Origin of the sequence: Acinetobacter sp. AS167 (assembly GCF_037152175.1) — a bacterium.
Classification (GTDB): domain Bacteria; phylum Pseudomonadota; class Gammaproteobacteria; order Pseudomonadales; family Moraxellaceae; genus Acinetobacter.
Genome location: NZ_JBBCMP010000009.1, coordinates 1 through 57671, shown reverse-complemented (window position 1 = coordinate 57671; position 57671 = coordinate 1). Strand labels below are relative to the sequence as shown.

Below are 57671 nucleotides of genomic sequence, written 5' to 3'. Positions count from 1 at the left end.
ACCATTAAAGCGCATGTGACGGCAATTTTCCGTAAATTAGGTGTACAGAACCGTACTCAAGCGGTACTCGCAATCAATGCACTAAATATTGAAGAACGAAAAGTTTAAGATTTTAATGGTTAAATTTAACCTCAATATATTGAAAAATTAACAGAAGAGTGTATTAAAAAATATGCTCTTTTTTATTTTCTGATTTCTGCATTTTCTAGTGTAATTTTACTCTAAATCAAAAATTTAAAATCTATACCTGACTTGAATCATCAAAGCATTGTCTGTAATAAAACTTTAGCTTTTATCAAGAGTTAAAAATAGGCGTATACTGAACGGACATGAGGAATAATTATGTCTGAAGCACCTGAATCTACAGCTTATATTGAGTATGGCACTCGGCCTTTTATCGCAATTTTACTTTCATTGTTTTTAGCTGGCTTTGCTGTATTTTCATCATTGTACTGTGTTCAGCCGATGATGCCATTTTTGGCAAGTTTTTTTCATGTTACGCCAACCCATAGTAGTTTTCCGCTTTCATTTTCCACCATTGCCTTAGCCTTAGGGCTTCTTTTTGCAGGGTTGATTTCAGATCGTTATGGTCGTAAGCAGATCATGGCTATTTCTTTATTTTCCACAGCAAGCTTGTTATTGCTGAGTTCGTTTTTACCTTATTGGGAAATATTTCTTGCAACACGCATGATGATTGGCTTGGCTGTTAGTGGTGTCGCTTCTGTTGCAATGACCTATATTGGTGAAGAAATTGCGCAAAAAGATGTTGGCTTTGCCATGGGACTGTATATTTCAGGGACAGCAATAGGGGGAATGGGCGGGCGTTTGATTGCAGGAGTATTGCTGGATTATATCTCTTGGCAAACTGCGACGATGATTATTGGTCTACTCAATTTATTGATCGCGATTACATTTTATATTGCCTTACCCACCTCTAAACATTTTAAATCTTATCCCATTCAATTCACACGTTTTATCGAATCCTTTAAGAAAAATCTTTCTGACCCAAAACTCAGATTATTGTTTGTAGAAGGTTTTATTCTAATGGGATGCTTTGTGACCGTGTTTAATTACATGAGTTATCATCTGTTAGAAAAACCTTTTGAACTGTCGCAAACGTGGATTGGTTTAATTTCGATAGCCTATTTATCAGGCATTTATAGTTCACCTCGCGCTGCCAGTTGGAGTCGTCAATTTGGACGAGGTAAAGTGCTGATTGTGATGTTCTCAAGCATGATTCTGGGGTTATGGATTATGCTGATTCCATCACTTTGGGTGATTTTGATTGGCCTATTGATTTTCACTTTCTCATTTTTTGCCGCCCATTCCACATCAAGCAGTTGGGTATCAGTACAATCCTTACAGTATCGCGCAGTTGGCTCTTCACTTTATCTATTTTGTTATTATCTTGGTTCAAGTTTCTTGGGTAGCAGTAGTGGTTTAGTCTGGGAAAAATATGGATGGTTTGGCCTAACGGTTACGATTACTTGTGTACTTTGTATCGGGCTATTGGTGGCTTTAAAACTAAATCAAACACAGAATGATGATCAGGCAAAAGTATGAGAGACTGCGGCTAAATAGTGTTTATTTAAATAACCTTTTCTTTTCAATTTCTCCGTGCTTGTAAACAATACATCATGACGGGTAAATTTTTCTTTAACTTATGACGAATACCTTGAACATCTTAAAAAGCTATCAATAACAGACCAAATAGAAGACCAAGAGACAATGTTTACTTTTTAATCAAACAACATGAGTAAAATTCATGGTAAAATGATCAACTTTCATTTTAGATCTCTCCCGATCGCCAACTGCCAATCGAGAAACTCACCATGTCGACCGCTTATACTGCTCAGACAGCGCCTACTGCGTTGTTTGATTATGACAAATATTGGGCATCGTGCTTTGAACCAGCACCATTTTTGCCAATGTCACGCGAGGAGATGGATCAACTCGGTTGGGATAGTTGTGACTTTATCCTAGTATGTGGTGATGCCTATATCGATCATCCATCATTCTGTTCAGGAATTATTGGTCGAACGCTTGAAGCACAGGGTTTCCGTGTCGGGATTATTGCACAACCCGATTGGACTTCTGCGGAAGCGTTTAAGGTGCTAGGCAAACCGAATATTGCATGGGGTGTGACCGCTGGTAACATGGATTCTATGATCAACCGCTATACGGCTGACCGTAAAATCCGTTCTGATGATGCTTATTCACCGGATAATTTACCCAATAAACGCCCTGACCGTGCTGCAACTGTATATTGTCAGCGTTGCCGTGAAGCATTTCCTGATGTACCTGTATTATTAGGTGGTATCGAAGCATCATTACGCCGTATTGCGCATTATGATTACTGGTCAGACAAAGTTCGTCGTTCAGTACTGATGGATTCAAAAGCGGATTTATTGATGTATGGCAATGGTGAGCGTTCTGTTGTTGAAGTCATGCATCGTCTTGCCAAAGGCGAAAAAATTCATGAAATCACCGATGTTCGTGGTACTGCATTCATCGTCAATAAAATTAATCGTGTGTCTAAAGCTAAGTTTGTTGAAATTGCATCGAATGATGTCGATGCGATTGGTCGTGTTGATCCCATCATCAATCCTTATGTGATGACTGAAGATTTAGATGGTTGCGAAATAGAACAGGGTAAAGGAAATTCTTTAACCCAATACCAAAATTTCCAAAAAGAATTGGTAGCGAATCCAGTCGTTCGTGAAGGCGATCAACTGGATGAGAATACCCAGATTGTACGTTTACTGCCGGCTTCTAAAGCGATTAAACATAAATTACCACCTCGTGAATTGGCAGTGATTCGTTTGCCTGCCTTTGAAGAAGTAGCAACTGATCCAGTACTTTATGCACATACTAACCGCATTTTGCATCTTGAAACCAATCCTGGGAACGCTCGTGCATTGGTACAAAAGCATGGTGAACGTGATGTATGGTTAAATGCACCACCGATTCCATTGACTACTGAAGAAATGGATTATGTGTTTGACTTGCCTTATGCGCGTCTACCACATCCAGCTTATGGTGAAGCGCGTTTCCCTGCATTTGATATGATCAAATTCTCTGTAAACATCATGCGTGGTTGTTTTGGTGGTTGTACATTCTGTTCGATTACCGAACATGAAGGTCGTATTATTCAAAACCGTTCAGAAGAATCAATTTTACGTGAAGTTGAAAAAATTCGTGATACAGCCCCAGGTTTTACAGGCATCATTTCAGATTTAGGTGGTCCAACTGCAAACATGTACCGTTTGCAGTGTAAAGATCCTGAGATTGAAAAGAACTGCCGTAAACCTTCTTGTGTGTACCCAGGTGTATGTCAAAATTTACATACTGACCATGCGCCACTTACTCAACTTTATCGCAAAGCACGTTCATTAAAAGGCATCAAAAAGATTTTGATTGGTTCAGGCTTACGTTATGACCTTGCGGTATTGAACCCTGAGTATGTCAAAGAACTGGTTCAACATCATGTTGGCGGTTATTTAAAAATTGCACCAGAACATACCGAGAAAGGTCCATTGTCGAAGATGATGAAACCAGGAATCGGGACCTATGATCGCTTTAAACAGATGTTTGATCGTTTTAGTAAGGAAGCGGGTAAAGAACAGTATTTAATCCCGTACTTTATCGCTGCGCATCCGGGAACAACGGATTATGACATGATGAATCTTGCGATTTGGCTTAAGAAAAATGGTTTCCGTGCCGATCAGGTGCAAACCTTTTATCCGTCACCAATGGCGACTGCGACCACGATGTATCACACCGGGAAAAATCCGTTGGCCAAAGTGGCTCGTTATACCGAAAGTGTGGATATTGTAAAAGGTGAAAAGCGTCGCCGTTTACACAAAGCCTTCTTACGTTACCATGATCCAAACAACTGGCCGTTACTACGTGATGCATTACGTGAAATGGGCCGGGTAGATTTGATTGGTAATTCTAAACATCATCTGATTCCAACCTATCAACCGCAAGGAACAGAAGGGCAATATCAATCTGCGCGTAAGAAAAACTCGACTGTTGATGGTGATTCGCAAAAGCGTACTGGGGATAGTCGTAATTCGCAGGCGAAAACGCAATCGCGTCCTTCCAATACCAAAAAGCGTCCTGAACGTGGTCAAATATTGACGCAACATACAGGTTTGCCGCCGCGTGAAACGGGTGATAAAAAACCATTTGGTGGAAATGGCAAAGCAAAGTCTACATCAAAAAGTAGAGCTTAGGTGCTGTTTGAAATAGTAATAAGAGAGGATGCCTAAACATCCTTTCTTAAATCAGCAATTGAATAATAAAAATACGCTACTGTGGATAACTCTCTGTAAACTGTTGAAAACTTTAGTGTACTAAAAACACACAATTTTCAAATGTGATTGTCCTACAATAGTACTCAAAGTTCATTAAATTCAGTTGTATTCGTAAAAAATACACGGTATAAATGTGGTTAAATCAATTCATTTGGTTGAAATACTCAATGAATAATACAAATAATAGTTCAAGAAATAAGTCAAAAATGTGATTTATTTGATTATTTTGAAAAAGTAAATATTTAAATCCGTCTTGTATATTACAAAATTGAACTGATTAAAAATAGTATCTTTGGTACACATGAACTGGTCTTAGACCAAATTATAATAAAGAATTAGGAAATGAAAAATGGATATGATAATCGTTGCGAGTTTGATATTACTTGCTGTCGTGATTGGTGCTAGTTATAAAGGATTGAAAAATAAGCAACAAGCAGATAGTGCTTTACGAAGAAGAGCAGTATTTAACTCACATGAACAAATTACGTTTACGCGGTTAAAAGAAATTTTACCTGAAGCCAATATCTTGGCTCATGTTTCTTTTGATGCCTTATTAACGACAAAATATTTACATACACGCCGTAAGTATCAGCAAATGTTTGCAAATTTTGTTGTGCTGGACAAAGATTATAAAGTTTTAGCGGTGATGGCTTTAGATGATATCAATGCGATTAAGCGCTCGAATCAAAATACTTATGAAGATGCTTTGTTAAGATCCGCAGGTTATCGCGTGATTCGTTATATGGGAATTCCAGAGTACCAAGATTTGCGAGAAGATTTTTTAACAGAATTTTCTGAAATGAGCCATTCGCAAATGCTGGAAGAACATGTACTGGGGAAGTTTGATCTGTACTCAAATCGCGCATATAGCTAAGCAAAAAATGCATGTTTAAACATGCATTTTTTAGTTTATTCAAAAAATTTGAGTATTGAGCTTATTCTGGTTTTACCGCAACCACCGTCATTTCAACTAAAACATCAGGTCGATAAAGTTTTGCTTCAACACAGGTTCTCGGCAGAGCCTGCATATCTGAACACCATGCATCCCAGATTTCATTCATTCCTACATAATCATTTTCAATATCTTTTAAAAAAATCATCACAGACATAATGTGTTTTTTATCTGTGCCCGCATCTGCAAGAAAACGATCAATGATATCTAAGGTCTGTTGAGTTTGCCCTTTGATATCCAAACTTAAATCCGTAGCCAATTGACCTGCCAAGTGAACTAAATTTCCCGAAATTGCGATTTCAGAAAAGCGTTTTTCTACATGCAAACGTTGTACAGTCATGATCATTCTCAAAGTTTGTTTATGCTTTAAATTTTACGTCATGATTTGCAATCTGCAAATCAACTTTGTTGCTGGTTGGTGAATGTATCTATACGAATGAGAATTTTATACTTAAAAATAATCAAACAGTTATATTCTGGGCAAATAATGAGATTGCCTAAATTTAAAAATTGAATCTGCGCGCCACGTAACTGATTTAAACAAAACGCAATTGAACAGTGCAGAGGAAAAAGTTGTTGCAATCGCTTAAAGTGCTGTTGCTCCTGAAGGATGGAAATATTCATTGTAATACCTATTATTTAGAATATATTTTTAAGCCAGTGAATAGCTTTGAGCTATTCACTGTGTCGTTATCAATTTTGCGGAGGCGTATAGGATTTGAGTTTTTGCTCAGGTTTATTGCTGATTTGATACCAGTCGATATGCCGTGTAATAAACATCACTACAGCAAGTAAAACAAATGAAATGATAGAGCCGATCAGAAAGGTTTTGCCTGAAGATTGCAACAGCATGTACATCACGGCATAAAGTGAACTTAGGATGAGGCTGAATAGGCCAGCGGCTTTAAAACCTTTCATCACATAGTATAAGTACCAGCTCATGAGCCCGACACAGGCAATTCCAGCAACGCAATAAGCCCATGCAAAGGCATAGTATTCACTGATCGAAAGGAGTAGGACAAAGAACACCACTTGAGCCATCGCCACCAAAGAATATTGAATGGGGTGAATCCGTAAGCTTTTGAGTACTTCGAAGAGAAAGAAACAAGCAAAGGTGATGATAATAATCACAATACCGTATTTAATCGCACGATCCGTTTGTGTATATACATTGACTGACTCTAAGAATTCTGTTGATAAACCAATACTTTGACTAGGTTCACCCATATAACTTGGTTCTTGTGAAAAATAACCATTACTAAACTGGCGAATACAATCATTGTTGTCGCAATCAATCAATTTGCTGATGTTTTGATGACCTAGAGCAATATTTTTCCATTGTGCGGTGAATTGTTGTTGTGTGCTGGTTTTTGCAAAGGGTAAGTTTTGTCCTGAATATTTGGTATCAGCCCAATTGCCTTTGGCCTGATAAGTGACACTACGACTGGTTGGAATCAGCGTGAATTTCCCCAGACCAGTAATATTGGCTGTCAAATCAAAAGTAAAACCATTTTGTATGGCATTGATTAATTCAGGATATGTTTTTGCAGAAACATACATAAAGTCAAAACCAGAACTGTTGCTCCCTTGCGCACTCATTTCAAAGACATAGGTTTTATTGAGCATGTTTAAGCTCGGTTGTGTATCTAAGCCGCGAGGATCATGTACAGGGAAGATAATTTCAGCTCGTTCCCATTGGTAATCTTTCTTTTCAAGTGTTGGTTTTTGGAATACACCTTTGGCCATGAGATTGGCTGTGTAGCTAATTGCTCGATAGATGGTGCGTTTATAAGTGTTGTCAGAAACATTAAAGTTGGATGACCATTGCGTGCTGTCAGCACTGATATACATCCACTGTTCCTCAGTACACAAATAGGCCACTTTCTTTTCATCGAGGCAGTTTTTTTGCTCATTGTAGGGCACGCGGATATACGGTGAAATCACGGTTTGAGGACTAATATTATTTTGTGCAATTTCTTTCAGAAATGCCCGTTGGTAATCTTGTCGTTCTGAGACCAGACTGGTAATAAAGAGTAAGCCTATCCAAAATAAGGCAACTAAAATTGCGATTGCAATAATTTTGAATGTCAGAAAGTTAGAGCGCATCACTGTTTTCCTTCGCCGTTGTTTTTTGTCAGTGTTGAGTGTGCGAAACAGCAATGTGCTTTGTTTGAGGCGTATAGGTTTTTTATATGAATTTTAAGTGAAGTTTGGCTGTGCTAAGGCAATTGAATTTTTACCAATACACCCTTTTGGTGGGGTTGTAAGATGGTGATTTCATTTCCTTGAATATTATCAATGTGAATCTGTCCATGGTGTTGTTCAATAACTTGTTTAACAATACTCAGTCCAATACCAGAACTGCGTTGCTGGCTAATCGGGCGAGGCAAGGAAAAATAAGTATCAAACACTTGCGTGAGTGCATAATCTGGAATCCATTCGCCCTCATTAAAAACCTGTAATTCTACCTGCTGGTGTGTTTGATGATGAAGCCGAATCAGGATTTTTGCTGAATCTGCGGAAAAATCTAGGGCATTATCTAAAATATTGGCAAGGGTTTGTTGAATCCAAAATCGATCTGCCCGAAGCATACAATTGGCTTCAATATCCAGTAAACACTGAATTTTTTTGGCCTGAATTTGACTGGTATGCTGGTCTAAAGTCTGTTGAATCAGTTCAGATAAATTGAAATCTTGCATTTCAATTTGATGTTTAGATTTTTCCAGACGGGTCAATAAGAGCATCCGGTCAATCAGGCTACGTAAGCGCTGGCTTTGTTCATGAATATGTGTGGCAAATTGTTGTTGATCATTTAGTGGTAAATCTTCTTGGAGTAGTTCTGCACTGGCTTGAATGGCGGTAAGCGGGCTTTTGAGTTCATGGGTCAGTGTGTTGATATAGTGTTCTACATAAGCACGATCTTCAAGTTTTTCTCGCATATTTTCAACTGCTTGAGCAACTTGATTGAGTTCTTTTGCCGAACGAAAATAAGGGGTTTGATTGACAGGTGCAAGTGCTTGCGCGTATTTACGGACACGGTCAATACTGTGTTTTAGCCAATAGGCCACCAAACTGGCAAGAAAAAGACTGAGTAATGTAATCCAAGCGGCTTGTTGGATCAGCTGATTTTCAGCACGCTGAATATAAGGTTGTACTGAAATATTGGGTTTTCCAATGCTGACAACGCCAATCAATTGCTGTTGTTGACCAACTTGATAATAGATTGGCGCTGCAATAAACATGGTGCTGCTATTGCTGTCCTTTTCATAACTGCGTGTAGAGCGAACGCCGTATTTTCCCTTTAAGGTCAGGTAAACATCATTCCATCGTGAGTAGTCTTGTCCTGTGGCGATACCTTGTGAGTCATAAATGACGATACCGTTGTTGTCAGTAATATAGATTTGCTGATTGATCTCATTTTTATTATGTTTCCAAATGGTGGCATTGAGTTTTCGATTCAGCGCATTTTGAATTTTTTCATCAAACTGAACAGTACTGACTTTATTTTCATAGACATCTTCAGCTACTAACATCGCGATAATATTGGCATTTTCCGCAAGGGTATCTTCTACGACCTGTCGAACATTGGGTTTTACTTGTTGATTGAAGGTATATGACATAAACCATAAACCCAGCAAGATGATCAATCCAAAGAAGAACCAAATACGAATAAAAATGGACATGGTTTATTCTTGCCTTTTTAAACTATAGCCAAAGCCTCGATGGGTTTCGATTGGATCTTGCTCGGGAGAGATCTGCTTGAGTTTATTGCGAATACTTTTGATATGTGTATCGACTGTTCTTTCTAAACTATGCTCAGGGTGTTCCCATACATGATCCATCAATTGTTGACGGCTAAACACCTGTTCAGGGCGTTGAATCAATAATTTAAGTAAGCGATATTCATAGCGGGTCAAGTGCAGTAGTGTGCCTAAATAATGGATTTGCAAAGCTTCATCATTACATTGCCAAACTTTAGACGGGGTTGTAGAAATGTGTGTGTTTGGCTGTGAGCTTTGCTGTAACTGATTTTGCATTTCCATTCTGCGCCAAATGGCTTTAATTCGAGACACAATTTCACGTGAACTAAATGGCTTGCTACAGTAATCATCTGCACCAATTTCTAAACCCACAATACGATCTATTTCGTCATCTCGTGCGGTTAAAAATAGTAGTGGTGTATGATTAAAGAGACGAATTTTTTTGCAGAGATCAAAACCATTTAAATCAGGTAATCCAACATCTAAAATAATAAAATCAAATGGTTTATTTTTAATAAAATCAATAGCTTGCAGGCTTGAGTTGGCCCAAGTGACTTGCCAGTCTTCTCGTTCAAGTGCGTAACGTAACGGCATAAGAATAGCAGCATCATCTTCTACACATAAAATCTGTTTTTTATTATTCATTGCATTTAAAAGCTCATAATCTCAATAGGAGTGTACTCAAATTGAAATAATTAGGCGAATGAATTTTCAGTGAAGTTTAGATGAACTGTTTTATTGTTTGAAATTAGCTGAATGCCTATGGATGTGGGCTTTTTTACCCATGTGAATTTCTGAGCGCCCTGTAATCTTCGGATTTGATCGTCACGCCAATCACAGGACAGCAAATCAAAAGTATTGGTGACTTTTGATATCTCGGCAACAACATGGGTAATGTATTGCGGAAAATAGATTACTCTAATTTTGATCAATTTGGGTAAGTATTTCATCAAAACATGTTTCTTTTGAGTAAAAAACACTCAGTTTATTCTGATATATAGGCAAGGTGAAAAAGACTTTGAAGAATAAAAAAGGATACCGAAGCATCCTTTTTTGTGATTTATAGATCAGGCAATGCCATAAAAAAGGATTAGCGTTTAACTACAATAGAGTCAATACCGCTATGTTGTAAGGTTTGTTGTGCAATCACTGCTGCATTTTGTGATTCATAAGGGCCTGAAATCACACGATACCAAGTTTTTCCACCTTCTGTACTTTGCATCACATCAGCAGATAAGCCATTTAAGATAATTTCAGCACGACGTGCATCAGCAGCATCAGGATCATCATAACTACGAACCTGTAGAATATATTCAGGTTGAACAGGCGTTGTGCTTTCAGCGTTTACCCCAACATTGACATTTTCAGACTGAGAAGGTGCTTCAACAATTACAGGTTGTTGTTGATTTCTGCTTTCAGGAACAGCTTGTTCAGGAATAGGGGTAACTTGTTGTTGTGGTAACAGATCATAAAAACGATAGTCTTTGTTGGTATCTTCTTGATAATGCTCAGACGTGATTTCATTTTTGGGTTGGACGGGCGCCCACGGTTTCCAGAGCATCAGTGCGACACCAAAACTTAACACGATTAAAATGACGACAAGCATCCCTAACCATTTAGGAATCAATGGTTGTTTAGGTTTGGTTGGCCTTTCTGAAACACCGCGTTGCGTTTTTCCAAACACGTGGAACCCTCTTATTATGTATTGCTTTGATCGTGTTCAAGCATAGTTTTGCATGAACACGATGTAAAGTAATGATTTATTACACACTTCAATGCTTACTTTGAGCCAGACCTGGGTCTTGGGAAAATGTAAAGCAACTCTTGACTTACATACTTTCAGGTGCAGATACACCCAATAATTCAAGACCATTATGTAAGACTTGTTTTATATTTGCTGAAAGCAATAAACGCGCTTGAGTTAATTCGGCATCATCACCTAATACTTTATTCTCGTTGTACCAACCATGGAATAAAGCAGCAAGTTCTTTCAAATAATTACCGACTTGATGAGGTTCATAATTATTTGCAGCGCGAATAAGGACTTCAGGATAAGCCGCGAGTTTCGCTAAAATTTCAGTTTCAGCATCAAGTTCTAATTTTGCAGCAAATTGACGTGCATTTTCAGTATCAAATTGAATATTTGTTGTTGCTGCTTTTTCTAACATACGGCAAATACGAGCATGCGCATATTGAATATAATACACGGCATTGTCTTTGCTTTGAGATACCGCTAAATCTAAATCGAAATCAATGTGCTGTTCAGATTTACGCATTACATAATAAAAACGTGCTGCATCATTGCCAACTTCTTTACGAAGGTCGCGTAATGTCACGAATTGACCTGAGCGAGATGACATTTGTACCATCTCACCACCACGCCATAAGCTGACGAACTGCACTAAAAGTACAGTCAATTTAGATGAGTCATAGCCCATCGCATCAATTGCAGCTTTAACACGTGCAATATAGCCATGATGGTCTGAACCCCAAATATCAACAAGGTCAGTAAAGCCACGTTGTAATTTATTTAAATGATAGGCAATGTCAGAGGCAAAGTACGTGGTTTGTCCATTACGACGTTTGACTACACGGTCTTTTTCATCGCCAAATTCAGTTGATTTAAACCAAATGTTGCCATCTTTTTCATAAAGAAAACCACGTTGATCTAAGGTTTGTAAGGCTTCATCAATTTTTTCAGCCAATGATGCTTCACTAAACCAGTGATTAAAGGTTACGCCAAACTCACCAAGGTCATCTTTAATATCATCTAAAATGGCATGTAATGCTGCTTGATGGAATACACGATAACCTTCACCCACTAAAGCTTGTGAGTTGTGAATTAAGCCGTCAATGTGTTTTTCTTTATCGCCTGAAATAACCACTTTATTGCCATCAGCATCAAGCTCTTCAGCATATTGCACATCTTCAGGAACATCTTTGTAAACATCAGCCACACTACGCACATAAGCATCAGCGTGTTTGTCGATGATACCTTGGGCGATTTCTTTAACGTAGTCGCCTTGATAAGCATTTTTAGGGAAAACTAAAGTTTGTCCACTTAATTCTAAATAACGTAAATAAGTTGATGTAGCGAGGATGTCCATTTGACGGCCAGCATCATTGACATAATATTCACGTTCAACTTTGGCACCTGTTGCTTCAAGTAAGTTTGCAACAGTCATACCATATGCAGCACCACGACCATGACCTACATGCAGGCTAGAGGTTGGGTTTGCAGAAACGAATTCAACCTGAATTTTCTTGGCTGCATTTGCTTGGGTTTTACCAAATTGTTCCTTTTGTGCTTGGATCTGATCCAGCACGGTAAAGCGCTGATCGGCATTTAAAAAGAAGTTGATAAAACCCGGACCCGCAATTTCAGCTTTGGCAATATCGACCACTTCAGGTAAATTTGCCAAAATTTTCTCTGCAAGATCACGTGGTTTCATACCAGCAACTTTAGCGCCCATCATGGCAATGTTTGATGCGAAATCACCGTGGCTTCGGTCTTTAGTTCGCGTTAAAACACTCGTGTTTTTCCAGTCAGATGGAAGAGTCCCTTCAGCTTGTAGGGATTGCACTGCATGATCAAGAGCTGCTTGTATGGCCGTATTCATAATCTATAGAGAAATAAATGTCGCAGAAAAACGCTAAATATAGCAAATTTTGCGCCTTTTAGGTGAATGCATTTGTATAGAATAAAACTTATTCGATAAGAAAAATGGCAGTATGCTCGATTTCACTGTGTATTGGTGTTTAGATTTCAAATGGACTTGACGGATTACACTGCTTTAATCACCGGATAAAAAAATATGTTTGTGAATTTTTTAGATCAAATTGATCATGAGAATATAGAAAAAGACCAAGTTATACAGTTGTTTCTGGAGATTCAGGCCACAGACTTTGAATATTCAAATTCAGGTTATCTTATGCTAAATATGCCAAAACAAGGTCAGATCATTTTATTGTTTTGGTGGGTAGATACGACTCATTTGATTTTACGTTACGATAAGAATATCCCTACTGTCCAACAAGGTGAGTCGTGGTTGTCTTGCAATGAAGATCTGAACTTAGCATTATTTGATGTGGGTGATGACACGTGGCTCCCTTTAAATTCAATTATTTCACTCAATGAAGCAATCAATGTCATATCTGAGCTCTATGATCAGCCTTTAAATTTGTCTAATCAAATTAAATGGCAAAATGTGGCCGATGTTATGTGGAAGGATTAATTGTTTCAGGCCCATTAAAAGAATAAAATGTGTCCTGTTGGTAAACTTAGAGCGATATATGTCAAATACTCCGCCCACCATTATTGGCAATATCCCAAAACTCCCTGCAAAATTTGCAGCATGGATTATGCCGTTGTTCTTATCTTGTTTAATGAGTGGCATGGTGTCATTGATTAATATGTTGATCAATGTGGGTTTGATTAACGGATTTTGGGCCAAATGGCTTGCTGCATGGATGGTATCATGGGCTGTGGCATATCCTGTGGTTCTGATTGTTTTACCCTTAGTACGACGTTTAACTGCCGTATTTGTGGATATGCCTAAATAATGGATCTACTCTTTACATGTGACAGGTTTGCTAAGCAATTCAGCATGACCATTTGTAAAAGTATAAAGTTTGGAATTATTAAAGATTTTAATCACTTTGGCTTTGTGCAATGCCGTTTTAAATGTCGGCATTTTTTTTGCATTGACTAAGTCAAATGGATTGCCATAGTTGTTATTGTCGATTAAGAATTGAACTTGACCCATTTGCGCATCATGTGCTTTAAGCAGCTCTTTGCCATCTTTATCTTCTATCGTAAAACCAGGCTTCTGCGAAGGAATCTTACAATTCAAACGCAAATATAGGACGTTTCCATCACTGGATTTGTTTTGTAAGGTGTAAATGCCTTGAAGATCATTTTCAATATAAACCCATTGTCCAGTGGGCATATTGATCTTCATTTGCTCTAGTTTTTCGAGGGTGGCTTTACTGACATCAACCACACCTTGTTGATCAACTTCTGGAACTTTGGCTTCGCCTAAGCCCACCATACTTTTGACTTTTTCAGTGGTTTTGGAAACACCAGAAGAGACTTTTTTTGCAGTTTGGCAGCCAGTACATGCAATGACTGTGCTAATAAGGAGTAGAGAGATCTTTGTGTTCATTGTTATTGGTTTAGCTTCATCGTATTTTAAACAAAATAAATCTAAACCGAAAAAAAATCAATGATTGGTCAAAATTGCGTACAAATATGCAGTTTTAATGGCGGGATCATGACTCATTATTTTATGGAAAAATATTAAATTGCATAAAAACGAGAATTTGATCAGTAAAACTGAGAATAATTTATCATTCTGTAAAATACTTTGAATATCATTATCACGTATCTAAATACCCATTTAGTCAAAAATAGGCTTAAGCTTGTATCAGACCAAAGTCGTAGCTTAGCAAAAGATAGAAGCAGGCAGTCTGCTTCAATGAGAATGGAAATGCCAACGGAAACCCTGAAAAAATATCCTCTATATATTCATTATGCAGGTAATGCCTTATTAGAGCTGCCTTTATTAAATAAAGGTTCAGCCTTCACAGAAGAAGAACGAACTCAATTTAACTTACACGGTTTAATTCCTCATGTGATCGAAAGTATCGAGGAACAAAGTCAACGTTCATACCAACAGTTCTGTTCTTTCAGTGAAGCGATCAATAAGCATATTTATTTACGAAATATTCAAGACACCAATGAAACGCTGTTTTACCACCTGATTGAAAACCACTTAAGTGAGATGATGCCAATTATCTATACACCGACAGTGGGTGAAGCATGTCAACGTTTCTCCGATATTTATCGCCGTCATCGTGGAGTATTTCTTTCCTATCCTGACCGTAAATACATTGATGAAATCATTCACAACGTAAACCGTAAAAATGTCAAAGTGATTGTGATCACAGATGGTGAGCGTATTCTTGGTTTAGGTGACCAAGGTATTGGTGGTATGGGCATTCCAATTGGAAAACTATCTCTTTACACCGCATGTGGTGGCATTAGTCCTGCTTACACATTGCCGATTACCATTGATGTGGGAACCAATAATCAACAGTTATTGAATGATCCGATTTATATGGGATGGTCGCAACCTCGTATCAGCGGGGATGAATACTATGAATTTGTCGATGAAGTGATTGCTGCGGTTAAACGTCGTTGGCCAAAAGCACTGATCCAATTCGAAGATTTTGCGCAAAAAAATGCCATGCCTTTACTTGAAAAATACCGTGATAAGATTTGTTGCTTTAATGACGATATTCAAGGAACAGCCGCAGTTTGCGTCGGCACTTTAATTGCAGCGAGTAGAGCCGCAGGTAAACAGCTCAAAGACCAGAAAATTACCTTCTTAGGGGCTGGTTCCGCAGGTTGTGGTATTGCAGAACAAATTATTGCACAGATGGTTGCTGAAGGCCTGACGGATGCTGAGGCACGTGCCAAAGTATTTATGGTGGATCGTTTTGGCTTAATCACTGAAAATCAGCCAAACTTATTAGATTTCCAACGTAAACTTGCGCAGAAACCTGAAGATGTTACACATTGGGGAAATGCTGAGGAAATCATTTCACTGCTTGATGTTGTGAAAAATGCCAAACCAACCGTATTGATCGGGGTATCCGGTCAACCAGGTTTATTTACAGAAGAAATCATTAAAACGCTGGCTGAAAACTGTGAATATCCGATTGTATTGCCTTTATCCAACCCAACTTCACGAGTTGAAGCCGTACCGGCTGATATTATTCAATGGACAGATGGTAAAGCATTGATTGCGACAGGCAGCCCATTTACACCTGTAAATTATCATGGTGAAACCTACCAGATTTCGCAGTGCAATAACTCCTATATCTTCCCTGGCATTGGTTTGGGTGTGGTAGCAGTTCAAGCAACCCGTGTTACAGACAATATGTTAATGGCTTCAAGTTCAGCTTTGGCCGATTGTTCACCGAAGTTGCAAGATATCCACGCAGATTTGTTGCCTGATTTAAATGAATTGCAGCAAGTATCTAAAATTATCGCGTTTAAAGTTGCTAAAGCGGCTATTCAAGATGGTGTAGCACCGATGATCAGTGATGAGCAATTGCTGGAAAGTATTGAACAGAACTTCTGGAAACCAGAATATCGTGACTATAAACGCGTTCCGTTCTAGAAATTTTTAAATGTTGTAAAGAAGGGGCTATACGCCCTTTTTTATTAATCTAATTTATTATGTTGTTTATTTGGTAATTTGTAATTTTTTTATAAAAAGTAATTTAGGTATATTTATATTTTTGAACATTAGTTATAATAGTATTATACAAAATTTAACATTTAAAAAATAAAATGCTTAGAAATATTAATGCCTTACTTGAAAGTTTTGGCCTGGGACTACAAACACGAGCGATCCACGTTCAATTCTCAAATCAAGCCTTAAACAGCAGTGTATTCTTGCAATGCATTCAGGGGCAACAACAGATTAATCAAGGCTTAAAGGCGGAATTACTCTGCCTTTCAACCAATGCGCATATTGCTTTAAAACAATTTATCGGGTGTCAGGTTGCAGTTGATCAAGTCACCGATTTTGGTGAATTGTACCGAACCACTGGAATTGTGACAGGGGCAAGCCAAGGGCAGAGTGATGGGGCGTTAAGCGTTTATAAATTAACGCTTGAAGATGCAACCAGTCTTTGGCATAAGCGTCGTAATAGCCGTGTTTTTATGAACAAAAGTGTTCTGGAAATATCGGAAATCTTATTTAAAGAGTGGCAAGCGAAAAGCGCCTTATTTTCTGCCAGTCTAAGTCTGGACAGTAGTGGTTTAAAAAAACAATACGATATCCGTCCTTTTGTAATGCAAGCCAATGAAACGGATTATGAGTTTTTAACTCGCTTGTGGCGCAGTGAAGGTATTAACTGGTTAGTTGATGAGTCTGTACGAATTGTGCCTATTTCGGCAACGCAGATTCAGGCACAGAAATTACGTCTGATTGATGACAATACCCAATATGAGGCAATGCCTAGACGAAGTATTCGCTTCCATCGCAGTCATGCAACAGAACGCTTTGACACGATCATCAGCCTCATTGCCCAGCGCTCAATTCAATCAACAGCAATACAAGTACAACGTTGGCAAGCGGATAGCCTTTTACAAGATCAGGGCGATAGCCAGTTAAGTAATCACCAACATAGTGATCAACAAGATAATGAAACTTTAAGTTTAGAGCAGGCTTGGACAATTAGCCCAGCTTGGACCAGTGATCTCAATGGTGAAGACCAAACCACAGTTTCCAGTTCAGCTCAAGTTGATAAATTAAATACCCAACTAACACAATACCAAGAATTACAGTCCAAATATTTTACCGCAACCAGTTCAGTGCGCGATGCGCAAGTTGGCTATTGGTTTGAATTAAGAGAACACCCTGAAATTGATCAACATGATGGTTCGGATCGTGAGTTCTTAATCTTAGGTAAGACTTTTTACAATCAAAATAACTTACCTAAAGAGTTACAAGATCAGTTATCCAAGCTGCTTAATTTAAATTACTGGAATCATTTAATTAAAGACCAGCGTCAAGCCAATGAGTTGTCTTTGGTACGCCGTAGAATCCCGATTGTTCCCGAGTATAACCCTTTAGCGCATAGACCTTCTGCGTTTCCACAACGTGCCAAAGTGGTTGGCCCGCAAGGCGAAACGATTTATGTCGATCAATGGGGGCGAATCAAAGTTCGTTTCCTCTTTACCCGTACCGATGACAATAGTCATGATGGTGGTGCAGGCTCGAATGACAATGATACAGACTCAGCTTGGGTTGATGTATTGACCTCTTGGGCGGGAGAAGGTTATGGCACAAGATTCCACCCACGAATTGGTGAAATCGTAGTGATTGATTTCTTTGATGGCAATGTCGACCGTCCATTTGTGATGGGACGTTTACATGAAGCAGAACGTCATCAAACCATGTTTGATGTCAAAGGCCAGTTGCCTGATACCAAAAAATTAAGTGGTATTCGCTCATCGGAAGTGGGTGGATCAGGTTTTAACCAACTCCGCTTTGATGATACAACAGGCCAAATCAGTACGCAGCTACAAAGTAGTCATGCAGCGACACAACTTAATCTCGGGAACTTAAGCCATCCGAAAGATAAGGAAACCAGCAATGGGCGTGGCGAAGGTTTTGAGTTAAGAACCGATGCTTATGGTGCCATGCGTGCAGGAAAAGGCATGCTTATCACGACGTATGCCCAAGAAAATGCGATTGCAGACCACTTAGAAGCAGCACAAGCGCAGTCCTTGTTAAATCAAGGTGCAGAAAGTATGAAAGTGCTGAGTGAAATAGCAGTCAAACAACAAACGGATGCCTTGAATGTTGTCAATCGTTTGCCGAAACTGATTAATTCTTTAGAACTAAAAGGTGCAAATCAGGCTTTACAGGCAACCGTGGGTTTATTTAAAAATGCTGTAGGTAGTGATCCAATTTCGGCACTGAAAAACAGTGGTGATTTTATTGAGGACATCCAGAAATTTGGTAAAGATACCAAGAATATTGTAGATGAATTTAAAGACTTTTTTAATGATTCCAAAGAGTCGATTGAGAACTTAAAGAGTTTTATTGAAAATATTGAAGAACATGGTTCGGATGTTTTAAAAGGAAAATTAACCAGTTTAAAGGACAAGTTTGATTCAGAGCCTTTATCCGCTTTAAAAGACGTGGGTAAGGTAATTGCCAATGTTGAAATTAAGGATTTTGATTTAACCAGTGTTTGTGGAACTTTTAATAAAGGCAGCAAATTGGATGTGAATCCGATGCAGGCTTTAGGCTCCTTACAGGGCTTTATGGAAAGTTATACAAAAGACTTAGAAAATAGCGGTGATAGTGCCAAACAAGAGCAAGGTAAGATTTTTCGTCAGGCATTGATGTTACTGGCTTCACCCAATGGGATTGCATTGACAACCCCAGAAGACATTGTTTTACAAGCTTCACAAGATATTGCTGAAAGTGCGCAAGGCTCAATTAATTTGAGTGCACAGAAGAATATTGTCGGTCATGCACAAGATAAGATCAGCTTGTTTGCAGCACAGAAAGGTTTAAGTGCTTTTGCTGCAAAGGGTCCGATCAAAGTTCAGGCGCAGGATGACTTGATTGAAATCATTGCGAAGAAAGTGATTAAACTGATTGCGACTGAAGACAAAATAGAGCTCACCAGCTCTAAAGAGATTGACTTAAAAGCAGGTGGGACTCAGCTTGTGGTTAATGGTAGTGGTGTCTTTATTAAAACTGGTGGAAAGTTTGAGGTGAAATCTGGACAACAGTTGTTTACCAGTGGAGCAACGGTGAATGCGCAATTGCCGAAAATGCCTGAGAGTGGGATGTATAGTAAACGCATTGATTTAAAAAATCTTGTACCAGAAAATCTCTTGAATACAGAATTAAACTATAAAATTATTAATCAAACGAAAAAAGTAGAATATATTGGTGAATTAGATGAATTTAGGACAAATCGTTTATTTTCAGACACTTCCGATCATATAGAATTTAGATTTATTGATAGCGAAAATGGAGAAAATGGAACAATGTTTATAAGTTTATTAGATCCGGATGATGAGTTATTCAGTTGCCTAAATGAAGTTGGCAGTGAAGACGATATTGATGAAAATAATGGGGGTGAGTAATGAATAAGGTAGTATCGATTTTATTATTGTTTATAGCTAGTTCTGCTTTAGCAGCTGAAAAGTGTGATTATAAAGTTCAGTTTGATGATACGATTCCTGCAAATGTCTCCTTCATAAAATTAGGGAAAGCTAAAGGCTACACGAAATTTGAAGTTAAGCCTGATTATTTTGAAACTACTATACAGGATTGCGCTTTTAAAAATAATAAATATTATATTTTATCTAGTTCAATTACTCATCCTGCAAATACATTAGCTCAATCAATCTTGGTTGTAAGTATTTTTGATAAATTTGGAAGCTTAAATGAACATAAATTTATAAATAAAAAATGGACTTGTGAGATTGATGATGGTTTTTATAAAAAAAACAATAAATTAGAAGTCCTTTATAGTTGTGCAGATAAGTCAGAAAATTTGAAATATAATAAATATGCGACTGAGGTAAAATAAATGGCTTATACATACGAAGATAAACTAAACTTTATTTCCTCAATCTATTGTTCTGTGAGGAGGATAGCATTCAAAAAAAATGTGAGTTGGGAGACTATATTAGCTCAAGCAGCCCAAGAAACTGGATGGGGAGAAAATATATTAGTAGGTACTAATAATATATTTAATATAAAAGCAGATAGGAGTTGGAAGGGTCCTAAAAGTAAACATTTAGTCTGGGAAGATAAACCTAATGGAAAGCGTGTGCAGGAATACCATGATTTTAGAAATTATAAAGATTTTGATGAAGCAATTGAAGATAGAGTTAAATTTTTAGAAGAAAATCAAAGATATCATAAATTTTTCAGTAATGGTGTAAGAGGTATATTTGAAAGGGAAGCCCAAGCATTAGAAGATGCAGGATATGCTACACATAAAGAAAAAAATAAAGCTACGGGGAATTTTGAATTAGTATATGCAGATAAATTAATAGAAGTGTTTAGAGGACCTTCAATGAGAAGGGCGATAGCCAGAGGTGAATCTAACGGACAATGCACTATTGTGAATGCTGTATTCTTGGATGATGATAATAGCAAAGAAGCAAATAAAGAAGTTGAAATTGTTATAGATGGAAATATCAGGGTAACGAAAATCACGGATAGTAATGCGATTATTAAAGGTATAGTTGTAAAGCCAAATGGAACTATTAGCTTTAAGAAAGATAATATTATTGTTCCAGCTAAAATTCCTTCAGCTAAAGCTCCAATAAATATTAAAATTACCAAAGCATCAACTCCTATAGCTGATAAATTAGACCAACATAATGGTAGTCCTTCTAGGAGAGAAAATGCTGTAGAAACTTCAAGGCAAACGCAAACTTCTACACCAACATCAAGTGCTGATAAGGGACTGACTTCTTTTAAAATAAAATTTGTAGAAAATGATACTAATAAAAGTATTGAAAACTTTTCATATGGAATTTTTTACAAAAATAAAATGAAAGAACATGTTGCTGATAGTAAAGGTGAAGAACAGATTCGTGCAGAATCTGGTGAAAAAATAGTGATTTACGTTAAAGATTCTTTTGGAAAATTAAATCAAAAAATTGAAGAATTTAATGTTCAAGAAAATGTATTAAAAGTCATTAAAATTCCTATTAGAGAAATAAAAGTATTGGTAATGGACCACTCTTCAACAAAGGCAATGGAAAATTATCATATTATTTCAGAATATAGAGGTTCAAAGAAAAATAAATACACAAGAAATGACGGTACAATCATTTTAAAAGGCTTAGCTGGATTTGGAGTGAAATTAACTATACCTTCAGGTCAGATTGTATTGCCAGAAACATATTTTGATAATAAAGTTTTATTTTATAAGCGAGCTTTGTTTGAAAAATATGAAAAACCTATTTTGACTAAACCAACAACAACTCCACCATTAAAAACAGATGGAGATATTGTTGTTTCAAAAAATAAAACTGCCCCAATATCACAAAATGATGTGCGTGGAAATAACGGACATCCTATTAAATTAGTCAGTAAAGAAGGTACATTTGAAGTTGAAACTTATTTAGACACTACAAAAGCGCTAGCATCTAATTTAAGTTATGAAATAGTTTATAAAGGGCAATCCCGTGTTCATATCAGTGGAAGTAATGGGCGTAAATTACATAAATGTGAGATAAATCAGGAAATAAGTATAAAGTATAAAAGTGGCAATAAAATATTAATTGAGAAGTATACTGTAATTGAAAATATGTCTCCTATTAAGATTTATATAACAAAATCTAAAGGTAAATTTAATAAAGCAATTTTTGCCCAAACTTTAAGAGCAAATTCTACAGCAAAAAGTCGTGGATTATGTGCAATGTATGTACGATTAGCTTTTGAAGCAGCTGGCGGAAAAGTTAATCCTAGACCTGGTTCTGCTTATCAATATGTAAGAGTTATGCAGGAAAATGAATTTAGAGAAGTAGATAAAGAGGGATATACACCACAAATAGGTGATATATATATTATTGATAGATTTGGATCACACGTGCATGGACATATTTCTGGTTATGATGGATCTCAATGGATATCGGACTTTAGACAAAATGGAATAAATATCTATAGAGGGCGACCTGCCATTAGCTACAGAGTTTTTCGGTATTATGATTAGAGGATAAATATGCTTACTGATTTTAAAAAACTGCTATATGTAATTTTTTTAACTTTTTTTTGTTTTGGTTGTGATTCAAAACATGCTGCACATGAGTCTAAAGAAAAATTGGATTCTATAAGTAAAGAAAGTATAAACCATAATGAAGTTGATATAGTATCTTTTATTTTAAACTTTTATAAAATATATTCTCCTTTTGATTTGGGTGGAAATAACGAAAATAAATTGAGTGATTTTATATCAAAGCATGGTGATGAATTTTTAACAAAAAAATTGAAATTATTGATTTTAGAGGATATTAAATGTACGCAAGAAGGTTATGTCTGTAACTTGGATATGGACCCATTTTATAATAGTCAAGATAAAATCGTATTGTCAAATGTCACAAAGCAAAATGATAAAACTGTAAATGTTTTATTTGATAATAAAAGTAAATTAATAATTTTATTAGATTGTGATGGGAAGTGTTTGATTTCAAATATTATTTATCCAGATGGATCTAACTTGGAAGAAAAATTGAAACAGAAGGATTGAGTCAAAGAGAGAATATGATTCTAGCATTAAAAAGAGTATTAAGAATACTCTTTTTTTTTAATATTTTTATAAATTTTTTGTCATAATTTTCAATGGAAAATAATAAATTATTTTGATATTAATTTTTGTAAAAAATGAGATACTTAATAATATGGTTATTATGTTTCAGGTGATTTAAATTAGATTATGAGATTACTGCTAATCATGCAAATCCAGATTCTAGGAAAAATTTTATAAAAATTATCAATAGAAAAAAGTGAGATAGAAAATGGAAAAACAGTTTAGTGTATTAATATTTTTAAGTTTATTTGTTATTACAGGTTGTAGTGCAAAATCAGTTGAAAAGGATGCGGTATTAAAATTAAAAGTTGAACGTTGTGGTTTCGATTATGATATAGAGAATTACTATTGCAAAGCAGATAAATTAGACTTATATAAGAAGAGTGTTGGAAATAAAGTGGATTTTAATAAAAATTATACGATAATTAAAATAAATGATGGAAAATATTATCGACTAGTTGCACTTAATCAGAAGGATTTAAAGGTCTACCCTTTAAATTATCAAATAGGTTATAAGTCTAAATTTGATTATTCGGTGAATAATGATAGCTTGTGTGTTACAGGCGATTTTTATGCATATAGAGATGATTACAGTCATTCAAAGTTGTGTTTTAAGGTGATAAATGGAAGTTTTGTAAAAACAAATATTTCTGAAAATTTACCCAAAAGTACTAAAGAAAGCAATTTAAAAAAGATATTAATTCCTAATGCTTCAAATTACTTCTTGAAGTGTTTAAAAAGCAACTCTGAAAGTAAATGTGAGAAGCTAAGTGATTTGGAAAATCATGTATATAGTTTGAACGATGTGAAAAATATGTCGCCAGAAATTCATACGATCTTAAGTCAGAATAAAATTAATAATTTAAATTTAGATGGAGTTAAATTTATACCAGATATAGGAGATTCACAATTTGTGATTGGTGAAAAATATCATGACACAGATAATGGATCGACGACTTTATTCTATTTGATTAAAATAAAGCCAAAGATAGAAGTTTATAATCTTTAAGAAAGCTATGCTATTGATGGTAAATATAACTTAAGCTATAAAGATTCTGCGGGGAATAATAAAAATATAAAATTAAATTAATCTATAATATTTATAGTTAATTTCTGGATGAAAAGCAGCTTCATAAAGTTGCTTTTTCATTTAAAATATAGAGAAACTTTCGATTTCGATCATATAAAATTTAAACTGAAGGCTTTCTATCTTTAATTGCTATAATGGGTGTCTATGAAAAAATTAATCTTAATATCCTTGCTGTTATTCAGTATGGGTGGTCTTGCATTTGCTCAACCTAACACTTCCTGTAAAAATGATGATGAAAGCCTCATATGTATTAGAAGTAGTTCAAAGGCTGTCACTAATGAAATGAAAAAAGTGATCCTTAATATTGAGGAATCGACTGATAATCTGCAAAAATTTCAAATATCTCAATTGAAGTGGTTAGCTTATAAAAATGCATACTGTAAAGATTTTATGGGTGAAGAAGCAACCAATGCTCAAGGCGATGGTGCAACCATAATAATTGAATCATGTTTGCTCGATATTGATAAAGCAAGACTAGACGAACTTAAACGATTAAATAAAGTTTATTTAGCTCAATAAATGAATTTTATAAGACGTATAAACCAAAGAGGTTAGATGTCTTTTGCCTTTTTATTTATGACTGTTATATCTTTTTAAGGGTTTTGGTAACTGGACTTTAATATTAATTTTGGAGTATAAAATGAAAAAAATATTTATTATATTTCTTGTTGTTTTGAATTCGATTTATATGACTAATTCGCTAGCTAAGCCAAATGATAGTGAGGAATCATGTAATACAAATAACATAGTAGCAAATAATTTTAAAAAGACATTCCCTGTGATGTTGCCTATTTCATCAAAGAGTAAATTAAAAAGAGAAAATACAATTTCCTTCTCTCAATTTTCTAATAGTTTTTTACAAAAACTTTCAGAAAATCATGGTGATTTTGTGCCATTTGGAGGAGCGATAAGATTACCAGATATTTGTAATAAAACGGTTTTTATTGCTTATTTTACTGATGAAGGAGAGGTGGAAAATTATAGTCTTAATGTATTTAAAGATGGTAAGGGACATTCTGTGAATTTTGGAACGGGATCAGAATTCTGGATTGATAAAAAATATAATATTAAGGTTAAAAGCTATGATGGTAAGTTAGCTAAAATAAACTATTATAAAATTTCTGATGATGGCATTATTATGAAAAGTAAAAGTCCTTTCAATTAGTTGTCTAAAATACTAGATATTACTTTTTTTAAAATGAAATTTAATTAATAATTTCAATGAATAGCCATAAGGAAAAAGCATCATATGTTGATGCTTTTGCTATGAGTACAAAAATTATATTAGACTTCTTGCGAAAGTATAAATTGTTTATAATAGCTTTATGAGATATGAAAATTTAACAAAGTTCGATGATATTGAGTTCAAACGTTTAGTCGGAGTGACATGTCCTTTATTTTGTAAAATGGATCTCGTTTTACAAGAGGCTGAGCGTTTTAAGAAAAAAATTTGGCCGTCCTCACAACTTAGCAATTGAAGATCAATTGTTATTAACATTGAAGTACTTATGATCTTATAGTATTCAGCTTGAATTGTCTGCTGAGTTTGCAATAGCTGAAAGCAACGTTAATCGAACCATCCAAAAAATTGAGAACTGGCTTATACAGTCTAGAGTATTTTTATTACCTAAAAGAAATCAATACATTACAGATCATGACTTTGTTATTGTGGAGGTAACAGAATCTGAGATAGAACGTCCTAAACAAAAAAATTAAGTTGTATAACGGTAAAAAGAAAAAATCCAATAGCTAATCAAACAATGACCATATAGCATATAGATTGTTATTTATATAAAGTCAGGCATTTAGTAGAAAATATGTTTTGTAGATTAAAGTAGTTTTGAGAAATAGCCACTTGATATGACAAATTAAAACGGAACTATGAAATTTCTGTTGCATTAGCTTGCATATTTTTATGGCTCCACTTGTAGGTTAAATTATGAACCCTAAATGTCAACAGATCCTAAATATTTCGAAGGAATTCAACTTGTTTAAAAGTATTTACCAAAAGATATTTATTATTATTTTCTTAAGTTTTAGCACTTATGCTGGTGCGGATAATATTAAGCGAAATGATAAAAATAGTGATGGTTTAGATATAACGCATTTACCTTATAACTCTCAAGATCATTTGAAATGTTTGGAAAATAACTCTAAAGATAATTGCCAATCAGTAAATTTAATTTCTTCTAGTAAACTTACTCATGCTTATAATTTTATAAATTCTCAATATGGGCGTGGGGTTGTTCTACCTGAAAGTAGTGATCGGAAGTTGATAGTTATTTCGCCTTTTTCAGATGAAAGCGAAACACTTTTAAATATAAACATTGTTGATAAATTTGGAGTTGTCACAGAAAAAAGTTTATCTGAAAAAACAAAGTTTATTATAGATAAAAACTATAATTTAATTTATATCAAAAATGGAAAAACGATAAAAGAAAAATTATAAAAGTTCTGGGCTTTAATGTAAATTAGGAGCCCAGTTATTCAATGCTATTTACATTTATAGGAAGCCTATATTAAAGATCTTTCATAAATAAAAAAATGATCATGTGGAGTGAATTATATTGGTATTGAAAGTTCCTTCTCCCTATGGGAGAAGGTTAGGATGAGGGTGCTTTTATGTTGATTTATGGTTTTAAAAAGCACTTATGAAAGAAGTCTATTGATGATATTTAGTTTAGGGAAAAACCTTTTTTCTTTATTTTATTTTTGATAGTCGGCTGTTCTTAATAGAAAATGAACACCTTGATTAATGAAAAATAATATAATTTTCAGAATGTTGAGATTATTTTTTAAATTAATAAGCAGCTTTATAAAGCTGCTTATTTAATGGATTTCTATCAATCTTCCAAAATCTCTTCCAATACTTCTTCATTCGGTGCAAAGAAGTACGCACCATCGACAGGAGTCACAAAGTGTAATAAACGGTCATGAATTCCATCGCCTTGAGTACCAAACATATTGACTAACATACGATCAATACGGGTTAAATCTTTGGTATAAGCAATAAAAAATAAGCCTTGCTCACCTTGTCCATCGCCATAAGGAAGAGAGTGACGCAGAATTTCTAATTCTTCACCTTCATTATCTTCGATAACAACACGAGCAATATGGGCATTTTCAGGTTTGTGTTCATCGTCCATCTCAATACTTTCTAATTTAGAACGACCAATCACATTTTCCTGTGCATCTACTTTTAAGCGTTTCCATTTTTCAAGTTCATGGACATAACGCTGCGCAAAAATAAAAGATCCATCTTCGAAAATACCTGAATCTTCACCCAATAAAGCAGTCTCCGCACGATCATCTGGAAATTGAGGATTTTCGGTACCATCAATAAATCCCGTTAGGTCACGACCATCGAGATAACGGAAACATACACGTTCGTCTAAAACTTCAACTTGATCTTGGATACCATCAAAAAAGGATTGGCTCAGTGCAAAACAAATGTCAGTACGTGCAGAAGCAATGTGAATTAGAACATCTGCAGGAACAACGGGCATTTCAAATGCGCCCTGAATTGGTTCTAACTGTTTAAAGCCTTCAGGTGAAGTATGATAAAGCTTTGACCATAGTTCTGGACCAAAAGCGATTGCAGTTTTAATCTCAGCTTCGGGGTGTTGCGTGATCAGGCGATCACGAGTGCTTAACAAGGCATTGAGACGCTTTTTTAAGCCATCAATAGACAGATTTTTTAAATTTAAAACGATGAAACGCGCATGGTCAGAGGGTAAAGGTAAAATTACAGATTGGGCTGTCATATCGAGATGGCTCCTCAATTTTTATTTATCAATACTCTTATTGTGCATGATCAAGTAACAGCTGAATAGTAAAGTCTTATACTTTTTACCAATTAAATTAATCGAAATGTATCGTTTTAAAACCGCTATAATAGCGTGTTCAAAGTTTTCTATTCTTTTGTTATGTCCTATCAAGTCTGGTTTGCCTATATGTTGGCGTGCTGGGTGATCAGTATTTCACCTGGTGCGGGTGCGATCGCGTCTATGTCGAGCGGTCTTAATTATGGTTTTCGCCGTGGTTATTGGAATGCAATCGGTTTACAACTGGCATTGTTGGTTCAAATTGCGATTGTCGCAGCAGGTGTTGGGGTATTATTTGCAACCACACCATTGGCATTTTTCGTGGTGAAATGGTTTGGGGTTTTATATTTATTGTATTTAGCTTACATACAATGGACAACGAAAACACAGTCGATAGATATCCCGACTGAGCAACCGACAAAATCTATTCCCAAGCTGATCTTATATGGCTTTATTGTCAATATCAGTAATCCAAAAGCCATCGTCTTTTTACTTGCTGTTTTGCCACAATTTCTAGACTTGTCTAAACCACAATGGATTCAATATGTGATTATGGCAGTGACCATGATCATGATTGATTTGATAGTCATGGCTGGTTATACGGGATTGGCAGCCAAAGTGTTAAGACTATTAAAATCACCCAAACAACAAAAATATATGAACCGTACTTTTGCCGTATTGTTTAGTTGTGCCGCTGGCTTATTGAGTTTGGTTCACCAATAAAAATATAGGCGATTAACTGCTTGATATGTTAGAGATTTGATCATATAAATAAGCCATTGTTTCGAGGATGCTTTGAATTATTTAGAATTTTATCTGTATGCCATTAGTGTGATTATCATGATTGCAACGCCTGGTCCAGTCATGATCTTGGTTGCAAGTGCAGGTTTAAAAGGTGGCTACCGACAGTCTTTACTGACCATTATTGGGACAAATTTGGCCTCTTTGGTATTGATCACAGCTTCTATTTTAATTTTAAAGGGCATGTTTAGTGTCAATGAAGCACTTTTCTTGATCATTAAAGTTTTAGGATGTCTTTATATTGCCTATCTAGGTTATGGAATTCTAAAAGAAGTATTATCTCAGCAGGAGCATCAACTCAATACAATGTTGTCGCCTGTAGATGGTGGTCTTAGCAAAGGTTTTTTAGTGGGTATCTCAAATCCTAAAGATATCATTTTCTTTTCATCATTTTTTCCGCAGTTTATTCATATTCATGCTGATATAAATACCAGTCTGGTTATCTTAGTCGTGACATGGATTATTTTAGATTTTCTCACGTTATCTTTGGTCTATCTGTCGTTTAATAAGCTTTCTAAAAGTCAAATTTATCCAAAAATATTAGGGCTTTGCGGATTAATTCTGATTGTCATTGCTGTATATGGATTATATGTTTCGTTAAAAAGCATGGTTTAAATATTGATTGGGGCCTAAAGATGGAATTGATCCATCAAGCGATCTTTCTTACTTTCATTACACAGAAAATCACCGCAAATAGCAAAGACATGGTTAATACGATGCTTAGCCCTGTAGAGATGTTCAACGCAGCACTTGACCATAACCCCACCGTCACCCCAATTTGAGCAATCACAAATGCCCCTATCACCATTTGTTTCGGTGAGTGAGAAATAAGACGTGAAGCAAGTGCGGGGATGACCAATAACGCCCCCATCAATAACGAACCAACGGCACGTAAAGCGAGTACGGTGAATAAAGCCAATAACAACATAAAAATTAAGCGCTGCCATTTGGCGTTTACGCCTTCACTTACTGCAATATCAGGATCAATCGCAATTTGAATTTGTGCTTGCCAGTAACGGTAGAGAACAGCTAAAGCAACAATAATCACAGTTGCAAAAATAGGCAGGTCAGACCACTCAATTGTTAACAAATCACCAAATAAATAACTTAATAATTCAGGACGTAATGCGGGTAAATGTTGAATTAACAATAGACCAGAACAAAGTAAGGTGGCAGCACATAATGCAAGTAAGGCGTCATTGGGTAAACGAGGGTCATGTAGAACCCAAAGTACAGCCACCAAGAGAATTGCGGTAAAGCTAACACCGACCCAAAGAGGTAAACTCAAAACAGCAGCTAAAGCGACACCCAGCAGGGTACCATGTGCCATGGTGTCAGCAAAAAAAGACATTCTGCGCCATAGCATTAAACAACCTAGCGGAGCGGTTAGAAACACTAAAAGTGTTCCCATAATCCATGCAGGTAACAGTAATTCTAACCATTCCATCATGGTTTAAGCTTCCGGTTCTGGGTGAATGTGTGGATGTGGGCCATGTTCACAAGTTTTGGCCGAGTCACCATGCGCACAATGATCATGATGGTGTTGGTAAAAAGCATGGTATTTTCCAAAAGTATCGCCAAACAAAGCTTGATACTCTGGATGTTGTTGAATACTGTCAGGTAAACCACTACAGCAAATGTGTTTATTTAAACAGACAACTCGCTGAGTGCCTTGCATGACCCACTGTAAATCATGAGACACGATTAAAATGGCACAACCATAACGTTGTGGCAGGCTACGCACATATTCATACAGTTCAGCTTCAGACTGGATATCTAAACCTTGCATAGGTTCATCTAAAACCAAAATATCGGGTTGGCGTAATAAAGCACGGGCCAATAAAACCCGCTGACGTTCACCACCTGAAAGTTGTTGTACTTTGGCATACTCTAATTTGGCAATACCAGTATCTCGTATGATTTCAGCTTTAATGGCCTTATCACATTTCTCAAGATCAAGTAGATCTTTAACTCTTAAAGGTAAGCTATGAGAGGGATTAAATTTTTGTGGTACATACGCCAGTTTAATTTTTTTTTGGCTGATAATTTTACCTGCATTGGGTTTTAAAATACCTAATAATACTTTGATCAGGGTTGATTTACCTGCGCCATTCGGACCAATAAGCGTGACAATTTCTTTTTCTTGTAATGAAAAATCTATATTTTTTAGAATGTCACGATCATCAATTCGGACATTAATCTGTTGCAGTTGAACGAGAGGGGAGTTTAGGCTTTGTTCGAGCACTGCTGACATATTCCTGAAATCTCAATAATACTGTGATGTGCATTGAAGTGATCTGACTTTGCTAAATGATCTAATTCTTGAATCAAACCTTTTGCTGAAGCTTCTTTCACTGTATGACATTCAGTGCAAATTAAAAATGCGGCTTGATGTCCTTCACGTGGGTGACAACAAGGGATATAAGCATTAATAGAAGTTAATCGGTGAATAAAACCTTTTTCTAAAAGAAAATCTAAGGTTCTATACACAGTAGGTGGCGCAGCTGGACGTTCTGCAGCACCTTTCATCTTGGCTAGCAGATCATAAGCACCAACAGGACCTGAGGCATTCAAAATTAATTCAAGTACTTCTTTACGTAAGGGGGTAAGGCGGGCACCTGAGGTTGCACAAAGGTTTTCTGCTTCTGATAAACGAGCTTCTACATTGAGATGATCGTGTACACCATGCAAAGTATCATGCTGTTCGTGTGAACATAAGCTCATATCAGACCTCAAAACTTGTTATTTGAATGGAAGAGAATCGCAAATATTAACATGAAGCTCTATCAACTTACGAATAGCGTAGGTATTTTTTAACTTCTGTTATACTATAACATAAATTTTTTTTGGTAATACACTCCATGAATCGCATTATTGCCTTTTGCTTATGTGCATTATTAACTAGTGTTACTTGGGCTCAAGCGCCTTTAGTGGTATCAACTCACCCTATTTATTTGATTGCAAAAGAAATAACAGAAGGCGTGGAAGAGCCAGTTTTACTTTTGAGAAATCAAACAGGGCATGATGTGCAACTTACACCAGATAATCGTAAAACGATTATGGATGCTTCATTGGTGATTTGGCTGGGAAAAGAACATGAAGCGCCTTTGGAAAAGGTGTTGGGAGAAAATGCTAAGGCCATTTCAATACTCAATTCAGGCATTATCCAAGCGCTTCCATTAAGAAGTCCAAAAGGTATTGCACTTAAAGATACCATTGATACACATGTCTGGTTAGACCCTAACAATGCCGTACGTATTGGATTCTTTATTGCAGCCTTACGTTCACAACAACATCCTGAAAACAAAGTAGCATACTGGAATAACGCTAAGAAGTTTGCCAGTGAAATGCTGCGAGTCTCACAGAAAAGTATCAGTGCGGGTACGGCACGTCCATATTGGGCTTATCATGATGCTTACCAATATTTAGAGCGTTCATTAAACTTGAAATTTGCAGGGGCGATGACAGATGATCCACATGTTGCACCAACTGTAACCCAAATTAAGTTTTTAAATGACACGCGACCTTACAAAAAAATGTGTTTACTTGCAGAAGGCAGTGCAAGCCCGAGTCAGTACCGAAAATTGGGTGAAATTTCATTTCAAGCGGTAGACGAAACTTTGGCTAAACAACAAGATTTTGTGGTTGCATGGCAGACTTTGGCTCAACAAACACAAGCTTGCGTACTTAATGCACGGAAATGATGCAAAAAATAATCAACAATTGTTCATATGCAAAGCAACCTGTATATCGAAAAAAACACGACTAAGGTCGGGAAAAGATTGCATGTTCAGGGGTGTAACTCTATAATGCCTGCGATTAAAAACGATCATCAGCTAAACTTGTCAAGCATTTATGCTGTGAGTGGATAAAAAATGAGCCAAACTAGTCGCTTGATTGACCGACGATTAGCAAAAGCTTTGGTCTATTTGCAAGCGTTTATGATTCCTGTTTCAGCCTTGGTAGCGTGGGTCTTGAAAGACTCGACTGCGGCTCTGAGTGCAGCGTTAGGTGCACTGATATGTTGGCTTGCCAGTTGTTATTTTTCTTGGCAGTCGTTTCGAGCAGCAGGGGCACGTGCTTCAAAACAAGTTCTTTCGAACATGTATAGAGGCTTAATGGGCAAATTTGCAATTGTGATCGTTGGTTTCATTTTAATTTTATGCAATGTCAAACCGTTATCTCCGGTGGCATTGTTTTGTGGTTTTATTCTCGTTCAAGCGATGTCGTGGATTGCTCCTTTTTGGGTAGCACGACAACAAAAACGAGTATAAGCGCAGCAGAAATTGAAAATTTTTTTGGGGATTAACGAGATATCATGCAGCACGCGATATTCGTTAACTCTATTTATTATTTGACATTGACCAGGTGTGATTTATGGCTGCTGAAGAACATGCCCTGACTTCGACCGAGTATATCAAGCATCACTTGACCAATATGACCTATGGCAAAATGCCAGATGGTACTTGGAAATTGGCTGAAAGTGGTGCAGAAGCTCAACAGATGGGGTTCACTGCTATTCACTTGGATTCAATGGGTTGGTCAATTGGCCTTGGTGTGATTTTCTGTTTGATATTCTGGTGTGTAGCGAAAGCTGCAAACTCTGGTGTTCCTACCAAGTTCCAGTCTGCAATCGAAATGATTATCGAGTTTGTTGACTCAAGTGTTCGTGATACGTTTCATGGTAAATCACGTTTAATTGCACCTTTAGCCCTCACAATTTTTGTGTGGATTTTCTTGATGAATGCGATGGATTTACTTCCAGTAGATTTCATTCCGCATCTTGCAGGAATTATTGGTTCAAACGTATTTGGTATGGATCCTCACCACGTTTACTTTAAGATTGTTCCATCTACAGACCCTAACATTACCCTTGGTATGTCTTTGTCTGTATTTGCACTGATCTTGTTCTATAGTATTCGTGAAAAAGGCATCGGCGGTTTCGTTGGTGAATTGGCACTTAACCCATTTAATCCAAGTAACCCAGTTGCAAAAGCGTTATTGATTCCAGTGAACTTAATTCTAGAATTAGTAACATTCCTTGCACGTCCAATTTCATTGGCACTCCGACTATTCGGTAACATGTATGCGGGTGAGTTAATCTTCATTCTTATCGCGTTGTTACCTTTCTGGATCCAGTGGGCGTTGTCTGTGCCTTGGGCTATCTTCCACATTCTTGTTATTACATTGCAAGCCTTCATTTTCATGATGCTAACAATCGTATACTTGAGCATGGCAAGCGAAAAACATTAATGGTATTGCCTAACTGTCATCCGGTGGTTAGGTATAATTTTTTTACTTTAATTTGGTATAAACCTAACCTCTGAGGAATTATCATGGAACTCACTTTAGGTCTAGTTGCAATTGCATCTGCTATCTTGATCGCTTTTGGTGCTTTAGGTACTGCGATTGGTTTTGGTCTTTTAGGCGGCCGTTTCCTTGAAGCTGTTGCTCGTCAACCAGAATTGGCTCCACAACTTCAAACTCGTATGTTCTTAATCGCAGGTCTTCTTGATGCTGTGCCTATGATCGGTGTTGGTATTGGCTTGTTCTTCATCTTCGCTAATCCATTTGTAGGTTAATCAGCTTAATTCCGAAATTCACTATTTGAGGAATTTGCAATGAATATCAACCTCACATTGTTTGGCCAAGCGATTGCATTTGCGATATTTGTCGCATTCTGCATGAAGTTTGTATGGCCACCACTAATCAATGCGATTAGTGAGCGTCAGCGTAAAATCGCTGATGGCTTAAATGCTGCAGAGAAAGCGAAAGCTGATCTTGCTGATGCACAAGCACAAGTTAAGCAAGAAATTGATGCGGCGAAAGCACAAGCGGCTCAATTGATCGAACAAGCGAACCGTCGTGCGGCACAATTGGTCGAAGAAGCGCGTACTCAAGCATCTGCTGAAGGTGAGCGTATTCGTCAACAAGCGAAAGATGCTGTTGACCAAGACATCAATTCTGCTCGTGAAGAATTACGTCAACAAGTTGCTGCTCTTGCAGTTGCTGGTGCAGAGAAAATTCTGAACCAACAAGTTGACGCAGAAGCTCATAATGCCATGCTGAATCAGCTGGCTGCTAAACTTTAAGAGAGGCGAATATGGCTGAATTCTTGACGTTGGCACGCCCATACGCTAAAGCAGCATTTGCTTATGCATCTGAGCAAAATGCAACTGACGCTTGGTCAAATGCATTACAACTGCTCAGTGCTGCGGTGCAAGATGAAGCATTCTCCGCTTATTTAAATCGCCCTGAGTTGACACCTGCTGAGCAGGTTGATCTTTTTGCGAAAGTTTTAGGTAATGAACAAACTGCGGCTGTGTCAAACTTTTTGACACTTCTTGCAGACAATGGCCGTTTGGCATTGTTACCTGAAATTGACACAGAATTTGAGCAACTCAAATCGCAAAATAACAACACTGTAGATGTTGTGATTGAATCCGCTTTTCCATTGGATTCAGTACAAGAACAGAAGTTGGCTCATGCGTTAGAAAAACGCTTGAACAGCGCTGTGAAAGTTACAGTTGAAGTAAATCCAGCATTGATTGCTGGTGTTGTTATTCGTGCAGGCGACCAAGTGATAGATGATTCTGCGCTTAGCAAGCTTGAAAAAATGCGGACTCGTCTTCTAGCGTAATTGTTAAAAATAACTACGTCTAAAGAAGACTGAACTTTAAAAAGATTGAGGTATAGCGCAATGCAACAACTGAATCCATCCGAGATCAGTGCGCTCATTAAACAGCGTATCGGCGATCTGGACACCAGCGCGACCGCTAAGAACGAAGGGACCATTGTTATGGTTTCCGACGGTATTGTGCGTATTCACGGCCTTGCTGATGCAATGTACGGTGAAATGATCGAATTCGACGGCGGCTTATTTGGTATGGCACTGAACCTAGAACAGGATTCAGTGGGTGCCGTTGTCTTAGGTAACTACTTAAGCCTTCAAGAAGGTCAAAAAGCTCGTTGCACAGGTCGTGTATTAGAAGTTCCGGTTGGTCCAGAACTTTTAGGCCGTGTAGTAGATGCTTTGGGTAACCCGATTGATGGTAAAGGCCCTATTGATGCAAAACTTACTGATGCTGTTGAAAAAGTAGCACCAGGTGTAATTTGGCGTCAATCAGTGGATCAACCTGTACAAACTGGTTATAAATCAGTAGATACAATGATCCCTGTTGGTCGTGGTCAGCGTGAGTTGATCATCGGTGACCGTCAAACTGGTAAAACAGCGATGGCGATCGATGCGATCATTGCTCAAAAACAATCAGGCATTAAGTGTGTATACGTTGCGATTGGTCAAAAACAATCAACAATTGCAAACGTAGTACGTAAGCTTGAAGAAACTGGCGCTATGGCGTACACAACTGTTGTAGCAGCTGCTGCAGCTGATCCTGCAGCAATGCAGTATCTTGCTCCATATGCTGGTTGTACAATGGGCGAGTACTTCCGTGACCGCGGTGAAGACGCACTTATCATTTATGATGACTTGTCTAAACAAGCTGTTGCTTACCGTCAAATTTCATTGCTTCTTCGTCGTCCACCAGGTCGTGAAGCTTATCCAGGTGATGTGTTCTATCTTCATTCACGTCTACTTGAACGTGCTTCTCGTGTATCTGCTGACTATGTTGAGAAATTCACTAATGGTGAAGTTAAAGGCCAAACTGGCTCATTAACTGCATTGCCAATTATTGAAACTCAAGCGGGTGACGTATCTGCATTCGTACCGACAAACGTAATTTCGATTACTGATGGTCAGATCTTCTTAGAAACATCATTATTCAACGCAGGTATTCGTCCTGCTGTGAACGCGGGTATCTCTGTATCGCGTGTTGGTGGTTCTGCTCAAACGAAGATCATCAAAAAATTGTCTGGTGGTATCCGTACTGCTTTGGCGCAATACCGTGAATTGGCAGCATTTGCTCAGTTCGCTTCTGACCTTGATGAAGCAACTCGTAAGCAACTTGAGCATGGTCAACGTGTAACTGAATTAATGAAGCAAAAACAATATGCTCCATATTCAATTGCTGACCAAGCTGTTTCAATTTATGCATCTAACGAAGGCTACATGGCTGACGTTGAAGTGAAGAAAATCGTAGACTTTGATACTGCGTTAATTTCTTACTTCCGTTCAGAACATGCTGCGTTAATGCAAAACATCGATGAAACTGGTAACTACGACAAAGACATCGAAGCTGCAATCAAAGCAGGTATTGAAAGCTTTAAAGCGACTCAAACTTACTAATTTCAATGTATGTTGTTGTTAGTTATGGTTTGGTTCACGGATCAACCTTCGGAAGCTCGAAAGGGCTTTCGAATACTAGGTTAAGCGTATGGCAAATTTAAAAGAAATTCGCGCCAAAGTAGCTAGTATCAAGAGCACGCAAAAGATTACTCGCGCGATGCAAATGGTAGCAGCTTCTAAGATGCGTCGTGCGCAAGAGCGCATGGCTCAGGGCCGTCCGTATGCCGAAAATATGCACCGTGTAATTGCTCATTTGGTCCAAGCGAATCCTGAATACAAACATCGCTATATGGTTGAACGCCCTGTAAAACGCGTTGGCTATATCATTGTTTCTTCAGATCGTGGTCTTGCTGGTGGTTTGAACATTAATTTGTTCAAAAAAGTGGTAAAACACGTACAACAGCAACAAGAGCAGTCAATTGAAGTTCAATTTGCTTTAATTGGTCAAAAAGCGGTTTCGTTTTTTAAAAACTACGGCGGTAAAGTACTTGGCGCAACTACGCAAGTAGGTGATGCTCCAAGTCTTGAACAGTTAACTGGTTCTGTACAGGTGATGTTAGATGCATTTGATAAAGGCGAGTTAGATCGTATTTATCTTGTGTCAAACGGCTTTGTCAATGCCATGACTCAAAACCAAAAAATCGAACAACTTGTTCCTTTAGCTGCGGCTGATACGGACGAGGATCTTAACCGCCAATATGGTTGGGATTATCTATATGAACCAGAAGCTGAAGAGCTTTTAAATGGTTTATTGGTTCGTTACATTGAGTCTATGGTTTATCAAGGTGTGATTGAAAACATCGCATGTGAGCAGTCTGCTCGTATGGTTGCAATGAAAGCTGCAACTGACAACGCAGGTGATCTTATCAAGAGCCTACAACTCATTTATAACAAGCTGCGTCAAGCCGCGATTACTCAGGAAATTTCTGAGATCGTTGGTGGTGCCGCTGCCGTTTAACATTATTTTGAATTGAGGAGACAGCAATGAGTAGCGGTCGTATCATTCAGATCATCGGCGCGGTTATCGACGTCGAGTTTGAACGCAATAGCGTTCCTAAGATCTATGACGCTCTCCAAGTTGACGGTACTGAAACTACTTTAGAAGTTCAGCAACAACTTGGTGATGGTGTAGTTCGTACCATCGCAATGGGATCTACAGAAGGTCTTAAACGTGGTCTAAACGTATCTAATACTGGTGCACCTATTTCTGTACCTGTAGGTACTGCATGTTTAGGTCGTATCATGGACGTTCTTGGTCGCCCAATCGACGAAGCTGGTCCAGTTGCGACTGAAGCGCGTTTGCCGATTCACCGTCAAGCACCTTCTTATGCTGAACAAGCTGCTTCTACTGATCTTTTAGAAACTGGTATTAAAGTCATTGACTTACTTTGCCCGTTTGCTAAAGGTGGTAAAGTTGGTTTATTCGGTGGTGCCGGTGTTGGTAAAACTGTAAACATGATGGAATTGATCAACAACATCGCGAAAGCTCACTCAGGTTTATCTGTGTTTGCTGGTGTTGGTGAGCGTACTCGTGAAGGTAATGACTTTTACCACGAGATGAAAGATTCTAACGTTCTTGACAAAGTAGCAATGGTCTACGGTCAGATGAATGAGCCACCAGGTAACCGTTTACGCGTAGCGTTAACTGGTTTGACCATGGCTGAATACTTCCGTGATGAGAAAGATGAAAACGGTAAAGGCCGTGACGTATTGTTGTTCGTTGACAACATTTACCGTTACACATTGGCTGGTACTGAAGTATCTGCTCTTTTAGGTCGTATGCCATCTGCAGTAGGTTACCAACCGACGCTTGCAGAAGAGATGGGTGTTCTTCAAGAACGTATTACATCGACTAAGTCTGGTTCGATTACATCTATCCAAGCGGTATATGTACCTGCCGATGACTTAACAGATCCATCGCCTGCAACTACATTTGCTCACTTAGATGCAACTGTAGTATTGAGCCGTGACATCGCATCTTCTGGTATTTACCCAGCGATCGATCCACTTGACTCTACTTCACGTCAGTTAGATCCACTTGTTGTTGGTGCTGAGCATTATGAAATTGCACGTTCTGTACAGAACGTATTGCAACGTTATAAAGAGCTTAAAGACATCATCGCAATCTTGGGTATGGACGAGTTAGCAGAAGAAGATAAGTTGATTGTTTACCGTGCGCGTAAAATCCAACGTTTCTTCTCTCAACCGTTCCACGTAGCTGAAGTGTTTACTGGTGCTCCTGGTAAACTTGTACCACTTAAAGAAACAATTCGTGGCTTTAAAGGTCTTCTAGCTGGTGAATACGATCACATCCCAGAACAAGCGTTCTATATGGTTGGTGGTATTGACGAAGTGATCGCTAAAGCCGAGAAGCTTTAATTAGCAACTCTAATTTAGGAGATTCACATGTCGACTATGCAATGTGATGTTGTAAGTGTTAATGAGTCTTTGTACTCAGGCACTGTGACAATGCTTATCGCAAAAGGTGCTGGCGGTGAATTGGGTATCATGCCTGGTCACGCTCCGTTAGTCACCTTACTCAAGCCGGGCGCAATTCGCGTTCTGCTTGAAAACGGTACAGAAGAGTTAATCTATGTATCTGGTGGTGTTCTAGAAGTTCAACCGCATGTTGTTACTGTGCTTGCAGATACTGCAGTTCGTGCTGACAACTTAGATGAAGCTGCAATTCTTGAAGCACGTAAAAATGCTGAACAATTGCTTGCAAATCAAAAAAGCGATTTGGACTCTGCTGCTGCTTTGGCTGCTCTTGCAGAAACTGCTGCTCAGTTGGAAACCATCCGCAAAATCAAAAACCGCGCGCTATAAGACGCAGTTTAAGATTGAAAAACCACCCGCGAGGGTGGTTTTTTTATGCGATTAATTTATGGATGGTTCAAATTTTTAACAACTCATCATGCTAGAAACTTATCCTTGGGGAGTATCCAATAAAAATTGTGTTTGTATAAATTGACTATAATCTTCACCTAAAGTTAATTCATAGTCTTTAAAAATGTGTCGACGAGTTGATACTGTCGACTGTTTAGTTTTTGGATTAAAACCAATTTTTTCAATATCTTTCCAATATAAACCTGTACCACGCTTCTGCCATGCAGGTAATTCATTGAAGTTAATGTCACGGCTAAAGAGTAAATCATGCTTCTCTTGGCGAGATAATCCTTTTACTTGGTCGGTTGCATTTTTTATATTTTCTCCTTCCTTGCGCAACATCCAATAGCAATGTGCATTGAGTGCGTTGCGATGAGCATCTTCATGACGCCAACGAAAATAATCTTCAACAGCTTTTGCATTGGGCAGTATACAAATTCGAGCATCAAAAGTTGCCATCTCATCATGTAACACACTGAACTTTGCACTGGCTTCTGCGGCTAAAATAGAAATGATTTTTCGTGTTTTACGATTAAAGCTATCATCTTTTAAATGAAACAGTAAGGAGATTTCATCGCTTTGTGTATAGCCATAAATAATATTAAAGCCACATTGCATTAAGTGAGCTGTTGTTTCGACCATCAAGTCCCTAAAACGGAGGTCAAAGGGCGCTTCAAATTTCCAAATATCTTTGGTGAGTTTGGTAAAGCCACGTCCATCCAAACGCACAACAATATATTGTTCTGGCGGTACACAGAAATCATAAGCTGTTTCATAAACACGTAATCGTGTATCTAGATCATCAAATCTCATGGTTAAACTTCTTCGTTATTCTCATGCTAAAGTTATATTTCATCACTGACTAGTTTTAGCATAATCTAAACAATAAAAAAGGAGATATAGAAGACAATGCACCTCATCGAACAACAAGCGCACTTTTGGGAACTTTATCAAACGCAAGATGACTACTATCTCAGTATTGCTGTAGATATGAGTTCTGTTGTTTCATGTTGGGATATTTATTTAATCGAAGTAGAAATTCTGGCGTATCACAACAAAGGTCGAATTGTGATCGAAGACTTGGCAAATTCAATTGTGGCTGAAACCTATCGTGGAGATTTTTCCAATTTAGCAGCTCGGAAAGTACCTAGAGAAATACAACAACAGATGCAAACCGCATTTAAGACATGGCGGTTGGCTCAAGATTAAATTTTTTATTCAGTTATGACAGTAATTGAAAAGCCATTATTTTCTATTATGTTTACTTTAAACAGCGCATCAAACCCTTCTGAACGATTCGGGACTTCTAATTTATAAAAGGTGGCTTTAACGCCTTTTTCAGCAATATTGGCTTTTCCCTCACGTTGTGCATTACGCTGTAAAGTACTGTCTAAATCCGTTTCAAAATAATATGAAATGACCTCGAAGCCAGCAGTTTTGGCAAGTTGAATATAACGGGCTCGATCGGCTTTGCTTATGTTGGTGTTATCTATCAAGATTTTGGTTTTAGAGGCTATAGCTGCTTCAAACAGTATCTTTTCGCGATGGCGTGTTTTTAGCATATCGAGATTGATACGTAGATGTGTATGGTAAAAATACTGTTGATAAAAAGTAGATTTACCCGAAGCTTGTACGCCTGTGAATAAAATCAGTTGCATGAAACACTACAAAAATACGGTTAATCGGCTATTAAATCATGTTCATGAACTTTGCTACAATCCATTCATTGTTGTAGAAAACCAATAAACTTAAAATGAAAAAATTAGTTCAATGTCAGTATTTATTTTCTGTACTTCTACTGAGTGCTGTTTCAGCATGTCAAAGTCAATTTGTCACTAAACCTAATGCACCCACTGAAGCAAGTTTGGTGGCAAATTCAGTGGGAAATGGTTTAGAAACCGAATTAGATATCGATTATGTTGTGGCATTTAAAAATTTGAAAATGGCCTATGGGCAATGTGTTGCGTTTACTGGCGAAAAAGATTTTGTATTTACGGATAATCGACTAGAAAGAGATTTAGAAATGGGAACCTTGTTTACCCGTACAGAGGGTGGGGCGTATTTATCAAAGACCTTGGTGGAATCGATTGGAAAGAATAAAACCCGTTTAACGCTATTTTTGCCCACAAGTTATAAGTCTGCTCAAGCTCGTTTTAAGTTAGATGCTAAACGCGCGCTAGGACTAGACCCATCATGTAATGTCGCAAAGCCAAGCTAAGACTAGTCTGTTCAAATCTAATTAACTCTGCTCAGAGGCTTGTTCTGTATTTGATCTAGGGATTATCATACCTGCAAGTTTAAGCATATCTAATTGGATGGTATTCATTTGTTGTTCGATTTTCTTAAAATCAACTTTTGAAATGTCTAAATCACCGTTTAACAGTGCTGAGTTAAGCACTTGCTTATTGGCCTGTAGCACTTGTTGGCGGATACCATCAATCTCTTGGCTTTTTAAATCTAATGAAATCAATGCTGTGTTAAAGCCTTGTAGTTCACGAGTCAATGTTTTGACAGATTGTTGCAGCTCAGCTTGATTTTGCGATTGTATCGCTTGTTGTAAGTTAGCTTGGCTTTGCTGTAATTTTTCAACATAATCACCAGTTTTCAGCTGTACGTTGGCAACATCACGTGCGATATAAAACATATTGCCTTGTTTTAAATCTTCAGTAGTTTTTGCTATTGATTGATTATTATTGTTTGAGTCGGATGTATTTTCACTTATTTGCGCAGATTCAATCGCTTGAGCGTCATCTTGTTGCCGTGATTGTTCAGCTACTTGATTGCAGCCTAGCAGTAACATGCCTGAAATAAAAATAACAAAAGGCAAAGCCGCACCTTGTAAAAGCTTTTTCATCGTTGTCCAAAAGTAATTTAATCTGTTAAGAATTAACTATAATTTGCAAAAGTGTAGAGATTGAGGATTGTTGCAAAGGGCATACAGTCTGTAACTTTAGAGATTCATTTTTACTCAAACAAAAGCAAAAAAAGAGTGCATTTTTAGCACGCCATTGAAGGTTGTTGAAATTTAAAAATTGTGAATAAAGCTAGAGGCAGTTTTGATCGAAAATATAAAATTTTCGATCAAAACTGCAAAACATATAAATTTATTTAAAGCATAGTGCTTTTAATGCTCGATCTATTTTGCTAATTCAGCTTCAATCGCAGATGTAATTCGTGGATCATCAGCAGTGATATCTGGTGCAAAACGTGCCACGATTTCGCCATTTTTACCGATTAAGAATTTTTCAAAGTTCCAAAGGACTTCAGGTTTTGGGTTTGGTGTTAGGCCATAATCGACTAAGTCTTTCCACCAAGGGCCTTCACCAATACGCTCAGGGATTGCATGAATTAAGCTGTCATAAAGTGGATGCTTATCATCACCTGCAACTGAAATTTTAGCAAAAAGTGGGAAGTCGACATTGTACGTTAAAGAGCAAAATTGCTCGATTTCATCATTTGTTCCTGGCTCTTGTGCAAGAAAGTTATTTGCAGGAAAGCCGAGGATTTCTAAACCTTGATCTTTCTTTTCAGTATATAGTTTTTCTAAACCTTCATATTGTGGAGTAAGGCCACATTTAGATGCAACGTTAACGATTAAAAGAACTTTACCTTGATATTGATTCAAGGTCGTCGCTTCACCTTTGATGGTATTGACTGGGATGTCATAAACGGAATTGCTCATAGGGGTATCCTTAAAAATCAAAAGACAGTGATTAGAAATATGTCTAATGTTTTAGCGATATTCCAAGATCTCAGCAAGTTACATTTGTATATAAGTGTAATAAAAAAGCAGATCATACGATCTGCTTTTAAAAAATGTATCAAATTTAATCGATTATGGTGCAGCGTTTGCTTTGGCTTGAAGTGCTTGCATTTCAGTTAACAGACTTTGTTGTAACTCAGTACCTTTCTTTTGTAGTTCCATGATTTTTTGTGGATCTGGTGAAGTCGCTAAACCAGCTTCAGACATTTCAACGCCTAGGTTATTTGACTCTTTCATTTTGTCACGTACAGCTGCAACTTCAGTACTTTTAAGTGCTAAACCATCAAGATCTTTGTTGAAACCGTCCACATAAGTTTTCATTTTATCGACAACACCTTTCAGTGCATCTTTATCACCCTTTTGTGCAGCTTGCATCACTTCTGTTTGGAAGTTCAAAGCTTCTTTAGCTTTCGCTGTAGACATTGTTTGAAGTGCAGTTAAATCGCTTTTGATATCAGCAGTATTGTTGGTACTTAAGGAAACCGCAGCTGCAGCAGGTTTGCTCTCAGTTCCTGAAGCTGAATCAGCTGGTTTTTTATCACATGCAGTTAAAGCAAACGCTGAAGCACATAGTGTAGCTAGTAGTAATTTTTTCATTTATTCGAACCCTTCATTATTTAAAATTCTTATGAATTTGACGGTAATATATACAAATTCAAAAAGTTATATGCTTAATCTAGAGCATAAGATGCAAAATGCACAATTTTAAGGCAATTTTCCATAGTATTTTTGTATATAAACTTATCAATAAAGTGGAAATAGATTGTTTGAAAAATGTCCTAATCTTAAAGATTTCGCATTTGTGCTGGGGTTTGATGGGTATAACGTTTAAAAAACTCAATGAAGCTGGACGTGTGTTGATAGCCGAGATCTAAGCTAATTTTTTTAATTGAGATGCCTTGTTGGATCAATGAAATTGCATAAATAATCTTGGCGCGATTACGCCATTCAGACAGCGAAAGTTTAAGGTGCTCTTGGCTAAGTCTAAGAGCGTGCCGTTCAGTAATTTGGAAAGTATCGAGAATTTCCTGAAGGCTTTGGGGAAAGCGTGTTGTATCTGACAAATGCTCAAGAATGGGCTTGAGTGTTGGATGGTTGGTCTGCGGTAAATAATGCTCATAACACACACTATTTTGGATTTGATCCAGCAACAGTTCTAATAAGTGTTGATAATAGGGAGAGGATGGAATCCCTTGTTTCTGCTGTTCTAAAACCTCTTCAATAGTATGGCGTAAAAAAGGGCGAATACTTAAAGTCTTCGTGCTTTGGGACAAACTTTGACAAAGCCGGGGATGAATACGGATACAGATATAATGCGTCAGTTGATCATCCACAGCAGTACAACAATGTTCGGTTTGCGGTGGAATCCATAAACCATAACTTGGAGGAGATAGATAGGTTTGTTCTGCGACGTTGAGTTCTAGAGTCCCATTTAGACTCAAATTAAAATCACCCCACAAATTTGAATGGGGTGTAACCACATCATGCTTTTGGTAGAAAAATTCTTCTACAGAAATCAGCGCTGAATACATAGTTGAAAAGACTTAACTCTCACATTGGATGGCATTGTTTTCAGCTTTGGGATTATTTAATCCACGACTCAGCGTGAAGATTGAAATAAAGGCCAAAAGAATAAAACTCAATACACTATACAATAAAATGTTGGCATTAAAATGGTCAACAACATAGCCACCGATTAATGCACCTGTTGCAATCATAACTTGGAAGAAACCGACAAATAACGGCATGCCTTTTTCTACAGCTTGTGGGGCATGTAAAAACATCCAAATATTGGCAGTGGTTGGAAATGCGCCAAATGCAAAACCCCAAAGCGCTGTAAGAACAAATGCGCCTGATGTATGTATGGCAAATAAAGGAAAGCCAAAGAATACAACCGCAAAACAGATGGCAACGAATGCAAAGGTATAACGCACATTCAAATTACCGCTATAGCCAGCAAAAGCATTACCAAAGATACCTGCGATACCAAATAATAACAGTAGAGAACTGATGGTAGCGCTGTCAAAGCCTGCTGAATTTTTAAAGAATGGGGTTAGATAGCTATATGATGAAAAATGAGCTAAACCAATCAACAAAATAATAATCAAACCTTGTCTGGCTTTACTGATTCTTAGCAATGCGGGTAAGTCTTTAAAATGAATGGCGGATTCAGGTTTTAAGCTCGGGATAAATTTAATTCCCAACAGTAAAACAACGAAGCCGATGGCGGAAGTAATTCCAAATGATGTTCGCCAGCCATATGCGTCACTTAACCATGTCCCAATCGGTACACCAAGAACAGTAGCTAAAGTCACACCAGCCATGACTGTTGCTGTTGCTTTAGCAATAGGTAAATGGGTTGGCGCTAAACGACCACTTAAGGCAATTGCAGTCGCCCAGAATCCACCAATCGCAAATCCAAGAATAAAACGGCTCAGCAGCAAAATCTCAAAAGTTGATGCAATTGCAGTGATGGCATTGGCAAACACCATCGTTGCAGACAGTGCTAGAAGTAAGTAACGCCGATCTAAATTTTTGACTAGAACGGGAAGTAGTGGTGCTGCTATGGCGGCCATAATTCCTGGGAGGGTGATCATCAAACCTGCTGTACCAACAGATACTTGTAAATCACTGGAAATATTGTTGAGTACCCCAATCGGGAGAAACTCGCTGGTGACCAAAGCAAAAGCGGTAATTGCAACGGTTAATAGCGCCAACCAGCTCCCTTGGCTACTGGGGGGAATCTCAGACGACTGTGGTTCTGAAACTTCTGATTGCATCATATTCATGAAAATATATTCCTGCTGTAAAGCGAAAGTATATGGAGGTGTTTTTTAATTCATTAACGATCGTTATAAAAATAAAATATTTGATTAATTTTGTGTTGTCAATTAATTTAATAGTGTTCGTTATAAAAATATATGTGAAAGTTATGGCTGATTCTGAAAAACATGCTTTAGTCGCTGAAAAACAAGCACCTAAGCGTGGGCGTGGTCGTCCTAAATGTTTTGATGAACAACAAGCGCTACAAAAAGCTATGTTGTTGTTCTGGGAATATGGCTATGAATCCACATCGATGAGCGACTTAACCAAAGCCTTAAATCTTACTGCGCCCAGTATCTATAGTAGTTTTGGTGATAAATCACAGTTGTTTCATGCCTGTTTAGAATACTACTTAAAGCATGAGGCATGCCCTTTGGAGGTGATTTTTCAACAAGCCAAAACGGCAAAAATCGCCATTGAAATTTATTTGTATGAAAACCTTAAAAAACTGGTTCAACAGAATAAACCGACGGGTTGTATGTTGGTTACCGCAACCATGAATTGTTCACAAGAACATGCACCCATTCAGCATGATCTCTTGCTGAAAAGACAACAAGTCAAAGAAAATATTTATCAACGTTTGCAACAGGGTGTCAAAGAAGGTGATTTAAATCCCCACGCCAATATTCAGGCGATGACAGATTATTATTCAACGGTGATTCAAGGTTTAACCATGCAAGCCCGTGATGGGGTGAGTACTGAACAGTTACAAAGTGTAGTGATTTTGGCAATCAAAACTTGGGAATTATTCTAAGTTTAAAACGAATAAAATAGCATTTGTCTGAATAGCCCTATAGATGTCTGAAATGCCATATTTAAATTTATTCCGACTTCATCGATAATTATTTCCAGATCCTATTCGATAGTCAAGATTATGTATAGCAATTCAAAACCCATGTGGTGGGCAATCAGTTTACCGATTATTGCAGTATTGATTTGGTCAATGAATATTGCAGTGACACGTTATGTTTCGGATTATATTTCGCCTGTCAGTATTAGCTTTTATCGCTGGTTAGTGGCATTTATTATTTTGACTCCATTTATGTTGCCCCAAGTGTGGAAGCAACGTCATTTGGTTAAACAACATTTTATGCAATTTGTGGTGCTGAGTGCTTTTGGTATGTTTTTGTATCAAGGTTTAGCATATAGTGCAGCGCATTACACCACAGCAACCAATATGGGCATTATCAACGCCTTTATTCCGGTATTTACCATTTTTGTTTCGATTCTTATTTTACGTGAAATTCCCAATCGCTTTGCTGTAGTCGGCAGTATCTTGTCCTTTCTCGGTTTGTTATATGTGATTGGCCGAGGGGATTTTAGCAACTTGACTCAATTGGCAGGGCACTCTGGTGATTTGATCATGGTCTTGGCCGTGTTCTTTTATGCTTTTTATGGAGTCTTTCTAAAAAAATGGCAATTGAAAGTCCCATTACTGCTGAGTCTCTATGTGCAAATTGCATTGACCTTAGTCTACCATTTACCGTTTGTAGTTTATTATGGGATTGATGCGATTAACCAAGGTAATGTTGCCAGCGTTTTATATGCAGGTATATTACCTTCTCTTGTTGCACCTTTATTGTGGATGATGGCTGTACAATATCTAGGTCCAAATCGAACCAGCATTTTTATGAATTTAATGCCAGTATTTACTGCAATCATTGCCTACTTTTGGTTGCATGAGGCTTGGACGATGTCGCATACGATTGGTGGTATTGTTATTTTAGTAGGAATAGCATTGGCACAAAAAAAGTCACTTAGTGTCAAAAAAAGTACATTATTGAGTTAAAATTCAAAGTATTTTGAGTGAAAAATGTTCATTTAAAAACTTATTTTTTACGCTTTTTAAGTATTAAATCTGAGCAAAATTTGTTTTTTAATTAGTGATTTATCTATTGAAAATGCAAATAATAAAACAAATTTAAACACTTAGTTTTATTATTGAAATTGACGTTATTTGCAATTCACTAAAATGAACAGATATTGCTCAGAAGAATATATTTGTATTCAAAAAAAAATTATAGGATAATATTTTCATCGTAGCGAATTAAGAATTTCTTAATTAAATTGTTCTACACTGAATTTTTCATACCCTCTGGATGTGTTTAACGCATCCTTTTTTATACTCAGCCAACCCTATATGTGGCTGAGTTTTTTTTTGCTTTTTTATTGGCAATATTTAAACTCATGATTGAGTGATATTTTAAAGTGTTTAAGCGCGAATCACTTGTGCAGTGCATGCATCGATTATTTTACTTGGCTCGCCACTTAAACCAAGATCACCATTTAAATAATTCAATTCAGAACCAAAATATTGACTGGCTTGTTGTAAAGACCTTGCAGGTTCCAAACCTGCCGAATTTGCACTGGTCGACACAATAAAACCATTAAAGGCATTACATAAGGCAATACACAAAGGATGATTGGTTACACGAACTGCGACCTGAGCATGCTTGCCTTTAATCCATTGTGGAATTTTATCATCAGCTGGAAGTAGCCAAGTTGTTGCACGTTCTGCTCTAGAGCGTTGTGTCCATGATTGAATGATTTGTTCACGAATAATAGGGTCAATTTCTGTCAATAGATGCTCAACTTGTGAGAGTTGTCCTGCCAATAAAATGACACCTTTCTCTATAGGGCGTTGTTTAAGCCTTAAAATTTCTAAAAAAGCCTGTTCATTGAAAGGATCACAGCCTAACCCCCATACTGCCTCTGTTGGATAAGCCAAGACTTTACCTTGTTGAAGAATTTGTGCAGCTTCAGCAACTGAGGTTGTAATCATCTATGTTTACCTTGCCATTTCGTAGAATAAACTACTATTGTGAACCTTAATAACTGACTCGGCAACGTAAGTACAGCCCAGATTGTTGAATACAGTGACCCAGAAGTTCTAATTCCATGAGATCGCTTGTGAGTTGTGCTATTTTTAAATTTGAACTTTGAGCGAGGGTATCTAAATCTTGTCCAATCCAATCCAGCAACTGATATAGGTTAAATAAATGCTCAGGAATTTGTGGCATTGGGGATTGGGATTCAGGTTGTTGTGCGCAGTGCCATTGGGTTGGAAGTGCTAGATCTTCAACAATCTGTTCTGGATGGTCGACCAGAATAGCACCTTCACGAATGAGTTGATGACATCCTTGATGATGTTCTCCATAAATATGCCCAGGAATTGCAAAAATCACTTTGCCTTGTTCGGCGGCGGCTTGCGCCGTAATCAGTGAACCACTGCCGAGTTGGGCTTCTGCGACAACAACACCTAAGCTTAAACCACTCACGATTCGATTACGATAAGGAAAGTTTCGTTGAATAGGCTGAGTTTCTGGTAAGTATTCAGTTAGGATTGTTCCTGCATGTTGCAAAATTTGCTCTTGTAACTGTCTATTTTGGCTCGGATAAACCAGATCTAAGCCTGTACCGATCACAGCAATAGTTCGATGATGTTTTAGTCCACCCATGTGTGCAGCTTCATCTATTCCCAACGCTAAACCACTGGTAATAAAAAAGCCTTTTTCACTCAGATAGTAAGCAAAATCATAAGCCACTTGTTTTCCATGAGGACTGGCCTTTCGACTACCTACTATGGCGATTTGTGGTTGACTTAGATTTTGGAATGAACCTTTACCAAACAGAATAGGGGGATGATCATGATAAGGCAAAAGTTGTTGAGGGTAATGAGGATCAGTATCTAAAAGAATAAAATCAGTATGCTGTTGAATTTTATCGAAGCAAACTTGAAATTTGGATTGCCCAAGCGCAGTGAGAAATTCCTTGGCTCTTTCAAGATGGTTTTTATGAATTTTAGCTTCAGACCAGCGGTTTAAATTTTCAGGTTGCAGTGCTTTTACGATGGAACCAAAATGTGTTTCTAATTTACGAAAAGCGCTGAGCGAATGTTGAACCAAATACCAAAGTCTGATGGCATCATATTGGTCATTGGATATTTGCTTCAACATATTTAAATCACATCATGAAAAACTTAATTGTCTGCAATTGCAGGCGGTTTAATTTCAGCACCCATTTTAATAGGTAAATTACTTTCCAAAATATAGGCATAGCTGAGGTGATCAAAACTCTTAAAGATCATCAGTGTACCAATTTTTTGACTTGGTAGCTTCACCGACTCTTTGGTTTTTGGGTCACGGACTGTTTCACCTTGTTGGTAAATACTAAAGACCTGTCCAGGTTTAGCACCTTGTAAGCTCCCACGGTCAATGGTGACTACACTATATTGCGCTGCTGTACCAATTGAACCTTGTACACGAACCACTTTACCGCCACTGGTGACTTCATTGGTGGTGGTTGGATAGAACAAACTTGGTAATTCGGCATCATAGCTTGGCAGGACATAATCGCCCTTACGCACTTCAGCATTATAACTTTTGGTTAACTCAAGGGTGGTGACATCATTTTCACCAGCCGCCGCAGTTGCAGAAGCAACCTCAGTTAATTCCATGCCCGCATTAAACTTTTTTCCTTCAGCATTGAGGAAAGTATAAGGTTTGCCTTCACGATAGATCCCATAACGTTGACCCACGACTAAGCCATTTCCACGCGCATAAACGGTTTGTCCTGCACCCGTAATCACACGATTATCAGCAGCACCGATGGTATAAGGAATGTTCTGTAAAGATTCAGGATTGACTACAATACTGTGTTCTAACCACGGTTGAATATCTGATAATGGAATCACTGAAATCGCATTATTTAAGGATTCAACGCGTATTTGAGGGCGTAAAGATGTCCCACCTTGATGACGACGGATAATTCCATCACAACCATCACCTTCATCTACACCAATCAGTGGGCGACCATCTAGAGTACACAACAATAATTTATCGCCAGGATAAATCCAATGTGGATTTTTAACATGCTTATTGCTTGCCCAGATTTCAGGCCAGCGCCAAGGCTTGCTTAAAAATTTCCCCGCAATATCCCATAACGTATCACCACGTTTCACCACATAGACATTGGGTGCGCTGGATTTCAGTGCAGGTGGATTGGTGTTTGGACTTGCGTGTGTCGTTTCCATGTAAGTGAATCCTGCACTTAAACATAGTGTCACAGCAAGTAATTGTTTCTTGAACCCCTTGGCATGAAAGTTCGTTATGCCAGTTAAAACCTTTTTCATTATCATAATTCCTAAAATTATGTCTCTATATGCGTTATAATACGCATATTACACACATTTTTTTAATGAAGCATATTCTTCATTTAGTTTTAAGATCAATGGCATAGCAACAGAGGGTACAGTATGGCCTTATTACCTATTTTAAGTTTTCCTGATCCCCGTTTACGCACCATTGCAAAACCTGTCGATGTGGTAACTGATGAAATTCGCCAGTTAGCAGCAGACATGTTTGAAACCATGTATGAAGCGCCAGGTATTGGTCTGGCTGCTACACAGGTCGATCAGCATATTCAGCTTATCGTAATGGATCTGTCTGAAGACAAAGACCAACCTATGGTGTTCATTAACCCCAAAATAACACCGCTTACAGAAGAAACCTTATCTTATGAGGAAGGCTGTCTTTCTGTTCCTCAAATATACGATAAAGTTGAGCGTCCGTCACGAGTTAAAATTGAAGCAATTAACCTTGAAGGTCAAGCTTTTGAAGTCGAAGCGGATGATCTATTGGCGGTATGTATTCAACATGAAATGGATCACTTAAACGGTAAATTATTTGTGGATTACTTATCCCCTTTAAAGCGTCAACGTGCGCGTGAAAAAGTGGAAAAAGTGGTTCGTCAGCGTGAAAAGCAAAAAGTTCCAGCAAAACGTTGATCTGAGTCAGTTGAATTTTAAAAACTTTTAAAATTTTCCTGCAATACAAAGCCCAATTTTGTTTGGGCTTTGTTATACTCTGGCTCGAAAAATGTTGAGACGAATGTTTTGTTGAGAATAGGTTTACTGCTCGGTTTTACCGCAGTTTTTTTACAGATTGCTGTATTTTTACAGCCTTTGCTACCGAAGCAATATCAAATTGCGCCGGTCTGTGAAACTATTACTCAAGCTTTAGTACAAAGTCATTTCTACGAAAAGCATCAACATAGCACTCATCATCAACATCAATCTGTATCTTCTGCACATGAAGCTGCCAGTCATGACCATCTGTTGGCCCATGCTGAGCATGCAGTGCCAGAGCAACCAAGTTCACATCACCATGATGCGGGTCACCAGTGCCAATACTGTACAGTCTATGGCAATCTGGTTTTACCTCCTGAACTTGAAGTCAAAGAAATATTAGATCGTATTCAAGTGCGACTGGTTGCATTTCAAAAAGCATTTCGACATGTCTATTTTGTATTGCAACGTTTATTTTTACTTCCTCAAGGGCGAGCCCCGCCACTTTTCGCATAAATCAAAAACTTAATTTTTAGGGTCTTCATTGACTCCAGCCTTGTTTAATTTATGATTTAAGAGAAAGAAAATGGCTCAACCTCAATTCTTTTTACAGCCTTTAGCGGCTGCGGTTTGTGTTGCTTGTTATTCTACAGCGACGTTTGCACACGATCAGGAACATGCAGCTCAACTTGCTCCAATCGTGGTTACAGCACAGTTAAATAATGATGCCAATGGTTTGATTATTCATGCTGATCCAAAACAGCCGATTCAACCTGTACCTGCCACAGATGGTGCTGATTATTTGCAAAGTATTGCAGGCTTTAATTCGATTAAAAGCGGTGGAACCAATGGAGATGTCACATTCCGCGGCATGTTTGGTTCACGGATTAAAATTTTAACAGATGGTACCGAAAATCTAGGCGCATGTCCTGCACGCATGGATGCACCTACATCGTATATTCAACCTGAAAGTTTTGACCGTATTTCGGTGGTAAAAGGGCCTCAGACAGTCCAATATGCCAATACAGGTTCAGCAGCCACGGTGATTTTTGAACGTCAAAAACCAACCTTAACAGATGATAAAAATTATCAAGGTCAAGCCAGTGTTTTAGCCGGTTCTTTTGGACGTTTGGATCACAATATTGAAGCTGTTGTAGGTGACAGTAAAAAGTATATGCGTATCAATGCCAATCGTTCTGAGTCAAACAGCTATGAGGATGGTGATGGCAACAAAGTACCTTCTTCTTGGGAACGTTGGAATACTGATTTAGCCTTAGGCTGGACACCCGATGAAGATACATGGGTTGAACTGACAGGTGGTAAAGCCGATGGTGAGGCTGAATACGCAGGCCGAACCATGGATGGTTCTCAATTTGCACGTGAAAGCTTAGGCTTACGTGTTGAAAAGAAGAATTTAAGCCCTGTGATTAAAAAACTCGAAGGGCAAGTGGACTATAGTTATAACGACCATATTATGGATAACTTTAGTTTACGTACTCCACCAATGACACATGATATGAATACACATCAAATGGTGTCGAATCCAATGGCAATGCAGGTGACACGCCGTACTTTAAATAGTCGTTTAGCCATGACCAGTGAATGGGATAAGCTCAGTTTAATTACTGGGGTGGATTCTCAGCTGAACAAACATGGTGGCAGTATGTCATCACCCACCATGCCATCCATGAATGTTGCATTTAGAGAGGATATGCGCTTCCAATCTTATGGTGCTTTCGGAGAAATGACCTATCGATTCAATGATGCTTATAAATTGGTGACAGGTGCACGAATTGATCAAGTTAAAATTGATGCATTAAAACTGAATGATCAACGTAAAGAAACTTTGCCAAGTGCATTTATTCGTTTAGAAAATCAATATCCTGAACATAATGCCAAATCTTATATTGGTTTAGGTTATGTGGAACGGGTTCCAGATTATTGGGAGCTATTCAGTACTGCACATGGTAATACTGGTATGTCTAAACCGACGTTTAATGATCTAAATACTGAAAAAACTTTACAGTTGGATCTCGGTTATCAATACCAACATGATGCATTGAGTGTATGGACATCAGCATATGCAGGGCTGATTAATGACTTTATTTTATTGAGTTATCATAATCATCCAAAAGCTGGAATGGGTGGGCATGATCACGGTTCTTCATTCAGTGCTGGGGCAAAAAATGTCGATGCAACTATCGCGGGTGCTGAAGCGGGGATCGGTTATCAATTTACTGATGCGATTCAAGCGGATTTAAGTGCAATGTATGCATGGGGCGAAAATACTGATACACATAAACCATTGCCACAAATTGCGCCTTTAGAAGGTCGTTTGAATTTACGTTATGTTCAAGATAAATATTCTTTAGGTTTATTATGGCGTGCAGTGGCGAAACAAGATCGTATTAGCTTAAATCAAGGTAATATTGTCGGTTACGACACTGGTGAAAGTAAAAGCTTTACCACCTTGGCATTGAATGCGTCATATAACATTCAAAAAGATCTAAATCTTGCTGTTGGTGTCGACAATGTCTTAGATAAAACCTATACCGAGCATTTAAACAAATTGGGTGTAGGTGCGGATGGTCAAGTCGGTACTCAACAATTTAATAATACAGGGCGTAATTATTGGGCTCGTATTAGCATGAAATTTTAATTGATTTAAAACTGAATTTTTACAGAAATATGAGGATGTTCTATGAGTAATGACAGTAATAAGTTGTCACCTGAAAAATCGTTTTGGGGATGGAAATTGCTGATAATCGCAATTATTTTAAGCTGTATTTTTATGGGAATCTTCTATTTGGCGATTACCAACGAGCCTGACTATATGCCAAGCCAAAAACAGAATGCAGCTCAGCAACATGATATGTCTAAGATGAGTCATGAAAGTATGCCAAACATGGATCATTCGGCTTCTGAAGCAACACATTCTCATTGATGAATGGGTAATGTGACGCGAAGTCATGTAATGTGAAACAAGGGGAGGCCAATTGGCTTCCCCTTGTTTTTTCGAGTGTTTCTATTTGATGATAAAGTGCGTTTGCTGGATAGATCTTACTGATGCATACTCGCTAACTGTTTCCCCGCATTTTGATAAAGTTTGAGTGCATATTCTTGTTCTGCACGACCATTCTGTTGCAAATATTGATCCAGTTTGTCGATATGTTTAGCACCACGGTAGAGCAGGGTGTTTTTTGCAATTAAATAAAGCGGATACCAAGCCAAAGTACGTGGCTTGAGTCCTAGGTTTTTCATTTTACGTTGCCCAATAAAAAACTGAGTAATATCCAAATGATTTTGATAGGCCTTTTTTTGCAAAAAGGAATTGAAGTGTTTGTAATGTCGTTCAAAAGGCTCTTTGGATAAGCTGATGGCTAAAGCTTTGCTACTTTCATCGGCCTTGGGGTGGGCATAATTCATCCATTGCAGTAGTTTCCATGCGTCAGACTCTTTGCTGACTAGCCATTTTTCATCTACTCCCATTAGCCAGCCTGTATATTTCCAAAAATGCATGATGGCTTCTGATTCGATTTTGCTTGGAAAAATACCAATGGCTCTGACACCGAGAAGTAACACCGCACTAAATGCGATATTGGTCATGGCTTGATCATATTGATTGATCGGTGCTCCCCAAATATCGTTATCCCAGTCTTTGGATTTATTGAGTTGATGCCGTACCAGCGAATGAATAAAACGCACATAAATGGTTGAAGTAAAACCATTATTAAAACGAGAGAAACTATCTTGTTGATTGACATCAAGCCACCATTTGTGGGTTTCAGCTAAGCGTTTCCCCGCATATTTATGTAAAGCACCCGTCATAATTAACGGTTGATTAAAACCTGGGTATTGATAACCCGTCATTAAAGCCACATCGCGTAAAATAAAAGTGCCATTTGTCCCTAAGCGATGGGTAAATTTGATTGCCGTTTCAATTTTAGCTGGATCAAGCCAAGTCGGCGCTTGTTCAACCATTTTAAAAAAATCAGTTAATTCAGGGATATCATTGGGAAGTTTATCCAAACCTTGATACAGGGCTGTTTCAAAAAGTTTTCTATTTTGTCTTGGATTAGTCATTACCCAATCCATAACTTTATCCATCGCGATATCACCAGTCTGTAAGGCACGATTGAGTGAAAGATATTCGTCATAACTGGGTTGTAGCTGCTGGTCTGTAAAATAATAAAAAAGCTTAGACTTCATATTTGTTTGTGCCATGGTCTCAAATGAGGCAAGGCGTTGTGGCTTAATTAATGTTTGCATTTTGAGCATGACCTGATTATTGTTTAGTCAAACTCTAATATGAATAATTATTCGCATTCAATTCGCATTTTGGAGTAAACCGCAAGATGAGAAAACAACCACAACAACAACGTGCTCGAAATGTCGTAGATAGTATCTTGGAAGCAACTCAATTATGTGTTGCTGAATATGGCTTAATCAATGTCACCACACCCAAAATTTCAGAAAAATCAGGTGTCAGTGTTGGTTCTATCTATCAGTATTTTGGCAACAAAGAAGAAATTATTCAGGAGCTTTTAAGTCGTAAAAGTGAGCAGTTGGGGCTTGCACTGAAACACATTGCGATTAGCCAAGAAGGATTGAGCTTAGAAGAAATTATTCCACTTAGTATTCAATTCGGTTTTGACATGATGAAAGCTGATGGTGGTTTTTTTATTGAAGTGTTGAAACATTGGCATGGTTATAACAATTCAGAAGCAGCAAAAGTGCTAGAAAAGCATTTCTATGAAGTGGGATTGTATGTATTTAGCCGTTTTTTTAATCATTGGAGTTTTGAAGTACTTAAAAATAAATCCTTTGTGATTATCAATAGTACGCTTTTTACAATGATGCGTTATGTCAGTCATAATAATTTTCTAATTTCAGAACAGCAGCTCAAAAAAGAATTAACTTTGATGATTCTGGCTTATTTAGAGCAAGGCGCCAGCCCTAATCCGCTTTAAGATAGTCTTTAATGGTGGTAAGGATCCATAGATTGTACTTGATCTATATAGACATACATCCAAATACGACTAAAGCTTGGTTTTATAGAACCCATTTTATAGAGTTGGTTTTATAGAGTGAGTTTTATAGTGTTGGTTTTAGCGAGTCTAATTGTTTGAGTTGGGGCAGAACATTGATCTATTTATCGGGAATTGTTGGATGCTTCTATTTAATAATAAAACTGATCTATTTCCTTATATAGATTTTAATCGCCGTATCTCTATTAAATTGTATTTATAACAATGCTAGGGGCATACAAGAGGCCGTTTTACTTGTTTTAGCGAATATATGATGGGGGTATTGGTTTTTTTATTGCTGTGTTTTTATGCAAAAAAGCAGATTTTTAAAGAAAAAGTGCTGTTTTAGAGGAATAAATAAGCAAGTGATAGAAAAAATGAAAAATAATTAAAAAAAGGGGTTGTGTTGGGAATGGAATGCTGTAGAATGCACATCCATCGGCGGTGATGTTAAATAAAACTT

Annotated in this window: 59 protein-coding genes and 2 pseudogenes (1 of these 61 running past the window's edge); 38 read left to right on the top strand and 23 right to left on the bottom strand. The window is 37.5% G+C overall.

The window, feature by feature from the left end; all coding sequences use genetic code 11:
* The 4 genes from WFN33_RS14710 to WFN33_RS14695 form a co-directional block, all read left to right on the top strand.
* Positions 1-108 carry the end of a response regulator gene (locus WFN33_RS14710; protein ID WP_004823671.1) on the top strand. It extends 546 nt beyond the left edge of the window, so 108 of the gene's 654 nt are visible here — the last part of the coding sequence; the start codon falls outside the window, past its left edge; its stop codon occupies positions 106-108.
* A gap of 234 nt (positions 109-342) precedes the next feature.
* Positions 343-1563: an MFS transporter gene (locus WFN33_RS14705; RefSeq protein ID WP_336953780.1), complete on the top strand. Its 1221-nt coding sequence runs from the start codon at positions 343-345 to the stop codon at positions 1561-1563.
* Between the two features lie 269 nt (positions 1564-1832).
* Entirely contained in the window at positions 1833-4238 is a 2406-nt protein-coding gene (locus tag WFN33_RS14700) for a YgiQ family radical SAM protein (RefSeq protein ID WP_336953779.1), read from the top strand.
* Between the two features lie 430 nt (positions 4239-4668).
* Positions 4669-5193, top strand: coding sequence for a DUF2726 domain-containing protein (locus WFN33_RS14695; protein WP_336953778.1), 525 nt, complete (start codon positions 4669-4671; stop codon positions 5191-5193).
* 61 nt (positions 5194-5254) lie between these two features.
* On the opposite strand, the gene WFN33_RS14690 is transcribed toward WFN33_RS14695, so the two are convergent.
* The 7 genes from WFN33_RS14690 to argS all read right to left on the bottom strand — a co-directional run bounded on the left by WFN33_RS14690 (position 5255) and on the right by argS (position 12652).
* Positions 5255-5611 carry a RidA family protein gene (locus WFN33_RS14690; protein ID WP_336953777.1) on the bottom strand — a complete coding sequence of 119 codons (357 nt, stop codon included), beginning with the start codon at positions 5609-5611 and terminating at the stop codon, positions 5255-5257.
* 59 nt (positions 5612-5670) lie between these two features.
* A complete protein-coding gene (locus WFN33_RS14685; protein WP_336953776.1) occupies positions 5671-5895 on the bottom strand; it encodes a hypothetical protein in 225 nt (74 codons plus the stop codon).
* A gap of 69 nt (positions 5896-5964) precedes the next feature.
* Positions 5965-7377, bottom strand: a complete 1413-nt coding sequence (creD, locus tag WFN33_RS14680; RefSeq protein ID WP_336953775.1) for a cell envelope integrity protein CreD — start codon at positions 7375-7377, stop codon at positions 5965-5967.
* A 113-nt stretch (positions 7378-7490) separates the two neighbouring features.
* The gene (creC, locus tag WFN33_RS14675; protein ID WP_336953774.1) at positions 7491-8954 is read right to left on the bottom strand and encodes a two-component system sensor histidine kinase CreC; all 1464 of its coding nucleotides are present in this window, start codon (positions 8952-8954) and stop codon (positions 7491-7493) included.
* A gap of 3 nt (positions 8955-8957) precedes the next feature.
* Positions 8958-9677, bottom strand: a complete 720-nt coding sequence (creB, locus tag WFN33_RS14670) for a two-component system response regulator CreB (RefSeq protein WP_336953773.1) — start codon at positions 9675-9677, stop codon at positions 8958-8960.
* A gap of 445 nt (positions 9678-10122) precedes the next feature.
* Positions 10123-10716, bottom strand: coding sequence for an SPOR domain-containing protein (locus WFN33_RS14665; protein ID WP_336953772.1), 594 nt, complete (start codon positions 10714-10716; stop codon positions 10123-10125).
* Positions 10717-10861: 145 nt separating this feature from the next.
* Positions 10862-12652: an arginine--tRNA ligase gene (gene argS / locus WFN33_RS14660; protein WP_004823680.1), complete on the bottom strand. Its 1791-nt coding sequence runs from the start codon at positions 12650-12652 to the stop codon at positions 10862-10864.
* A gap of 195 nt (positions 12653-12847) precedes the next feature.
* Between argS and WFN33_RS14655 the strand changes: the two genes are divergently transcribed.
* On the top strand, positions 12848-13267 hold the full coding sequence (locus tag WFN33_RS14655; RefSeq protein WP_336953771.1) for a hypothetical protein: 420 nt from the start codon (positions 12848-12850) through the stop codon (positions 13265-13267).
* A 58-nt stretch (positions 13268-13325) separates the two neighbouring features.
* On the top strand, positions 13326-13595 hold the full coding sequence (locus tag WFN33_RS14650) for a DUF2798 domain-containing protein (RefSeq protein WP_336953770.1): 270 nt from the start codon (positions 13326-13328) through the stop codon (positions 13593-13595).
* A gap of 5 nt (positions 13596-13600) precedes the next feature.
* Here WFN33_RS14650 and WFN33_RS14645 read toward each other — a convergent pair whose 3' ends face one another.
* On the bottom strand, positions 13601-14197 hold the full coding sequence (locus tag WFN33_RS14645; RefSeq protein ID WP_336953769.1) for a hypothetical protein: 597 nt from the start codon (positions 14195-14197) through the stop codon (positions 13601-13603).
* A 324-nt stretch (positions 14198-14521) separates the two neighbouring features.
* On the opposite strand from WFN33_RS14645, the gene WFN33_RS14640 reads away from it, so the two are divergent.
* From WFN33_RS14640 to WFN33_RS14595, 11 genes and pseudogenes are all read left to right on the top strand, one after another.
* A complete protein-coding gene (locus WFN33_RS14640) occupies positions 14522-16219 on the top strand; it encodes an NAD-dependent malic enzyme (RefSeq protein ID WP_336953768.1) in 1698 nt (565 codons plus the stop codon).
* A gap of 173 nt (positions 16220-16392) precedes the next feature.
* Positions 16393-19719, top strand: coding sequence for a type VI secretion system Vgr family protein (locus WFN33_RS14635; RefSeq protein WP_336953767.1), 3327 nt, complete (start codon positions 16393-16395; stop codon positions 19717-19719).
* On the top strand, positions 19719-20168 hold the full coding sequence (locus WFN33_RS14630; RefSeq protein ID WP_199959319.1) for a hypothetical protein: 450 nt from the start codon (positions 19719-19721) through the stop codon (positions 20166-20168). Before WFN33_RS14635 ends, WFN33_RS14630 begins: the two co-directional genes overlap by 1 nt.
* Positions 20169-22310, top strand: coding sequence for a glycoside hydrolase family 73 protein (locus tag WFN33_RS14625; RefSeq protein ID WP_199959317.1), 2142 nt, complete (start codon positions 20169-20171; stop codon positions 22308-22310).
* 9 nt (positions 22311-22319) lie between these two features.
* Positions 22320-22844 (top strand): hypothetical protein, encoded by a 525-nt coding sequence (locus WFN33_RS14620; protein WP_199959315.1) that lies wholly within the window; start codon positions 22320-22322, stop codon positions 22842-22844.
* Between the two features lie 268 nt (positions 22845-23112).
* Positions 23113-23913, top strand: coding sequence for a hypothetical protein (locus WFN33_RS14615; RefSeq protein ID WP_336953766.1), 801 nt, complete (start codon positions 23113-23115; stop codon positions 23911-23913).
* Between the two features lie 225 nt (positions 23914-24138).
* Positions 24139-24513 (top strand): lysozyme inhibitor LprI family protein, encoded by a 375-nt coding sequence (locus tag WFN33_RS14610; RefSeq protein ID WP_336953765.1) that lies wholly within the window; start codon positions 24139-24141, stop codon positions 24511-24513.
* A 121-nt stretch (positions 24514-24634) separates the two neighbouring features.
* Positions 24635-25159 carry a hypothetical protein gene (locus WFN33_RS14605; protein ID WP_336953764.1) on the top strand — a complete coding sequence of 175 codons (525 nt, stop codon included), beginning with the start codon at positions 24635-24637 and terminating at the stop codon, positions 25157-25159.
* Positions 25160-25319: 160 nt separating this feature from the next.
* Positions 25320-25735: pseudogene (locus WFN33_RS20440) on the top strand (transposase family protein); the annotation flags it as partial.
* 31 nt (positions 25736-25766) lie between these two features.
* Positions 25767-25925, top strand: a pseudogene (locus WFN33_RS14600) (IS5/IS1182 family transposase); the annotation flags it as partial.
* Between the two features lie 56 nt (positions 25926-25981).
* Positions 25982-26443, top strand: coding sequence for a hypothetical protein (locus WFN33_RS14595; protein WP_336953763.1), 462 nt, complete (start codon positions 25982-25984; stop codon positions 26441-26443).
* Between the two features lie 394 nt (positions 26444-26837).
* Here the strand turns inward: WFN33_RS14595 and WFN33_RS14590 are convergent, their stop codons facing one another.
* Positions 26838-27758, bottom strand: coding sequence for a Dyp-type peroxidase (locus WFN33_RS14590; protein ID WP_151804334.1), 921 nt, complete (start codon positions 27756-27758; stop codon positions 26838-26840).
* A 162-nt stretch (positions 27759-27920) separates the two neighbouring features.
* Between WFN33_RS14590 and WFN33_RS14585 the strand changes: the two genes are divergently transcribed.
* Positions 27921-28541 (top strand): LysE family transporter, encoded by a 621-nt coding sequence (locus tag WFN33_RS14585; protein ID WP_336953762.1) that lies wholly within the window; start codon positions 27921-27923, stop codon positions 28539-28541.
* A gap of 72 nt (positions 28542-28613) precedes the next feature.
* On the top strand, positions 28614-29234 hold the full coding sequence (locus WFN33_RS14580; RefSeq protein ID WP_336953761.1) for a LysE family translocator: 621 nt from the start codon (positions 28614-28616) through the stop codon (positions 29232-29234).
* A gap of 34 nt (positions 29235-29268) precedes the next feature.
* Here WFN33_RS14580 and znuB read toward each other — a convergent pair whose 3' ends face one another.
* From znuB to WFN33_RS14565, 3 genes are read right to left on the bottom strand one after another with little or no spacing between them, the layout of a single operon-like run.
* Positions 29269-30069, bottom strand: coding sequence for a zinc ABC transporter permease subunit ZnuB (znuB, locus tag WFN33_RS14575; RefSeq protein ID WP_336953760.1), 801 nt, complete (start codon positions 30067-30069; stop codon positions 29269-29271).
* 3 nt (positions 30070-30072) lie between these two features.
* On the bottom strand, positions 30073-30873 hold the full coding sequence (znuC, locus tag WFN33_RS14570) for a zinc ABC transporter ATP-binding protein ZnuC (protein WP_336953759.1): 801 nt from the start codon (positions 30871-30873) through the stop codon (positions 30073-30075).
* A complete protein-coding gene (locus WFN33_RS14565; protein ID WP_336953758.1) occupies positions 30846-31343 on the bottom strand; it encodes a transcriptional repressor in 498 nt (165 codons plus the stop codon). Before WFN33_RS14565 ends, znuC begins: the two co-directional genes overlap by 28 nt.
* A gap of 137 nt (positions 31344-31480) precedes the next feature.
* Here WFN33_RS14565 and WFN33_RS14560 point away from each other — a divergent pair, with 137 nt between their 5' ends.
* The 10 genes from WFN33_RS14560 to WFN33_RS14515 all read left to right on the top strand — a co-directional run bounded on the left by WFN33_RS14560 (position 31481) and on the right by WFN33_RS14515 (position 39690).
* Positions 31481-32323, top strand: coding sequence for a metal ABC transporter solute-binding protein, Zn/Mn family (locus WFN33_RS14560; RefSeq protein ID WP_336953757.1), 843 nt, complete (start codon positions 31481-31483; stop codon positions 32321-32323).
* Between the two features lie 171 nt (positions 32324-32494).
* Positions 32495-32893, top strand: a complete 399-nt coding sequence (locus WFN33_RS14555; protein WP_004723429.1) for an ATP synthase subunit I — start codon at positions 32495-32497, stop codon at positions 32891-32893.
* 103 nt (positions 32894-32996) lie between these two features.
* Positions 32997-33872 carry a F0F1 ATP synthase subunit A gene (atpB, locus tag WFN33_RS14550; protein WP_336953756.1) on the top strand — a complete coding sequence of 292 codons (876 nt, stop codon included), beginning with the start codon at positions 32997-32999 and terminating at the stop codon, positions 33870-33872.
* 83 nt (positions 33873-33955) lie between these two features.
* Positions 33956-34201 carry a F0F1 ATP synthase subunit C gene (gene atpE / locus WFN33_RS14545; protein ID WP_000424060.1) on the top strand — a complete coding sequence of 82 codons (246 nt, stop codon included), beginning with the start codon at positions 33956-33958 and terminating at the stop codon, positions 34199-34201.
* A gap of 39 nt (positions 34202-34240) precedes the next feature.
* A complete protein-coding gene (locus tag WFN33_RS14540) occupies positions 34241-34711 on the top strand; it encodes a F0F1 ATP synthase subunit B (RefSeq protein ID WP_004723424.1) in 471 nt (156 codons plus the stop codon).
* 11 nt (positions 34712-34722) lie between these two features.
* Positions 34723-35259 (top strand): F0F1 ATP synthase subunit delta, encoded by a 537-nt coding sequence (locus tag WFN33_RS14535; RefSeq protein ID WP_004823704.1) that lies wholly within the window; start codon positions 34723-34725, stop codon positions 35257-35259.
* 60 nt (positions 35260-35319) lie between these two features.
* A complete protein-coding gene (gene atpA / locus WFN33_RS14530) occupies positions 35320-36864 on the top strand; it encodes a F0F1 ATP synthase subunit alpha (protein WP_004723422.1) in 1545 nt (514 codons plus the stop codon).
* Between the two features lie 88 nt (positions 36865-36952).
* The gene (gene atpG, locus WFN33_RS14525; RefSeq protein WP_004723421.1) at positions 36953-37822 is read left to right on the top strand and encodes a F0F1 ATP synthase subunit gamma; all 870 of its coding nucleotides are present in this window, start codon (positions 36953-36955) and stop codon (positions 37820-37822) included.
* Positions 37823-37848: 26 nt separating this feature from the next.
* Positions 37849-39243, top strand: a complete 1395-nt coding sequence (gene atpD / locus WFN33_RS14520) for a F0F1 ATP synthase subunit beta (protein ID WP_004723420.1) — start codon at positions 37849-37851, stop codon at positions 39241-39243.
* A 27-nt stretch (positions 39244-39270) separates the two neighbouring features.
* Positions 39271-39690 carry a F0F1 ATP synthase subunit epsilon gene (locus WFN33_RS14515; protein WP_056518359.1) on the top strand — a complete coding sequence of 140 codons (420 nt, stop codon included), beginning with the start codon at positions 39271-39273 and terminating at the stop codon, positions 39688-39690.
* Positions 39691-39789: 99 nt separating this feature from the next.
* Here the strand turns inward: WFN33_RS14515 and WFN33_RS14510 are convergent, their stop codons facing one another.
* Entirely contained in the window at positions 39790-40563 is a 774-nt protein-coding gene (locus tag WFN33_RS14510) for a tRNA(His) guanylyltransferase Thg1 family protein (RefSeq protein WP_336953755.1), read from the bottom strand.
* Positions 40564-40659: 96 nt separating this feature from the next.
* On the opposite strand from WFN33_RS14510, the gene WFN33_RS14505 reads away from it, so the two are divergent.
* Complete coding sequence (locus WFN33_RS14505) at positions 40660-40959, top strand: hypothetical protein (RefSeq protein ID WP_336953754.1); 300 nt, start codon at positions 40660-40662, stop codon at positions 40957-40959.
* Positions 40960-40964: 5 nt separating this feature from the next.
* Here WFN33_RS14505 and WFN33_RS14500 read toward each other — a convergent pair whose 3' ends face one another.
* Positions 40965-41408 carry an ATP-binding protein gene (locus WFN33_RS14500; RefSeq protein WP_336953753.1) on the bottom strand — a complete coding sequence of 148 codons (444 nt, stop codon included), beginning with the start codon at positions 41406-41408 and terminating at the stop codon, positions 40965-40967.
* A gap of 95 nt (positions 41409-41503) precedes the next feature.
* Between WFN33_RS14500 and WFN33_RS14495 the strand changes: the two genes are divergently transcribed.
* Positions 41504-41968, top strand: coding sequence for a hypothetical protein (locus WFN33_RS14495; protein ID WP_336953752.1), 465 nt, complete (start codon positions 41504-41506; stop codon positions 41966-41968).
* Positions 41969-41989: 21 nt separating this feature from the next.
* Here WFN33_RS14495 and WFN33_RS14490 read toward each other — a convergent pair whose 3' ends face one another.
* From WFN33_RS14490 to WFN33_RS14470, 5 genes are all read right to left on the bottom strand, one after another.
* Positions 41990-42604, bottom strand: a complete 615-nt coding sequence (locus tag WFN33_RS14490; protein WP_336953751.1) for a hypothetical protein — start codon at positions 42602-42604, stop codon at positions 41990-41992.
* Positions 42605-42886: 282 nt separating this feature from the next.
* Entirely contained in the window at positions 42887-43432 is a 546-nt protein-coding gene (locus WFN33_RS14485; protein ID WP_004723411.1) for a glutathione peroxidase, read from the bottom strand.
* Between the two features lie 153 nt (positions 43433-43585).
* Positions 43586-44110: a hypothetical protein gene (locus tag WFN33_RS14480; RefSeq protein ID WP_336953750.1), complete on the bottom strand. Its 525-nt coding sequence runs from the start codon at positions 44108-44110 to the stop codon at positions 43586-43588.
* 188 nt (positions 44111-44298) lie between these two features.
* Positions 44299-45045 carry an AraC family transcriptional regulator gene (locus WFN33_RS14475; protein WP_336953749.1) on the bottom strand — a complete coding sequence of 249 codons (747 nt, stop codon included), beginning with the start codon at positions 45043-45045 and terminating at the stop codon, positions 44299-44301.
* 12 nt (positions 45046-45057) lie between these two features.
* The gene (locus tag WFN33_RS14470) at positions 45058-46296 is read right to left on the bottom strand and encodes an MFS transporter (RefSeq protein ID WP_336953858.1); all 1239 of its coding nucleotides are present in this window, start codon (positions 46294-46296) and stop codon (positions 45058-45060) included.
* A 149-nt stretch (positions 46297-46445) separates the two neighbouring features.
* Between WFN33_RS14470 and WFN33_RS14465 the strand changes: the two genes are divergently transcribed.
* Together WFN33_RS14465 and WFN33_RS14460 are read left to right on the top strand one after the other, a co-directional pair.
* Complete coding sequence (locus WFN33_RS14465) at positions 46446-47090, top strand: TetR/AcrR family transcriptional regulator (protein ID WP_336953748.1); 645 nt, start codon at positions 46446-46448, stop codon at positions 47088-47090.
* Between the two features lie 141 nt (positions 47091-47231).
* Positions 47232-48125 carry a DMT family transporter gene (locus tag WFN33_RS14460; RefSeq protein ID WP_336953857.1) on the top strand — a complete coding sequence of 298 codons (894 nt, stop codon included), beginning with the start codon at positions 47232-47234 and terminating at the stop codon, positions 48123-48125.
* A 423-nt stretch (positions 48126-48548) separates the two neighbouring features.
* On the opposite strand, the gene WFN33_RS14455 is transcribed toward WFN33_RS14460, so the two are convergent.
* From WFN33_RS14455 to WFN33_RS14445, 3 genes are read right to left on the bottom strand one after another with little or no spacing between them, the layout of a single operon-like run.
* Positions 48549-49118 (bottom strand): L-threonylcarbamoyladenylate synthase, encoded by a 570-nt coding sequence (locus WFN33_RS14455; RefSeq protein ID WP_336953747.1) that lies wholly within the window; start codon positions 49116-49118, stop codon positions 48549-48551.
* Positions 49119-49164: 46 nt separating this feature from the next.
* Positions 49165-50292, bottom strand: coding sequence for a DNA-processing protein DprA (gene dprA, locus WFN33_RS14450; RefSeq protein WP_336953746.1), 1128 nt, complete (start codon positions 50290-50292; stop codon positions 49165-49167).
* Between the two features lie 23 nt (positions 50293-50315).
* Complete coding sequence (locus WFN33_RS14445) at positions 50316-51467, bottom strand: LysM peptidoglycan-binding domain-containing protein (RefSeq protein ID WP_336953745.1); 1152 nt, start codon at positions 51465-51467, stop codon at positions 50316-50318.
* 123 nt (positions 51468-51590) lie between these two features.
* Between WFN33_RS14445 and def the strand changes: the two genes are divergently transcribed.
* The 4 genes from def to WFN33_RS14425 all read left to right on the top strand — a co-directional run bounded on the left by def (position 51591) and on the right by WFN33_RS14425 (position 55125).
* On the top strand, positions 51591-52121 hold the full coding sequence (gene def, locus WFN33_RS14440; protein WP_004723400.1) for a peptide deformylase: 531 nt from the start codon (positions 51591-51593) through the stop codon (positions 52119-52121).
* Positions 52122-52190: 69 nt separating this feature from the next.
* Complete coding sequence (locus WFN33_RS14435; protein WP_390883735.1) at positions 52191-52697, top strand: DUF2946 family protein; 507 nt, start codon at positions 52191-52193, stop codon at positions 52695-52697.
* 70 nt (positions 52698-52767) lie between these two features.
* Complete coding sequence (locus WFN33_RS14430) at positions 52768-54840, top strand: TonB-dependent copper receptor (protein WP_336953744.1); 2073 nt, start codon at positions 52768-52770, stop codon at positions 54838-54840.
* 42 nt (positions 54841-54882) lie between these two features.
* Positions 54883-55125 carry a hypothetical protein gene (locus tag WFN33_RS14425; RefSeq protein ID WP_056518382.1) on the top strand — a complete coding sequence of 81 codons (243 nt, stop codon included), beginning with the start codon at positions 54883-54885 and terminating at the stop codon, positions 55123-55125.
* A 116-nt stretch (positions 55126-55241) separates the two neighbouring features.
* On the opposite strand, the gene WFN33_RS14420 is transcribed toward WFN33_RS14425, so the two are convergent.
* The gene (locus WFN33_RS14420) at positions 55242-56450 is read right to left on the bottom strand and encodes an oxygenase MpaB family protein (RefSeq protein WP_336953743.1); all 1209 of its coding nucleotides are present in this window, start codon (positions 56448-56450) and stop codon (positions 55242-55244) included.
* 86 nt (positions 56451-56536) lie between these two features.
* Here WFN33_RS14420 and WFN33_RS14415 point away from each other — a divergent pair, with 86 nt between their 5' ends.
* Positions 56537-57151, top strand: coding sequence for a TetR/AcrR family transcriptional regulator (locus WFN33_RS14415; protein ID WP_336953742.1), 615 nt, complete (start codon positions 56537-56539; stop codon positions 57149-57151).
* The last annotated feature ends 520 nt before the right edge of the window (positions 57152-57671 follow it).

Bases quoted from the DNA above. Each gene is read 5' to 3' on its own strand.
- WFN33_RS14705 (WP_336953780.1), top strand. From the start codon at position 343: ATGTCTGAAGCACCTGAATCTACAGCTTATATTGAGTATGGCACTCGG.
- WFN33_RS14700 (WP_336953779.1), top strand. From the start codon at position 1,833: ATGTCGACCGCTTATACTGCTCAGACAGCGCCTACTGCGTTGTTTGAT.
- WFN33_RS14695 (WP_336953778.1), top strand. From the start codon at position 4,669: ATGGATATGATAATCGTTGCGAGTTTGATATTACTTGCTGTCGTGATT.
- WFN33_RS14690 (WP_336953777.1), bottom strand. From the start codon at position 5,611: ATGACTGTACAACGTTTGCATGTAGAAAAACGCTTTTCTGAAATCGCA.
- WFN33_RS14685 (WP_336953776.1), bottom strand. From the start codon at position 5,895: ATGAATATTTCCATCCTTCAGGAGCAACAGCACTTTAAGCGATTGCAA.
- creD (WP_336953775.1), bottom strand. From the start codon at position 7,377: ATGCGCTCTAACTTTCTGACATTCAAAATTATTGCAATCGCAATTTTA.
- creC (WP_336953774.1), bottom strand. From the start codon at position 8,954: ATGTCCATTTTTATTCGTATTTGGTTCTTCTTTGGATTGATCATCTTG.
- creB (WP_336953773.1), bottom strand. From the start codon at position 9,677: ATGAATAATAAAAAACAGATTTTATGTGTAGAAGATGATGCTGCTATT.
- argS (WP_004823680.1), bottom strand. From the start codon at position 12,652: ATGAATACGGCCATACAAGCAGCTCTTGATCATGCAGTGCAATCCCTA.
- WFN33_RS14655 (WP_336953771.1), top strand. From the start codon at position 12,848: ATGTTTGTGAATTTTTTAGATCAAATTGATCATGAGAATATAGAAAAA.
- WFN33_RS14650 (WP_336953770.1), top strand. From the start codon at position 13,326: ATGTCAAATACTCCGCCCACCATTATTGGCAATATCCCAAAACTCCCT.
- WFN33_RS14645 (WP_336953769.1), bottom strand. From the start codon at position 14,197: ATGAACACAAAGATCTCTCTACTCCTTATTAGCACAGTCATTGCATGT.
- WFN33_RS14640 (WP_336953768.1), top strand. From the start codon at position 14,522: ATGCCAACGGAAACCCTGAAAAAATATCCTCTATATATTCATTATGCA.
- WFN33_RS14635 (WP_336953767.1), top strand. From the start codon at position 16,393: ATGCTTAGAAATATTAATGCCTTACTTGAAAGTTTTGGCCTGGGACTA.
- WFN33_RS14630 (WP_199959319.1), top strand. From the start codon at position 19,719: ATGAATAAGGTAGTATCGATTTTATTATTGTTTATAGCTAGTTCTGCT.
- WFN33_RS14625 (WP_199959317.1), top strand. From the start codon at position 20,169: ATGGCTTATACATACGAAGATAAACTAAACTTTATTTCCTCAATCTAT.
- WFN33_RS14620 (WP_199959315.1), top strand. From the start codon at position 22,320: ATGCTTACTGATTTTAAAAAACTGCTATATGTAATTTTTTTAACTTTT.
- WFN33_RS14615 (WP_336953766.1), top strand. From the start codon at position 23,113: ATGGAAAAACAGTTTAGTGTATTAATATTTTTAAGTTTATTTGTTATT.
- WFN33_RS14610 (WP_336953765.1), top strand. From the start codon at position 24,139: ATGAAAAAATTAATCTTAATATCCTTGCTGTTATTCAGTATGGGTGGT.
- WFN33_RS14605 (WP_336953764.1), top strand. From the start codon at position 24,635: ATGAAAAAAATATTTATTATATTTCTTGTTGTTTTGAATTCGATTTAT.
- WFN33_RS14590 (WP_151804334.1), bottom strand. From the start codon at position 27,758: ATGACAGCCCAATCTGTAATTTTACCTTTACCCTCTGACCATGCGCGT.
- WFN33_RS14585 (WP_336953762.1), top strand. From the start codon at position 27,921: ATGTCCTATCAAGTCTGGTTTGCCTATATGTTGGCGTGCTGGGTGATC.
- znuB (WP_336953760.1), bottom strand. From the start codon at position 30,069: ATGATGGAATGGTTAGAATTACTGTTACCTGCATGGATTATGGGAACA.
- znuC (WP_336953759.1), bottom strand. From the start codon at position 30,873: ATGTCAGCAGTGCTCGAACAAAGCCTAAACTCCCCTCTCGTTCAACTG.
- WFN33_RS14565 (WP_336953758.1), bottom strand. From the start codon at position 31,343: ATGAGCTTATGTTCACACGAACAGCATGATACTTTGCATGGTGTACAC.
- WFN33_RS14560 (WP_336953757.1), top strand. From the start codon at position 31,481: ATGAATCGCATTATTGCCTTTTGCTTATGTGCATTATTAACTAGTGTT.
- WFN33_RS14555 (WP_004723429.1), top strand. From the start codon at position 32,495: ATGAGCCAAACTAGTCGCTTGATTGACCGACGATTAGCAAAAGCTTTG.
- atpB (WP_336953756.1), top strand. From the start codon at position 32,997: ATGGCTGCTGAAGAACATGCCCTGACTTCGACCGAGTATATCAAGCAT.
- atpE (WP_000424060.1), top strand. From the start codon at position 33,956: ATGGAACTCACTTTAGGTCTAGTTGCAATTGCATCTGCTATCTTGATC.
- WFN33_RS14540 (WP_004723424.1), top strand. From the start codon at position 34,241: ATGAATATCAACCTCACATTGTTTGGCCAAGCGATTGCATTTGCGATA.
- WFN33_RS14535 (WP_004823704.1), top strand. From the start codon at position 34,723: ATGGCTGAATTCTTGACGTTGGCACGCCCATACGCTAAAGCAGCATTT.
- atpA (WP_004723422.1), top strand. From the start codon at position 35,320: ATGCAACAACTGAATCCATCCGAGATCAGTGCGCTCATTAAACAGCGT.
- atpG (WP_004723421.1), top strand. From the start codon at position 36,953: ATGGCAAATTTAAAAGAAATTCGCGCCAAAGTAGCTAGTATCAAGAGC.
- atpD (WP_004723420.1), top strand. From the start codon at position 37,849: ATGAGTAGCGGTCGTATCATTCAGATCATCGGCGCGGTTATCGACGTC.
- WFN33_RS14515 (WP_056518359.1), top strand. From the start codon at position 39,271: ATGTCGACTATGCAATGTGATGTTGTAAGTGTTAATGAGTCTTTGTAC.
- WFN33_RS14510 (WP_336953755.1), bottom strand. From the start codon at position 40,563: ATGAGATTTGATGATCTAGATACACGATTACGTGTTTATGAAACAGCT.
- WFN33_RS14505 (WP_336953754.1), top strand. From the start codon at position 40,660: ATGCACCTCATCGAACAACAAGCGCACTTTTGGGAACTTTATCAAACG.
- WFN33_RS14500 (WP_336953753.1), bottom strand. From the start codon at position 41,408: ATGCAACTGATTTTATTCACAGGCGTACAAGCTTCGGGTAAATCTACT.
- WFN33_RS14495 (WP_336953752.1), top strand. From the start codon at position 41,504: ATGAAAAAATTAGTTCAATGTCAGTATTTATTTTCTGTACTTCTACTG.
- WFN33_RS14490 (WP_336953751.1), bottom strand. From the start codon at position 42,604: ATGAAAAAGCTTTTACAAGGTGCGGCTTTGCCTTTTGTTATTTTTATT.
- WFN33_RS14485 (WP_004723411.1), bottom strand. From the start codon at position 43,432: ATGAGCAATTCCGTTTATGACATCCCAGTCAATACCATCAAAGGTGAA.
- WFN33_RS14480 (WP_336953750.1), bottom strand. From the start codon at position 44,110: ATGAAAAAATTACTACTAGCTACACTATGTGCTTCAGCGTTTGCTTTA.
- WFN33_RS14475 (WP_336953749.1), bottom strand. From the start codon at position 45,045: ATGTATTCAGCGCTGATTTCTGTAGAAGAATTTTTCTACCAAAAGCAT.
- WFN33_RS14470 (WP_336953858.1), bottom strand. From the start codon at position 46,296: ATGATGCAATCAGAAGTTTCAGAACCACAGTCGTCTGAGATTCCCCCC.
- WFN33_RS14465 (WP_336953748.1), top strand. From the start codon at position 46,446: ATGGCTGATTCTGAAAAACATGCTTTAGTCGCTGAAAAACAAGCACCT.
- WFN33_RS14460 (WP_336953857.1), top strand. From the start codon at position 47,232: ATGTGGTGGGCAATCAGTTTACCGATTATTGCAGTATTGATTTGGTCA.
- WFN33_RS14455 (WP_336953747.1), bottom strand. From the start codon at position 49,118: ATGATTACAACCTCAGTTGCTGAAGCTGCACAAATTCTTCAACAAGGT.
- dprA (WP_336953746.1), bottom strand. From the start codon at position 50,292: ATGTTGAAGCAAATATCCAATGACCAATATGATGCCATCAGACTTTGG.
- WFN33_RS14445 (WP_336953745.1), bottom strand. From the start codon at position 51,467: ATGAAAAAGGTTTTAACTGGCATAACGAACTTTCATGCCAAGGGGTTC.
- def (WP_004723400.1), top strand. From the start codon at position 51,591: ATGGCCTTATTACCTATTTTAAGTTTTCCTGATCCCCGTTTACGCACC.
- WFN33_RS14430 (WP_336953744.1), top strand. From the start codon at position 52,768: ATGGCTCAACCTCAATTCTTTTTACAGCCTTTAGCGGCTGCGGTTTGT.
- WFN33_RS14425 (WP_056518382.1), top strand. From the start codon at position 54,883: ATGAGTAATGACAGTAATAAGTTGTCACCTGAAAAATCGTTTTGGGGA.
- WFN33_RS14420 (WP_336953743.1), bottom strand. From the start codon at position 56,450: ATGCAAACATTAATTAAGCCACAACGCCTTGCCTCATTTGAGACCATG.
- WFN33_RS14415 (WP_336953742.1), top strand. From the start codon at position 56,537: ATGAGAAAACAACCACAACAACAACGTGCTCGAAATGTCGTAGATAGT.